This window comes from Solirubrobacter soli DSM 22325, assembly GCF_000423665.1.
Lineage (GTDB): Bacteria > Actinomycetota > Thermoleophilia > Solirubrobacterales > Solirubrobacteraceae > Solirubrobacter > Solirubrobacter soli.
The window spans coordinates 1-57,119 of record NZ_AUIK01000030.1 but is presented as its reverse complement, the minus strand read 5'-3'; the positions used below and the strand labels follow the sequence as shown (position 1 = coordinate 57,119).

The following is a 57,119-nucleotide window of genomic DNA, read 5'->3' as shown; positions in this document are numbered from 1 at the left end:
CGGACCGCCGTCGTCGCCGGGCCGTCCGTCCGCGCCAGGCCCGCAGTCCCAGGCGCGCGGACCGTCGGTCGCGTGCTCGTAGTAGTGCTCGGCGAAGCGGCCGCGCTCGCAGCCGAGGTCCTCCGGGAAGTCGGGAGCGACGTCCGGGACGCAGCCCTCGAGGTCGTCGTTGAGCTCGGCGTCGGCACAGCGGTTCCAGCGCGAGCGGTCGGCGATCCCGAGCCGCTCCGCCCGTCCCGCATGATCGCGCAGCCCGTGGCCGACGAGGTGGATCAGCAGCCGGCCGAGTTGCTCGACCGACAGCTCCGCCGCCACGTCCGGGTCGGCGAGGATGCGCCAGCCGCGGGTGATCGCGATCGTGCCGCTGCCAGGGTCCGCGCGGACCTCCGCCGCGAACAGCGCGCCGGCCAGGTACGGGAGCTTCGCCGCGGCCCAGACCCGCGCGGCGGCGACCTGCATCTACAGCAGCCCCGCGTCGCGCAGGAGCGGGGCGAAGGCGCGCACCTCCGGCGGGACCGGCGCGCCGGGCGGGCGCGCGCGGGCGAGCGTCCGCGCGGCGGTGGCGGCGACGTCGGGCGCGGCGCCCGCGGCGCGGCCGAACACGCGCCAGCCGCGCTCCCAGCGCCCATCGCCCGGGTCGGCGGCGACGGCGGCGGCGATCGAGCACAGCGCCGCGTAGGCGCGGTCGCCGCGTTCCGGCAGCACGAAGGAGTCGGGGTCGGCCAGCACGGCTTCGGGGTCCGGGAGGTCGGCCTCCGCCAGCCAGGTCAGCAGTTCGATTCCCGGGCCGGTGCCCACGCAGCCGCGCACGAGCAGCGACGTGACGAGCTCGTCCCGCGAGGCCGCCATCAGGCGTGCCGCCATGTCCCACGACCGCGGGCTCGGCCAGGCGCGGCCGGCGCCGGCGGCGTCCTCGGGAACGGCGAGGGCGAGCGTCGGGCGGACCGTGACGAAGCCGGCGATCCAGCTGCGCGTGACGGCGATCCGCTGCTCCCACCCGGGCCGCAGCGTGGGCGGCGGCGGGGTCGGCCAGCCGCCGCTGAAGCCGTCGGCGACCGTGCGCCCGTCCACCGGCCAGTCGAGGTGGCAGAAGCGGTTGGCGAGCGGCGGCGAGAGCTCCCAGCCGTCGGCTGCCTGGTCCGGCGGGTTGGCCGCGGCGACGACGCTCACGGCGTCCGGGAGCTCGAGGTCGCCGACCGTGCGCTCGAGGACGACGCGCAGCAGCGCCGCCTGGACCGCGGGCGGCGCGGTCGAGACCTCGTCGAAGAACGCGATCCCGTAGCCGGCGTCGGCGAGCCGGACCGCCCAGCGCGGCGGGGCGAAGTCCACCCGCCCGTCGACGACGATCGGCAGGCCGGCGAAGTCCGACGGTTCGCGGATCGAGGCGATCACGGTCTCGCACGGCCAGCCCGCGGCGTCGGCCAGCGCGCGGATCACCGAGGTCTTGCCGGTGCCGGGCGCGCCCCACAGCAGCACGGGCACCCGAGCCGCGACGGCGATCCCGAGTGCTTGGAGGGCAGTCGACTGTTGCTCCATCGCTGTGAGTTGTGGCACATTCGGAGCGTGTTCGACGCGGAGCTCTATCTACGCCTGATCGGCGAACGGTCGCTGGCCGAAGGTTCGAACCAGCAGCACCACGGGCCGACCCCGCTGTCGTCCGCGGCGCAGGCGCTGGTGGTGGCGGGCGTGATCGAGCCCGCGACCGCGCGCGGCGTGCTCTCCGACTACCTGCTGGCCCGGGGGCTGCGCGGGGACCAGATGGCGATGTGGGTGATCGAGTCCGAGCACGAGGACGAGGAGCGGATGCCGGCCCTGGAGCCCTTGACGCCGCCCAGGGCCGTGACGTGCGACCGCGAGATCGAGACCCCGACGGGAACGACGCGCGTCCACCTCGTCAGCCTGAGCGAGCGCGAGACCGTGGTCGCGGTCACGCTGCGGTTCGCCTCGACGTCGCCGCGGATGCGGCACGGGCGCAGCGGGATCCTGTACGGCGGCCGCTCGCCGGGGCTCGTGACGCTCGCCGACGACCGCGGGACCAAGCGGCAGGCGCATTTCAGCGGCGGCGGGGGCGAGCATCAGTGGACCGGGCACTTCACGGCTCAGCCCGGTCTCGCGACGGACACGGCCTACATCGAGCTCGACGGGGAACGGATCGACCTGCTCGGCGAGGTGCCGGCCGCCGAGGTCTGGATCGAGGATCTGCCCGACCCCGATCCGGTGCTGCAGCACCTGTGGGCGGGGCTGACCCAGGACGACCTGCACGAGGAGACGCCGCTGGAGCCGGCGATCGAGGCGCTCGTGGCGGCGGGCGTGCTGGCCGACGATCACCCGGAGCTCGCCGACATCCGCGCGGTCGCGTCCGCGCGGCAGGGCGTGGTGTACCACGGTTCGTCCCGTGAGGCCAAGAAGCTGCCGGAGCCCTGGCGCTCGATCTACGCGCCCAGCCGGCGCAAGGGCCCGACCGGGACGATCGCCGTCAACGCCGCGACCCCGCTGTTCGACGGGACCTCGGTCGCGGCCACGTCGCTGAAGTCCGACGAGCACGGCTGGGAGCTCTCGGTGGAGGTCGCTCCGGATCACTCCGTCTCGCCGTTCCGGATGGGTCTCGACGACTCCGCCGGGCTCACCTGGTGGGCGCGCGACGAGCGCGGGCACCAGTTCCTCGGTGCGGTCGCGGGCTGGAACGGCGGCGATGGCACCCGGCGCGGCGAGATCGTGTTCGAAGGCGGGCTCGATCGCAAGTCCACCTACGTCGACGTCATGCCGACGGCACCGACGCAACGCGCCGTCATCCGGATCCCGTTGGAGTGGTCCAAATGAACGCGTGGTGGCTCGGTCTCCCGCCTGCTGAGGCGCTCGTCGAGTGCGGCGGCGCGCGCCATCGCGTGCGCTGGGAGGCGGGCGAGGTGTCGACGCCCGACCACGGCGATCTGGAGGGCGAGCGGGCGCTCGCGGCCCTCGGCGGCGACCGCTGCGTGTGTGCCGACGTCGTCGACGCCTGGGCCGCCCACGCAGCCGACGAGCGCGTGCTGGTGCTCGGCCGCCGCGGGCCGTCGGATCGCATCGTCGTCCGCGAGTGGGGCGCGGCCGACGAGGAGGCCGGCTACGGGCCGATGGCGTCAGGGCCGGAGGCCCCCGAGACGCCGGACGCCCGCCGGCGCGCGCTGCTCAGCCTGCCGGGCGCGTTCGGGGACCGGTTGGTGGCGACGGTGGCGGCGGGGCTCGCCGGGCAGCCGCCCACGCCGGTCCAGCACGCGGCCTTGTACGGGCGGGTGCGCGAGGTGCTCGGCGAGATCGAGGTCGAGCTCCTGGCGCCGGGCTCGACGCCATCGCTCAGCGGTGGGCGCGTCGCGCTGCCGTTCTCGTGGGTGGCGGAGGTGTGGGCGCGCGGCCTGGCGACCGTCCTCGGCCGCTTCGTCCTCGCGGCGGAGACCACCGACGGCCGCTCCTGGCGCCTCGCGACCGCCGAGGACGTCATCCGGCTCGACTTCGGCTGATTACGCGAAGAACGTCTTGACCGGCGGCGCGAACCGCCGCGTCGCGGACAGGTCCGGCGGCGGCGCATCCCACGCCACGCTTCGCTTGACCGGCCCGAACAATCCCCGCGCCTCGCTCGCCGGAGCCAGACACCCGAGGAGATCCGGCGTCGCGGGCGCGGGCGGTGTGAGCTCGACGAACGGCGACGGCGTCGCCGGGCGCATGGGCGTGATGTCCGCCTGGAACGGAGCCGGTGGTGGCGGGGGCGGCGGGGCCGCCGCGGCGAACGCGTCCGCGATCGCCCGCTCGAGCAGCGCCGGGAGCTCGAGGAGGTGCCGCTCGACGGCATCGGCCGCGGCGCGCGCCTGTTTGAGCGCGGCATCGGCCTCGGCGACGGCCCGCCGCTCCCGCTCGACGCACTCCGCCAGCGTACGCTGATGCGCTTCAGCGGCGAGACGCTCGCGCTCCGCCGCGTCGGCCCGCGCCTCGGCGGCGCGTTCCGCCGCCGCCTCCTCGCGCTCGATCGCGGCGTCGGTGGCCCACTCGCGCTCGTCGCGCAGCGCGGCCAGCTCGGCGGTGATCGCGGTCAGCGCGGAGTGGAGGCCGTCCCGCTCGACCAGGACACGGCGCTGGCCCTCACGGTGGCGCTCCAGGAGCGGCATGCCGATCAGGAGCAGCGCGCCGCCCGCCAGCCACAGGAGGCCGAGCGGACTGCCGAGGAACGCGAGGCCGCGGCCCGCGGCGGGGATCGTGCCGACGACGCGGGTGGTCAGCGCGGTGCGCGGGACCGTGAAGGGGTCGGGCTGCTTGCGGGCGTCGCCCTTCGTCTTGACCGAGCCGGCGGCGTCGATCGCGATGATCCGGTGGATCACGACGGGCGGGTAGCCGAAGCGGCTGCGGGCCTCGTCGGGCACCGGGATCGAGACGACGTCGCCCACGCGGGCGGGCCGGTCCAACCGCTTCAGGAGCACGACGTCGCCGGTGTCGATCGTCGGGGCCATGCTGCCCGACATCACGGTCGCCAGCGGCGGCCAGGTCTGCAGGAAGACGAGCGCGAGCAGGACGCCCGCGAGCACCACGCCCCCGAACCAGCGGCCCCAGCGCACCCGCCGACGCTGCCGCGCGGCGCGCACGTACGTCCGCCGGGGGCGCAGGCCGGCGAGACGGACGGAGGGATCGGCGAGGAGGACGGTTGGAGACATGTGCTGCGGAGGGGAGAGACGACCGGGGCGGTGGAGGGGTCCGCCCCGGCCGGTGCGGCTTACGTCGCGCGGTCGACGGTGGTGATGAACGTCGGGAACGCCGTCGGCGGCGTGTCCTGGGCGGCGCGCAGGAAGGTGCCGGCCACGTCGTCGCCCGCGGCGGCGTTGACGCCGACGCAGTAGACGGCGTCACCCGCGACGCCGTTCCAGTAGACGCCGGCGTCCTCGTCGTCGAAGTTGAGGACCTTCGGGTTCTGCGTGCCGTCGAAGGCGGTGGCGGAGCAGCTGCCGGAGGCGGCCACGTCGACGCGCTCGAGCTTGAGCTGCATCGACGCCCAGCCGCTCATGTCGCTCGTGTTGGCGAGCAGCAGCGCGATGTTGTAGGTCTTGCCCGCGTAGTCCGAGCCGCTCAGGTCGACCTTGAACATCACGGTCTTGGCGGCGATCGAGCCCCAACGGCCCTGCCAGTCGAACGAGAGCGGGGTGACCGCGGTCGTGGTGCCCGACAAAGCCGAGGTGGCGACGGTCGGCGCGGTCTTGGTCAGCGCGGGCGAGATCGCGGTGGCGCCGTTGGCGCCGCTGCCGGACGCGAAGCCGGAGGCCCAGACGGCGCCGGTGGCGAGACCGGCCGCGCCGAACGCGAGCCAGGCGGCGAGCCGCTTGCGTGAGGAGGGGCGAGACGGGGAGGAAGGGATGCTGGACACGGCGTCCTTGCCTTTCGATGACCAGAGGACTCCGGTCGAGATGGATGGGTTCCCGACTTATCGGCAATTTGCGGGAAACCTTCAGGCGCGTCCGTGCGCCATTTCTCCTGGACCGGGGCCGGTTTCAGCGTGCTACCGGGATGATGCGGCGTTCGTGCGTCCCGACGCCGATCGTGCGTTCGCCCTCTTTGACCTCGACGTCGAAGCGCAATTTGCGCAGATCGACGAACTCCCGCAACCGCGCCGTGACGGTGCATTCCGCGCCCTCGAGGGCCCCGCCGACGTGCTTGATGCAGACCTCGAACCCGACCGTCGCGTGGTTGTCGGGCAGCTCGCCGGCGACGAGCTGCGTCGCCGCCCACTCCATCATCGAGATCATCCCGGGAGTGGACAGGACCGGAAATGCCAGGGTCCCGTCCACATCGGTCAGCAGGTCGCCCTCGACCCGGAACTCGTCGGTGCGTTCGATGCCTTCCGTCAGTCCCATGGCGGGAGACTACGCGTACTGCGCGGCGTACGTCCCCGGGTCGGCGTCGAAGAAGGCGTAGGACACGCCCTTGATGGTCTTGGTGGTGAAGGACACGTTGACGCTGCCGTTGAGCGTGATCGACTGCAGCGTCTTGCCGCGGTTGGTCATCGGCAGCATCGCGGTCAGCCCCTCGGTGCCGGCGCCCGGCTTGATCTTGAAGCTGAGCGTGTTGGACGCGAACGACAGTGACGCGAACGAGGAGTCCTCGCGCCCGTCGGTCCAGGTGAGCAGCTGCTTGGCCGAGATCACCGGGACGTTGCGGGCCTGCGCGGAGGCGATGATCGCGTCCGAGTCGGTCGAAGCGGCGTTGTCGGTGTGGATGTTGGCCACGAACGCGCCGTAGTACCCGGCGCTGCCGACCGCGTTGTCGAGCAGCGAGTTGATCGTGCTCGGCTCCGCCTGCCCGGACTCGTCCGTGATGTCCGTGTTGGCCTGGTAGACGTCGATCAGGCTGCCGTCGGTGTCGGCGAAGCGCATCGGCATGCCGGAGCCGGTCATGAAGCCCGGCTTGGACGCCATCCAGGTGTTCGGGTAGTAGTAGTAGTTCGTGTCCAGGCGGATGCCGTGCGAGGCGTCGACCTTCGCGGCCGTCGCCCAGTCGCTCCAGGACACGCAGTGCATGCGCAACGTGTCCTGCCCGGCGACGCTCTTGTACTTGAAGTTGAACGCCGCCAGCTGCGTGTCGAAGATGTTCGGCAGCGTCGTCGCGCTCCAGTTCGCGCACCCGAGGTCGTTGATCGCCGCGGGAGAGATGTGCATCGCGACCTCGAAGCCCTTGGACGCGTAGTCCTGGGCCTGCGCGTCGGTCAGCGGGCTGTTGGAGTAGATGTACGACGTGGAGCGCACGCACTCCCAGTCGTCGACCGAGCAGCCGGCGGGGCTCGCGGCGATGTACTTGTCGAAGCGCCCGGCGGTGCCGCCGTACGCGTGGTCGTCGCCGGTCATCACGACCGCCGCCTTGTAGGAGTGCGGCAGGTACCAGAAGCGCGGGAGCGGCGTGCGCGACGCGGCGTTGTCGGTCATCACGTTCGCCAGCAGCCGCTGCTGCTCGTCGGCCTGCGGGATCTGCACCTTGGACAGGTCGACCCAGTCGGGCTGGATGTCGCCGGCCTTGGCGCCGAAGAACAGGTCGTCCGGGCGGATCGGGGCCACGGCGTCGCGGTCCTGCCCGGCCCACGCCGGGTTGCCCTGGCGGGTGTAGACGATCGAGCGCGCGAGGTCGTACATGAACGCCGACGCGTCGCCGCCGTTGGCGCCGACGGAGCGCGTGGTCACCGCGGGGCTGGTGGTCGCCACCGTCGCCGTCGAGTACAGCGTCGCGACCGCGGTCGCGCCGTTGAGCGCGTAGCGGTCCGCGGAGCCGTGGTACTGGATCGTGTCGCCGACGATGCCGGCACCCGGGGTCCCGGCGCCCGTGTTGACCTTCAGGTACGCGTTGGAGAGCGTCGAGCTGAGGTCGGTGAGCCCGAGCAGCGGCGCGAGCTTCTTGTCCGGGTGAAGCGCGATCAGGCTGCCGCCCGCGTTGACCCAGTTGGTCAGCATCGTCACCTGGCCGACGGTCAGCGGGACGTCGCCCAGGATCACCTGGTCGAACCCGCTCAGGACCGTGGAGGTCGCGAGTGAGAGGTCCATCGACGTGAACGCGTCGAGGCCCTCGGCCTTGAGGATCTCCGGGACGTAGGAGCTGAACGGCTGCGCCGCCGCCGTGAGCACGAGGACCGGCGGGCGGGCCTCGACGGTGAACGACCAGCTGCGGCTCGACGGCAGCGTCCCGCCGCCGGCGCTGGTCACGCCGCTCGCGCCGCCCTTGACGGTCGCCGTGTACGTGGCGCCGTAGTTGAGCGCGACCGTCGGGCTCAGGGTCGCCTTGCCGGACGCGGCGTCGTAGCTGACGGTGGCCGGGACGACGTTGTTGGACGCGTCCTTGAGCTGGAAGGTCGTCGTCGTGATCGAGGCGGGCGCCATCGCGACGTTGAACGAGGCGGTGACGTCCGGATCGGCGGACTGGTCGGTGGCGTCGACCGCCGGGGTGTTGGCGGTCACGGCCACGCTGCTGGCGACCGGGGTCGACATGTCGTTGGCGAGCTGCGGCGCGGTCAGCGCGCGGCTATAGATGCGGACCTCGTCGATCAGGCCGTCGAAGTAGCCGCCGATCGGGTTGCCGTAGGCGCCGATCTTCCACAGGTCGGTGTCGCCGACGTTGCTCGTGTAGGGCTTGCTCGCCACCTCGACGCCGTTGACGTAGAACCGCAGCGTGCTCATGTCGTACGTGACGGCCACGTGCTGCCAGGTCCCGGAGACCGCGTTCTGGCCCGAGTCGAGGTAGTTGGACATGCCGCTGTTGACGACGCCGTAGTAGTGGCCGGCGATGTGGTCGACCCAGATCATCGGGCCGCCAGCCGTCCCGGCGTTCCAGCTGCCGACGACGCCGACGTCGATCTTGCCCGCGCTCTTCACCCACGCCTCGAGCGTGTAGCCGGACTTGTAGAAGCGCCCGAGCGACGGGAGGTCGACGCGGGTGTTGGAGCCGTTGAAGTCGATCGCCCCGCCGAATTTGCCCGAGCCGGTCCACGTGCCGTTGAGGATCGTGCCCTCGTGGCCGTTGCCCGAGGCGTCGCCGGCGAGCGCGCCCGCGCCGTCGTCGAACGAGTACGCGGCGACCGGCCCGCTGCCGGCGGGGGGCGCCGTGACCGTGATGTTGACGCCCGCCGACGCGGCCGTGTTGCCCGAGGGATCGCGGGCGACGGCGGTCAGCGTGTGCGGCCCGAGGGCGATGGTGCTCGCGTCCCAGACGACCGAGTACGGCGCGCTGGTGTCCTCGCTGCCGATGTTCGCGCCGTCGACCTTGAACTGCACGCCGGCGACCGAGTCGCCGTCGGAGGCGGTCGCGTTGATCGTCGCGGAGCCGCTGACCGTCGCGCCCGACGCGGGCGTCGTGATCGAGACGCTCGGCGGGGTCGTGTCGCAGGCGCCCGTGGACGCGGTCAGCGCCGTGCGGGTGGAGGCGTTGCCGGCGGCGTCGAACGCCTCGACGCCGAGCGGGTAGCTCGTGCCGCAGGTCAGCCCGCTGAAGGTGTACGAGGTGCCCGTGACGGTCGTGACCAGGTTGCCGGAGCGGTACACGCGGTAGCCCGTCACGGCGCGGTCGTCGGTCGACGCGGTCCAGCTCGTGCTGATGGACGTCGGCGAGGAGCCGGTCTTCGCGAAGTTGGTGGGCGCGGTCGGCGGCGTCGTGTCCGGCCCGCCGACGCGCTGGTTCATATCGGTCGTGACCTCGGTGGCGGTGCGCGCGTCGTCGTAGATGCGGACCTCGTCGATCAGGCCGTCGAAGAAGTTGCCCGCGGACGAGCCGTAGGCGCCGATGCGCCAGTCGTTGGAGCTGCCGACGTCGCCGGCGAAGGCCTTCGTCGCCGTCAACGCGCCGTTGACGTAGAACTTCGCCGTCGCGCCGTCATAGGTGACCGTGAGGTACTGCCACGTGCCGGGCGTCGGCGACTTCGTCGAGTCGACGTAGCTCGACATGCCCGTGCTCAGCGTCCCGTAGTAGCGCCCGTCGATGTGGTCGACCCAGATCATCGGGCCGCCGGCCGGGTAGTTCCAGGCGCCGAGGACGCCGACGTCCTTGGTCGCGCCCGCCTTGTTCACCCACGCCTCGAGCGTGTAGCCGGTCTTGTAGAAGGTGCCGAGCGCGGGCAGGGCGACGCTCGCGTTGGTGCCGTTGAAGTTCAGCGCCGAGCCGAACTTGCCGGTCGTCCACGTCGCGTTGGCGATGGTTCCGTCGTGGTGTGCGCCCGAGGAGTCGCCGAGCGTCGACCCGGCGTTCTCGTCGAAGGAATATGCAGCGACGAGACCGTCGGCGGCGCGGGCGTCCCGCGTGGTAAGGCTCAGCGAAGTGAGCGCGATCGCGGTGAACGCAAGGGCAGCAGAAAGGCGCACGACTTGATCCTTTACCGCGTTAGCCGCGCGCGGAACGGTACGAAGGACCAGTCTTCCTTTCGTCGCTACAGCATCGTCGTTGTCAGAGTTCGAACATGGCGCGTTGCCGCTCATCGCGGTCGGTAGGCGGTCAGATGTACAGCCACGTTGACGGCGGCCAACGGGCGCTCCCGGAGTTCGTGCCGGGCCCATGGGCCCATGCGCTGCAATGCCGCGGCGGCCTCCGGCGCGAGCACCGCCCGCTCCTCGATCAGCTGCGTCCGCTCGACCTCGAAGCGACCCCCGAGCTGCCGCTCGAGCCGTTCGGACTTGTGCGGGTCCACGCGGATCGGCGCGTCGGCGAGCAGTTCGCGTAGGTGGTCCGGCGCCGGCGTGGCGACCAGGAGCCGGCCGCCGGGGCGCAGGACGCGGTGCAGCTCGGCCGCATTGCGCGGGGCGAAGACCACGAGCGCGAGGTCGAACGCGCCGGTCCGCAGCGGCAGCCCGCGCCACACGTCCGCCCCCACCGCGGCCAGCCGCGGGTGACGCCGCGCCGCGGCGACCAGCGCGTCGCGCGAGACGTCGACCCCGACGCCGTTCGCGTCCGGCAGGCGATCGAGCACGCCGGCGATGTGATGGCCCGTGCCGGTCCCGACGTCGAGCACCCACGAGCCCTGCGCGGCGTCCGCCAGCGCCTCGGTGACGGCGCGCAGCGCCCCGCCCGCGAGGAAGGCGGCCCGCGCCTGCACCATCGCGCGATCGTCCCCCGCCGGGCGCCGGCGCGCGGGCCCGACGTCGAGCCACACGTTGCCCTGGCGGGCGACGTCGAAGCGATGCCCTTCAGCGCAGCCCAGCGCGTAGTCGTCCGCGGTCAGCGCACCCCGGCAGGACGGACACGCGAGCACCGCGGTCGCGCGAACTAGTGCGGCCGGCAACGACAAAGCCCGTACCCCGCGCTAGCGCGCCGAATACGGGCTGATGGAGCTAGGGGGACTCGAACCCCCGACCTCCTGGGTGCGATCCAGGCACTCTCCCAACTGAGCTATAGCCCCGAGCTGAGCGGCAGGAATCGGATGCCTGCCGTCCAAGGACGCATTGTAGCCGCATGGCGCGGGACGTCCAGCCCGCCGTCCCGGCTAGATTGGCGGCCGTCGCCCCAGCTCCATGACTCTGCTCCAGCCCTCCTTCCGCGGCCGGCTGCGGCTCTTCTTCGCGGTCATCGTCGTCGTGCCGATGATCGCGGTGGGGGTCGCGCTCTTCTTCCTGCTCGCAGCCGGGGACAACTCGAAGTTCAACTCCGAGCTGGGCGAGGCGCAGACCGTCGCGCAGAACCTGTTCGCGGAGTCTCGCGCCCAAGCGGCGGAAGCGGCGATGCGGCTGCAGAGCGACGTCCCGCTCGCGACGGCGATCACGAACGGGAACAAGGCGTCCGTGCAGGAGCGCCTCAACGCGCTCGGCACCGAGATCGGCGCCGAGCGGATCGAGCTGGTCGTGACGGGCCTCGGGACGTTCCAGATGGGCTCGCCGCTGGCGGTCGCGCTCTCGCAGGCGCAGTTGCAGGACTCCGAGCGCAAGCCGATCGGGCAGATCACGGTCTCGGTCACCTCGCCGCAGGAGTACGTCGACCAGTCGCGCCGGCTGACCGAGGTCGGGACCCGGATCGACCGCGGCGACAGGGTCCTCGCGTCCTCGTCGCGGCTGGCGCTGAACGCTCCGCTGCCGGACGGCCAGGGCGAGGACGTCACGATCGCCAACCGCGACTTCCGCACGACCTCGTTCCCCGCCCGCGAGCCCGACGGCCTCCCCAACACGATCCGGCTGTTCTCGCCGGTGCCGGCCAACGGGAACGGGTGGACGGTCATCGTGATCGGGCTCACGCTGGCGTTCCTGATCCTGGCGATGGTCTTCGCGGTGATCGTCAACCGCACGCTGCAGAACGAGGTCAACCGGCTCCTGACCGCCGCGCAGCGCATCGGCAAGGGCGACTTCAGCACGTCGGTCCCGGCCGAGGGCAACGACGAGTTCGCCGCGCTCGGCAAGGAGTTCAACAAGATGGCGCTGCAGTTGGAGGCGCGCCTGGAGGACCTGCGCCGCGAGCGCGGGCGCCTGCAGGACGCGATCCGCCGCGTCGGCGAGTCGTTCGCGAAGGGCCTGGACCGCGTCGGCGTGCTCGACATCGTCGTGCAGACGGCGGTCGACGGCTCCGGCGCCGAGGCGGGGCGGGCGACGATGCGCAAGCGCGCCGACGCGCCGATGGAGGAGGTCACCCGCAGCGGCGAGCCGGAGGCCTTCCAGCGGGCGCTGCACGCCGCCGAGGCGGCGGTGATGGACGCCGGGCAGGTCGCGGAGATCCAGATCTCCGGCGTGAACGCGATGGCGGCGCCGCTGAGCGCCACCGAGGCGGGCGACCGGGTGCTGGCGATCGTGTCCGTCGCGCGCGGCGACCGCCCCTTCGCGCAGCCCGAGCGCGAGCTGTTCGCGTACCTCACCAGCCAGGCGGCCGTCTCGGTCGAGAACGTCGATCTGCACGAAACCGTGCAGCGCCAAGCGGTCACCGACGAGCTCACGGGTTTGTTCAACCACCGCCGTTTCCAGGAGGTCATGGCGGCCGAGGTCGACCGCGCGCGCCGGTACGACACCGAGATGGGCCTCATCATGCTCGACATCGACAACTTCAAGCGCGTCAACGACACCTACGGCCACATGCAGGGCGACATGGTCCTGCGCGAGGTCGCGCGCGTGCTGCGCCAGTCGGCGCGCGAGATCGACGAGCCCGCGCGGTACGGCGGCGAGGAGATGGCGGTCGCGCTGCCGCAGACCGATCTGGACGGCGCGTACCGGTTCGCCGAGCGCGTGCGCCAGCGGATCGAGGCGCTCGAGCTCCCGCTGCTCGACGGCGACGGAATTCTCCGAGTTACCGCATCTTTTGGCGCCGCGAGCCTGTCGAGTGCTCCACAATCTGACAAGGAGGGCCTGGTGGCGGCGGCGGATGCCGCGCTTTACCGGGCGAAACGGTCGGGTAAGAACCGGACGGTCAAGGCCGAGTAGGCTGAAGGGAGACGGCGGCCATGGGACTCCTCGACGACGCCATCCGCGAGCACCTCGAGCTCAAGCGCAAGCACGGAGCCGATCCGGAGGATGTCGCGCGCCAGGAACAGGAGGCGCTCGGCCCGGGTCAGCGCAACGAGTTCGCGCAGCCTGAGGCTGCGTCGGCGCCCGAGCCCGAGCCGGAGCCCGAGCCCGAGGCGGCTTCGCCCGAGGAACTCGAGCCCGCTCCGGTCGACGAGCTGCCCGAAGGCGAGCCGGGGATCCCGGAGGAACCGCCGTCGGCGCAGGCGCCGGGCTACGACGAGGACCCGTGGCTCGACGAGGAGCCGGACGAGGTCCCCGCCGAGGAGGCGCTCCAGGAGCGCCCGCGGCGTCCCGCGCCCGAGACGGGTGAGGAAGAGGACGTCCTGGAAGAGACGCCCGACTTCCTCCAGGAGACGCCCGAGCACGACCGACTCTGGTTCGAGCAGAAGCCTCCGAAGGAATTCGACTGGGATAAGTAAAGGTCGGCGGGTTTCCGCCGACTACGAGGGTTGCCTCTTCCCCCGAGAGAGGCTTTGGACGCATTCAACGGCGAGGCGCGGACCCCAATGCCCCGGACCGCGTCTCGCCGCGTCCGCCCGCTCTCATCCTCCATTAATCGACGGTTCGAGGAGTAGACCTCCCGCGGTCCATTGTCGTATCGCAGGGAGGATGAGCATGCGAGCACTTCGTCTGCTGACCGTCGCGGGGGCGGTCCTGGGTCTGGCGACCGCCGTGCCGGCGGCGCACGCCCAAGGCAACGGGAAGGGCAAGCCCGACTACCAGCCGGGCGCGCCGGGGATCGGCGACCCGTACTTCCCGCTGGAGGGCAACGGCGGCTATGACACGCAGCACTACGACCTGACGTTCAGCTACGACCCGGCCACCGACCGGCTCGACGGGACCGCCGTCATCACCGCCAGGGCGTTGCAGGACCTGAGCCGCTTCGACCTCGACCTGCAGCAACTCGACGTCGACAGCGTCGTGGTCGACCACAAGGACGCGGCCTTCACCCGCGACGGGCAGGAGCTCCAGATCACGCCGCGGCACGGGATCCGTGTCGGCAAGACGTTCGAGGTCACCGTCAAGTACGGCGGCGTCCCGCAGACGATCGTCGGCTCGCCGATCGTGTTCGGCTCGCCCTACGGGTTCCTGCACACCGACGACGGCGCGTTCCAGGGCGACGAGCCCAACGTCGCCTCGACGTGGTTCCCGGTCTCCGACCACCCGCGTGACAAGTCCACGTACACGTTCCGCGTCAGCGTCCCCAAGGGTCTCGGGGTGGTGGCCAACGGCACGCTCAAGTACCACCAGGACGCCGGGAACCAGACGCTGTGGGTATGGGACGAGCCGCTGCCGATGGCCTCGTACCTGGTGACCGCCGACATCGGCCGCTGGAACATCCGCCAGGGCCGCACGCCGGGCGGCATCCCGGAGTACGTCGCCGCCGACCCGGTGCTGCCGGACGTCAACGGCCAGAGCGCGGTCGACTTCTTCTACGACACCTCGGCCAAGGCCGCCGACCTGTGGGTGCAGAAGTTCGGGCCGTATCCGTTCGACGTCGTGGGCGCGATCGCCGACAACGCGACCTTCGACGGCCAGCCGCTGGGATTCTCGCTCGAGACCCAGACCAAGCCCGTGTACAGCGCGGTCCGCAGCACCAGCACGATCGCGCATGAGCTGTCCCACCAGTGGTTCGGCGACAGCGTGTCGGTCGACACGTGGGACAACATCTGGCTCAACGAGGGCTTCGCCACCTTCTCCCAGTACGTCTGGGACGAGGAGAATGGGGTTCGCACGGCGCACGCCGCGTTCCTGGCCGACTACAGCCGCGCCGCCGATTCTCCGTTCTGGCAGATCGTGGTTGCCGACCCCCAGCGCGACACGATGTTCGCCAGCGCCGTCTACCGCCGCGGCGGGATGACGCTGCAGGCGCTGCGGGAGAAGATCGGCGACGACGCGTTCTTCCGGATCCTCAAGACCTGGACCGCGAAGTACCGCTACGGAACCGCGACGACGAAGGACTTCATCGCGCTCTCGGAGCGGATCTCGGGCCAGGACCTGACGAGCTTCTTCAACGTCTGGCTGTACACGCCGGGAAAGCCCGTCAGCTGGTGATGGCACCCTAGGAGGGGTGCGCTGGCTGGCCCCTCTCGGACTTCTGCTGGCCGTCGGGGCGGTGGCGCTGTTCTTCGTCACCCGCTCCGGCGGTGATCCGGCACGTGACGCCTTCGTCGGCTATGCCGCGGCCTGGAGCCGCGCAGACGACCGCGGGGCCGCCCGTGCGACCGACGACGCCGGCGCCGCGGCGGCAGCGCTCGCCGCCTCTCGCAAGGGCCTCGACGGCGCGACCGTGAAGGCGACCGTCCGCGACGTTACCGAGAAGGACGACAGCGCCACCGCGACGGTCTCGGTGGCGTGGGAGATCCCGCGGATCGGCCATTGGGCCTATCGGGTGAAGCTCACCGCCGCCAAGGGCGAGAAGGGGTGGGTCGTGCATTGGCGGCCGACCGCGATCCATCCCGCGCTCGACGCGGGGACCCGGCTCGGCACGGCGGTCAAGGCGCCGGCGCGCGGGCGGATCGAGGACCGGGACGGCCGCGCGCTGATGGCCGAGCGGGCGGTCACGGCGATCGACGTCGACACGCGCCGGGTGACCGATCCCGCCGACACCGCGTCGCGGATCGCGGCGCTGATCGACGACATCGACGCCGGCGAGTTGCGCAAGAAGATCGAGGCGGCGCCGAAGGGCGGCTTCGTCCCCGTGATCACGCTGCGCAAGACCGCGTACGACAAGATCGCGGGCGAGCTGCAGGACGTCCCGGGCGCCTCCACCGCTCCCGGCACGGCGCCGTTGGCGCCCTCCAAGGACTTCGCGCGGGCGCTGCTCGGCGCGGTCGGGCCGGCCACGGCGGAGCAGGTCGAGCGCTCGGACGGGCGGCTGGCGCCCGGCGACGCCGTCGGTCAGTGGGGCCTGCAGGCCGCGTTCGATGCGCGGCTCGCGGGCACGGAGACGCGCTCGATCGTGGTCCGCGACGCCAAGGACGGCGTGGTCGAGAAGACGCTGCGGCGCTGGAAGGGCAAGTCGGCGAAGGACGTGCAGACGACGCTCGACCTCGATGTGCAGCAAGCCGCCGAAGCGGCCTTGGGGTCGACGAGGAAGAAGATGGCGCTGGTCGCGCTCCAGCCCTCGACCGGCGACGTCCTGGCGGTCGCCAACCGCCCGTCCGCGGACACCCTCGATCGCGCCCTGACCGGTCTCTACCCGCCGGGCTCGACCTTCAAGGTGGTCACGACCGCCGCGCTGCTCCGCGACGGGCTGTCGGTGAACCAGACCGTGCCGTGTCCCGCCACCGAGGTCGTCGACGGGCGCTCGTTCAAGAACTTCGAGGGCGAGGCGGCCGGCGCGGTGCCGTTCCGGACCGACTTCGCCCAGTCGTGCAACACGGCGTTCATCTCGCTGGCGGACCGGTTGTCGCGCACCGCTCTGCCGGACACCGCGAAGGACTTCGGGGTGGGCGAGCAGCTGAAGCTGGGCGTGCCGGTGGCCGACGGCAAGGTCCCCGAGGGCGAGTCCGCGACCTCGCGGGCGGCGATGATGATCGGCCAGGACAAGATCGTGGCGACGCCCCTCATCATGGCTGGCGTGGCCGGCACCGTCGCGGCGGGCCGCTGGCACTCGCCGCGGCTGCTCGCCGACGATCCCAAGCGCACCGGTCCGCGCGTCGCGCAGGCCGCGACGCTCCGCGACCTGATGCGCGCCGTGGTGACCTCCGGGACCGGGACCGCGCTGGCGAGTCTGCCCGGGTTCGTCGCGGGCAAGAGCGGCACGGCCGAGTTCGGCGGCGGCGACCCGCCGCCCACCCACGCGTGGTTCATCGCCTTCCGCGACGACCTCGCCGTCGCGGTGCTGGTCGAGAACGGCCGCGCGGGCGGCGAGGTCGCGGCGCCGATCGCGGCGAAGTTCCTAGCCGGGCTCTGAGAGCCGGCTCGAGAGCGCGACGGCGAGGACCGGGATCGCGGCGAGCACGATGAACACGCCGCGCGGCCCGTGGTGGTCGGCGATCGTGCCCAGGACGGGCATGAACAGCCCGCCGGCGCTGACGGCCAGCCCGAGCGTGACCCCCGCGGCGGTGCCGGGGCGCGTCGGCAGATAGTCCTGGCCGAGCTTGATCAGCACCGCGAACGGGATGTTCGTGACGAGCCCGACGACGAAGATCAGCGGCAGCGCGAGGTGGGGGTCGCGGCATGTGAGCAGCGCGAGGATCGCGGGGACCAGCAGCGCGTTGCCCAGCTGGACCGTGCGGACGAGGCCGAGCCGGTCGGCGATCCGCCCGCCCAGCAGCGTGCCGAAGACCCCGCCGCCGAGCTCGAGCGCGAGCGCGGTCCCGCCGAGCGCGCTCGACGCGCCCAGCTCCTTGATCCAGTACAGCGCGACGAACGTGTTGATGCCGAAGCTGACCGACGAGCGGACGACCTCGACCGCGATCAACAGGCCGAACATGCGCGGGCGGTCGACGCCCTCGCTTTGGCGCTTGGCGATGGCGCGCGCGGTGAGGCGCCGGGTGTGGCGGTAGAGGACGAAGCCCATCAGCAGGCCGGGCGGGATGAAGACCGCGGTCGCGCTCAGGCCCCAGGTGTCGAGGACGGGCGTGGCCAGCGTCGGGCCGAGGAAGAAGCCGACCGAGCCGCCGGCGGCGAAGTAGCTCATCGCGGTCGCGCTCTGGCCCGCCTCGGCGCGGGCGTCGCGGCCCGCGGGCGGGTGGAACATGGCGACGCCGAGACCGGACAGCAGGAGCAGCAGCCAGACCGCCGCGTAGCCGTGCGCGACGCCCGCGAAGCCGAAGCCGACGGCGGCGAGCGCCAGCCCGGCGGGGGAGAGCCAGCTCAGCCCGCGCTTGTCGGCGATCCAGCCGACGAGCAGTTGCGGCACCGCGCTGCCGACGGTCGCCGCCAGCGCGAGACCCGCGGCCGCGGAGTAACTGAAGTCCCGCTCCAGGACGAAATACGGCACGGTCGCGGGCACCAGGCCCTGGTAGAGATCGTCGACCGCGTGCGCCGTCGCCCAGATGCGCATCCGCGTCCAGTTCGACGTCCTCGGTTCTGCCAGCACGGCCACGGCGCCGGAAGGTAGTTCTCGGAAGCCCTGGCGACTTCCCGTAATCTGCCGAGAAGTGTCGGAGATCCGCCACACGACATTCGCACCCACGGCGTCGTCGCTGCGCGCGGCGGGCGACCGGATCGACCGCCACCGCCACGACGAGCACCAGCTCGTCTACGTCTCCACGGGCGTGCTCGCCGTGCGGACCTCCGCGGGGCGCTGGGTCGCGTCGGCGGAGCGCGCGGTCTGGCTCCCCGCCGGCACCTGGCACGAGCACCGCTTCTACGGCGCGAGCGCGTTCCACGCCGTGGGCTTCGAGCTGGGGGACGCGCCGCTCGCCGACGCCGAGCCGACCGTGATCGCCGTCGGCCCGCTGCTGCGCGAGCTGCTCGTCGCGTGCACGGACGAGACGCTGCCGGAGGCCGAGGTGCGCCGGATCCGCCTCGTCCTGCGCGACCAGCTCCGCCGCACCCGCCAGGAGCCGATCATGCTTCCCGCCGCCGTCGACCCGCGCCTCGCGGCGGCCTGCTCGCTCGTCAACGCCGACCTCGGCGTCGCCCGCCCGCTGGCGACTCTCGCCGCCGAGGTGGGTGCGGGTGAGCGCACCCTGTCGCGGCTCTTCCGCGAGGAGTTCGGGATGACCTACCCGCAGTGGCGCACGCGCGTGCGGGTCTTCGAGGCGATGATCCTGCTCGCCGCCGGCACCCCGGTCACCGAGACCGCCCACCGCTGCGGCTGGGCGACCACCAGCGCGTTCATCGACACCTTCCAGCGCACGATGGGCCGCACCCCAGGCGCCTACAGGGCCACCGCCAGGAGCTGAAGTCGCTCGTAGCTCTCGCTGCCCGGTGCGGCGGTGTAGACGAGGAGCGAGTGGGACTCGTCCGGGTCGAGCAGGATCTGGCAATTGAGCTCCAGCCGGCCGGCGATGGGGTGCTCGTAGCGCTTGATCTCTCGGGGTCTGATTCCGACCTCGTGGTCCTTCCACAGGACTCGGAACTCCTCGCTCTGTCCCGTGAGCAGCTCGACGAGGCCGGCCGCCCTGGATCCGGGCCCGCGCAATGCGAGCACGCCGCGGAGTCCTGAGACGTACATCCGCGAGTAGAAGGCGTGATCCTCGGGCGGGTGCAGGGCGCGCGCCCGCGGGTCGGTGAACCACCGGTAGCCGATGCTCCGCGCCGGGCCGGCGTAGCGCCGCAGGTCTCCGACGAGCGCGATGCCGAGCGCGTTCTGCCGCAGCGTCTCACCCAGCTCGGTGACGATCTCCGCCGGCGTGTCCTCGAGCCGGTCGAAGATCCGCAGCATCCCGGGACCGATGTGGTCGCTGCCCGACTCCGCCGCGGGCGGCCGGCGCCCGGCAAGGCGGAAGAGGTGGTCGCGCTCGTCGCGCGACAGGCGCAGCCCCTGAGCGATCGAGGCGATCATCTGCTCAGAGGGTTGTGGACCCCGCTCGCGTTCCAGACGCGCGTAATAGTCCGTCGACATGTGGCACAGGGCGGCGACCTCCTCCCGCCGCAGCCCGCTCGTCCGACGCCGCTGACCGCGAGGGAGGCCGACGTCCTCCGGCTGCAGCGCCTCTCGGCGGCCGCGGAGGAACTCGGCAAGTCCCGCTCGATCGATCATCGCGTCCATTCTCGCCCGGGTCGGACCGCTCAGCCACGGATCGTCAGGCCGTGGATACCGCCCGCGTAGTGGGCGACGCTGCTCGTCATGCCACGAAGGAGCCACGACATCACGATCCCCGACCTCTCCGGAAAGCGAGCTGTGGTCACAGGCGCCAGCGACGGGATCGGACTCGGGATCGCGACCAAGCTCGCCGGTGCAGGCGCCGAGGTGGTGCTCCCGGTGCGAAACCCGCGCAAGGGTGAGGTGGCCGTCGCCAGGATTCGCGAGCGGCACCCATCGGCCGAGCTGTCGCTGGAGGCGCTGGACCTGTCCTCGCTGGCGTCGGTCGCGGCGCTCGGCGAGAAGTTGCGCGCCGAGGGGGCGCCGATCCACTTCCTCATCAACAACGCGGGGGTCATGACCCCGCCCGACCGGCAGACCACCGCCGACGGGTTCGAGCTGCAGTTCGGGACCAACCACCTCGGCCACTTCGCCCTCACCGCCCACCTCCTGCCACTCCTGAAGGCCGGCCGCGCGCGGGTGACCTCGCAAGCGAGCGTCGCGGCGCGCAGCGGCACGATCAACTGGGACGACGTCAACTGGGCACGAAGGTACGACGGCATGCGGGCGTACCGGCAGTCCAAGCTCGCGTGCGGGCTGTTCGGGCTCGAGCTCAGCCATCGGAGCCGGGCCGCAGGCTGGGGGATCACCAGCACCATCTCCCATCCCGGCGTCGCCCCGACCAGCCTGCTCGCGGCGCGTCCGGAGGTCGGACGGCCCGAGGACACCCGCAGCGTGCGACTGATCCGCCGGCTCTCGGCGCGCGGCCTGATCGTCGGAACCGCGGACAGCGCGGGGTTGCCGGCCCTCATGGCGGCGACCTCGCCCGAGTCCCGGGACGGCGGGTTCTACGGCCCGCAGGGGCCCGGGAGCCTCGGGGGCCGACCGGGAGAGCTGAAGCTCTGGAGGCCGCTGCGCAGCCCCGAGGACGCAGCGCGGATGTGGACGCTCTCGGAAGAGCTCACGGGCATCGCCTACACGAGCGCCAGCAGCGCGTCCGGGCTCTCGATCTGAGGCAGGTGCCCGGTGTTCTCGAGCAGCGCGAAGCGTGCGCCGGGGATCGCGTCCGCGTAGGCGCGGCCGTAGTCGGGGTCGACGATGCCGTCGCTGTCGCCCCACACGACGAGTGTCGGCTTGGACACGCCGGCGAGGCGCTCGCGCAGCGTCGGGTCGGCCATGCCGCCCGCGACGGCCGCCAGCGTCTCGCGGTTCGACTGCGCGTCCGGGCCCGGCTCGATCCTGAATCGCTCCGGGTCGTAGTAGCTGCGCTTCGCCACCTCCGGGAGGGTGAGGCTGAAGAAGTCGACGACCGGATGGCCGGGAACCTCGATGCCTACCGCGTCCACCAGCACATAGCGACGCACCTGGTGCGGATCGAGGAGCGCGAGCTCGGCCGCGATCCACCCGCCGATCGAGTTGCCGACCACGGTCACGTCGTCGAAGTCCTCGACGAGCTTGGCGTATCCGACGGCGTAGTCGCGGATGGTCTCGACGCCGTCGCGCGGCGTGCCGCCGAAGCCCGGATGCGTCGGGGCGATCACGTGCGCATCGCGGCTCAGGCGCTCGGCGAACGCGGCCACGGACGCCGGCCCGGCGCCGCCATGGAGGAGGAGGAAAGTCGTCATGTCAACAAGCTTAGATCAATATATTGAGATAAGCAAGTTGATACGCTGCCTCCTGTGCACTCCCTCCCCGAGCTCGGACTTGCGGTCAAGCGCCTGCAGATGCGCCACCACCGCGCCGGCAACGACGCGCTCAAGCCGTTGGGGCTGAGCCTTGTCCAGTGGGACGCGCTGCGTCACCTGCACGCCAACCCGGACGCGTCGTTGCACGACCTCGCGCAACTCACGTTCCAGACCGACCAGGCGATGGGCACGCTGGCGACACGAATGATCGACCGCGGCCTGATCGAGCGCGCTCCCGGCCCGGGCCGGGCCGTCCGCCACCGCCTCACCGAGCGCGGCGAGCAGGCCCGCGAAGAGGGCCAGCGGCGCTTGAACCTCGTCCTCGAGGACTCCTTCAGCCCGCTCGACGAGAACGAGCGTGCCCAGTTCGGCGCGCTGCTCGACCGCCTGCTCGGTTCGTAGCCACTTCCCTCGCAGCAGCTTTGCGGCAGGCGGTGACCTCTTCGATGGGCCGGATTCCCGAGTGGAGGCGAGGGGAATCGAACCCCTACCTCGGCCGTGCAAAGGCCGCGTGCTCCCATTATCACTACGCCCCCGGGAACCCGATCAGCTTAGGACGCCGTCGCGCGCGGCGACGGCTGCGACGGTGGCGGCGTTGATGTCGACCGTGTCGTTGACGTCCGGCGCGTAGCCGCCGGCGAGCACGACGACCACCGCGGCGCCGGCCGCCAGGAGCCGGTCGAGGACCAGTTCGTCGCGGGCGCGCAGGCCCGATTTGGTCAGCGCGAGGCGGCCCAGGCGGTCGCCTTCCCAGGGGTCGGCTCCGGCGAGGAAGAAGGCGATGTCGGCCGGTTGGGCGAGCGCGGTGTCGAGCGATTCGTCCAGCACGCGCAGGTACTCGTCGTCGCCGGTACCGGACGGCAGGTCGACGTCGAGGTCGGAGGGGATCCGCTCGAACGGGTAGTTGCGGGCGCCATGCAGCGAGAGCGTGAAGGCGTCCGGGTCGGGGCCGAGGAGTTGGGCGGTGCCGTCGCCCTGGTGCACGTCGCAGTCGACGACGACCGCGCGGCGGACGAGTCCCTCCGAGCGCAATTGCGCCAACGTGACGACGACGTCATTGAACAGGCAGTAGCCGCGGGCGAAGTCGCGGCCGGCGTGGTGGGTACCGCCGCCGAGGTTCATCCCGATCCCATGCTCGAGCGCGCGTCGGGCCGCCGCGACGGTGCCGCCGACGGAGCGCCGCCCGCGCTCGACCAGCACCTCGGACCACGGCAGGCCGAGGCCTCGGATCTCGCGCAGGCTCATCGTGCCCGTGCGGATGCGTTCCAGCAGCGGGGCCTCGTGGACGGCGGCCAGTTGCTCCCACGAGACCGGCTCGGACTCGAGCACGGTGACGTCGTTCTCCACCCGTTCGCGCAGCAGGCGGTACTTGTCGATCGGGAACTTGTGCCCCTCGGGTAGCGGGATTCGCCAGCGATCATGAGCCCAGACCTCCACCACCAGAGCATGACGCCCGCCTCAACGGGCAAGATGCGTCCCATGGCGATCTACGGCGGCATCGACCTCGGCGGGACGAAGATCCAGGCCGCGGTCGTGGACGAAGGCTCCGACCACGCGGTGCTCGGGGCAAAGCGTGATCAGACGCCCCTCAAGGGCGGGCCCAAGGCCATCGCCGCGCGGATGGCCGCCGTGCTCGTCGAGGCGCTCGAGGAGGCCGGTCTGACGACGGCGGACCTCGACGGCGTGGGCGTGGGCTCCCCGGGCTCGGTCGACGACGTCCACGGCACCGTCTCCGGCGCGATGAACCTGTCCGACTGGGCCGGCTCGTTCAACCTGCGCAAGGCGCTGGAGAAGGACCTGGACGGCACCCCGGTGGCGCTCGGCAACGATGTCGACCTGGCGACCGACGCGGAGTTCGAGATCGGCGCCGCGCGCGAGTTCGACAGCCTGCTCGGCGTGTTCTGGGGGACGGGCGTCGGCGGCGGGCTGATCCTCGACGGCAAGCCGTGGGTCGGGCGCAAGACCGCGGGCGAGATCGGCCACATGGTCGTGCGCGTCAACGGCGCCAAGTGCCCGTGCGGCCGCCGTGGCTGCATGGAGGCCTACGCCGGCCGCGGCGCGATGGAGGCGCGGGCGCGCAAGCGCGTCGAGCAGGGCGAGAAGACGTCGCTGTTCAAGATCATGGAGGAGCGCGGCCGCGACCGCCTCTCCTCGGGCATCTGGGAGCGCGCCCTCGCCCGCGACGACCACATGGCGATCGACCTGCTCGAAGAGGCCCTGGAGGCCCTCGGCGCGGGCGTGGCGTCCGCCGTGAACCTGCTCGACCCGGAAGCCGTCGTGATCGGCGGCGGTCTCGGCATCCGCCTCGGCGAACCGTGGGTGGAGCGCATCCGCGAAGCGATGCTCCCGCACCTGTTCGTCGACAACGACCCGCCCCCGGTCCTCCTGGCCGAGCTCGGCGACCTCGGCGGCGCCCACGGCGGCGCGCTGCTGGCAGCGCGCCGCGCGGTCGCGCGAACCTAAAGGGGTCAGGCCCCTTTAAGTGCGGGCTGCTCCGCCTCGCGGCGGAAGCGGCCGGTGCGGGTCCTGGGCTCCGGCCCGCCCTCGGAGCCGATGCCGGTCTCGGAGCGCACGAGCAGCTCGTCGTAGGAACGCTCGGTGCCGACCTCCTCCTTGCTCAGCAGGGTGCCGAGGACGCAGCCGAGGAAGCCGATCGGGATCGTGACGATGCCCGGGAACGTCAGCGGTGAGGGAGAGCCCTGGGAGTCCGGGCCCGGCCACACCGGGGGCGAGAGGACGATCATCACGACCGAGGCGGTGATGCCGAAGGCGATGCCGGTCAGCGCGCCCGTCGTGTTGAAGCGGCGCCAGAGCAGCGCCAGCAGCAGCGGCGGGAAGTTGGCCGAGGCGGCGAAGACGAACGCCATCGAGACCAGCACGGTCACGTTGAAGCCCGAGCCGATCGCCAGCGTGCCGAGGATCGCGGCGGCGCCGACGCCGATCGAGGCGATGCGCGCGACCTTGCGCTCGTCCTGCTCGGTCCCGCGGCCGAGCACGTTCTTCCACAGGTCGTGGGCGATCGCGCCCGCGGAGGCGATCACGAGGCCGGCGACGACCGCGAGGATCGTCGCGAAGGCGGCCGCGGAGAACAGCGCGAGGGCGATGTCGCCGCCGACGGTCCCGTCACCGCCGCCCAGGAACTGGGCCAGCAGCGGCGCGGCGAGGTTGCCGCCCTTGCCGACGGCCTCGGTGGCGCCCTGGCCGAGCAGCGCCCGCGCGCCGAAGCCGATGATCGTGACCATCGCCGTGAACGTGGCGATGATGCCGATCGTGTAGAGCACCGACTTGCGCGCGGCGTTGGAGTCCGGGACCGTGAAGAAGCGGGTCAGGATGTGGGGCAGGCCGGCGGTGCCGATGAAGATCGTCAGGCCGGTCGAGATCACGAGGATCGGCGAGGTCAGGTAGGTGCCGGGGCCGAGGATCGCGTTGCCGTCAGGGTGATTCCTGGCTGCCGTGTCGAGCAGCTGCGACGGGTTGAAGTTGAACTTGGCCAGCACCGCGACGGCGACGACGGTGCCCGCGATCATCAGCATCACGGCCTTGATGATCTGCACCCACGTCGTGGCCAGCATGCCGCCGAAGACCACGTAGACGACCATGAAGCAGCCGCAGATCAGCACGGCGACGGGGAAGCTGATGCCCGCCAGCGCCTCGATCACGGCGCCCGCGCCGACCAGCTGCGCGACCAGGTAGATGCCCGAGATCAGCAGCGTGTTGATCGCGGTGGCGACCCGCACGGGCCGCGCCTTCAGCCGGAACGCGAGCACGTCGGCGACCGTGAACTTGCCCGCGTTGCGCATCCGCTCGGCGAGCAGATAGAGCACCGGCAGGAACGAGAGGCAGGCGCCGAGGCCGATGACCCAGCCGTCGAAGCCGTAGAGGTACATCAGGCCGGCGTAGCCCAGGAACGTCGAGGCGCTGAGGTAGTCGCCCGCGGTGGCGATGCCGTTGGCCCGGCCGGAGACGCCGCGCCCCGCGGCGTAGAACTCGGTCGCGCTGTGCGTGCGCTTGGCCGCCCAGCGGGTGATGACGAGCGTGACGGCGAGGACGCAGGCGAAGACGCCGACGGCCAGCGCGTTGAAGTCACCGGTGGTCGCGAGGAGCCTCATCGGTTCGCCTCCTCGACGACGCGCTGCGCCATCCGCTCCCACTCAGGAGCGCGGCGAGCGTACGTGACGGCCAGGATCACGGTCAGCGCGCAGATCGAGAACCCGCCCCACAGCGCGAGCGAGATGCCCAGCACCTCGTTGGCCATGAAGTCCTTCGCGTACCCCAGCAACGCCAGGAAGACGACGAAGTACAGGCAATAGAAGCCGGTGACCAGCGCGACGAACCTTCGCCGGTTCGCCACGAGCTCCCGGAACTGCGGATCGCGTGCCAGTGCCTCCCAATTGGGCTCGGCAAGACTGCTCATCAGGACGTCTCCCCCTTATGGAGCCGTTCGAGTGTCGGGGGGATTACCCGACGCCTGTCCGGCGGAAACGAGGCCTGATTCGTACGCCAGCACCACGGCCTGCACGCGATCGCGCAGGTTCAGCTTGGCCAGCACGTGGCGGACATGGGTCTTCACGGTGGCCGGCGAGATCACCAGCTCCTCGGCGATCTCGGTGTTGGAGAGCCCGCGTCCGATCAGCCGCAGCACCTCCAGCTCGCGCTCAGAGAGCTGTTCCAGCCCGATCGAGCGCCCGACCGGCGGCCGCGCGACGTAGTGGTCGACCAGGCGGCGCAGCACCGAGGGCGCGAACAGCGACTCGCCCGCCGCGACCGTCCGCACGCCCTCGACCAGTCGCGCGCGCCCCGCGTCCTTGAGCAGGAACCCCGACGCGCCCGCCCGCAGCGCGTCGTAGACGTGCTCGTCCATGTCGAAGGTCGTCAGTACGAGCACGCGCGTCCGCAGGCCCGCGAGCCCGATCCGCCGCGTCGACTCGATCCCGTCCATCCGCGGCATCCGCACGTCCATCAGGACCACGTCGGGCTCCAGCGAGCGTGCGAGCTCGAGTGCCGCGGCCCCGTCGCCCGCCTCGCCGACCACGTCGAAGCCCTCGAGCTCGAGGATCAGCCGGAAGCCCGCGCGCACGAGCTCCTGGTCGTCGGCGAGCAGCACGCTGGTCACAGTGGAAGCTCCGCGCTCACCTCGAACCCGCCACCCGGCAGCGCGCCCGTCCGCAGCGACCCGCCGTGCAGCTTCACCCGCTCACGCATGCCCACGAGCCCGTGTCCATCCCCGTTGACGCGCACCCCGCGTCCGGTCCCGGTGTCGAGCACGCGGAGCCCGAGCGTCGATGCGCTCCACGAGACCCGCACGCTCGCCCCCGCGCCTCCCGCGTGCTTGCTCACGTTCGTCAGCGCCTCCTGGACGATCCGGTACGCCGACAGGTCCACGCTCGCCGGCAGCGGCCGCGGCGCGCCCTCGACGTCCAGCGTCACCGGGATCCCCGCCGCACGCGCCCGCTCGACCAGCCCCGGCAGCTGCGCCAGACCCGGCTGCGGCGCGAGGTCCGCGCCCGCGTCGTCCTCGCGCAGCACCCCGAGCAGCCGCCGCATCTCGGCGAGCGACTCCTCGGCCGACCGGCGAATCGCGGCCAGCGGCTTGCGCGCCAGCGAAGGATCGTGGTCCAGTGCGGCCTCGGCCCCGTCGGCCTGGATCGCGATCACGCTCAGCCCGTGGGCGACGACGTCGTGCAGCTCGCGCGCGATCCGCGCCCGCTCCTCGGCCACCGCCAGATGCGCGGTGCGCTCGCGCTCATGGGCGAGCTCGGCGGTGAGCGTCCGCTGGTGGCGGACGACGCGCCCCGCGATCGCCGGCAGCACGACCGCGGTCACGGCGCCCATGTACTCGCCCGCCACCTCGTGGTTGAACCAGGAGCCGAGCACGGAGACGAACGCCGCCCACGCCGTGATCGCCACCACCCGCCGCACGTCGGCCACGTGGGCGCCGAGCGAGTAGAAGAGCACGAACGCGGCGACGAACCCCACGAAGACGTAGCCGTCGGTCGGGATGAACCACGGCAGCGTCCCGACCACCGCCGCGAGCTCCGGGCGGGTGACGCGCCAGGCGATCGGCAGCGTCGAGACGAGCGCGATCAGCACGCCCAGCGGGCGCCAGGCGATCGGCCAGATCAGCACCTGGGCCACGGAGAGCGCCGCCAGTGAGAGCGCGAGGATGAGGTCGTTGCGTCTGATGACGCCGAAATTAGTCATCTCCGGCGCGCTCGTCATCAGCCCACGGGCTGAGCGCGATCGCACGACGGGTCGATGGCAGGACGCCGCGGCGGCCGTAGCTTCGGCTCCATGAACCGCATCCCTCCCCTCGTTCTCGCCACCTTCGCCCTCGTGATCGCCTACGCGATCGGCGGCGTGATCGCCGTCGCCACCGACATCGCCACCGTCGGCGAGGTCTTCGCCAACGGCACCAAGACCTCGGCGCCGATCTTCATGCTCGTGATCGAGCCGCTGGCGGCGCTCGCGTACTGGCGCGGCTACAAGGCCGGCGCCGTCGTCCTCGCGGTGCTGACCGGCCTCGCCACCGTGGCCTTCGCCTTCGACGGCGACTTCAACAACCCCGCCCTCGGCCCCGGCCACGTGGCCTGGCAGCTGCTCGAGGGCGGGCTCGCGCTGGCGGTCTTCTCGCTCGCGGTCACCGCGCTCATTCGTACACGACGACGTCCGGCCGCGGCTGCAGGCGCATGACCTGCGTGGGGTTCATCATCGGCTTGGCGTCCTCCTCGTAGAAGAGCTTGAAGCCGCGCCGGAACCCCTTGCCCTGCTTGGCGAAGCTCTTGTACTTGGCGATCTTGAGCGCCTGGCCGCCGAAACCGTCCACGTTGAGGACGTAGGCCAGGCCCTTGCGCGGCTTCAACTCCGCCTCCGGGACCATGTCGTCGGTGAACTCGTGCACGAGCAGGAGCTTCTGCGGGAGCTTGTACTTCGTGACGAGCTGGTCGAGCCACGCGCTGGTCGCGTTGACCTCGCGTGAGCCGACGCTGCCGATCACCTGCCCGGGAACCTGGCCCGGAGCCATCCGCCACTCCGGGTCGAGCGCGAGCCCGACGTCCGGCTCCTTGAGCCACTTGCGCAGCCGCTTGGTCTCGGTGAAGAAGTCCGAGCGCCCGGGCTGGATGTCGAGGATGAGCAGCGTCTTGGCCTTGCGCGCGGCCTTCAGGTAGCGGCGGATCACCGAGTCCGGTTGGCGCAGGTTGTAGCGGCCGCCCTCGCCCGGGTGGGCGGCCGCGACGACCGCGATCAGCTCCATCGCCGGCAGGACCGGTCGCGACTTGCGCGCGAACGGCTTCGCCGCGCGCTCGAGCCGGCGCGCCGCGGTCGACGGCTTGCCGATCCCGAGGATCCCGAGCTGGCGGTCCAACGGCGCGCCGTAGTACGCGACCACGCGGAAGTCCGGCAGGATCGTACGCCCGCCGCGCGGCAGCTCGAGCTCCTTGCCGGGCGTCGGGGTCGGCTGCGCACGCTCCGCCTCGGCGCCGCCTTTGGCCTGCTGCGCCGCGTCCGAGCCGGTCAGCCGCGTGATCGCGAACACCACGATCACGGCGGCCACCGCGAACGCGACGATGGCGACGATGCGCCGGCGCTGATAGACGGCGGCGGACTCGGTCATCCGCCTGCCTTACCCCTTTAGCGGGCCGCTGAGGCCTTGAAGCCGCGGTCGAGCAGCTGCATCGCCTGTTTTCCAGGGTTCGGCGAATCCAGCAGGACGACGCCGAGCTTGATCGGGCCGCGCCGCGCGGTCGCCACCAGGCACTGGCCCGCGGCGTCCGTGTAGCCCGTCTTGATGCCGGTCGTCCCGGGGTAGCCCACGCGCAACAGCGGGTTGTGGTTGTAGAGGAAGAGCTTGCCGCCCTTGATCGGGAACGGGAGGACGGCCTGGCGCTTGGAGACGATGTTCGCCAGCCGCGGCTCGCGCAGCACCGCGCGCCCGATCGCGGCCAGGTCGGCGGCGCAGGAGTGGTTGTCCTTGTCGGCGAACCCGCTCGGCGTCGAGAAGCGGGTGCAGGTGAGCCCCATCGCCTTCGCCTTCTCGTTCATGTAGCGGACGAAGCGCTTCACGCTCCCGCCCGCGGCGCGCTGGGCGAGCGCGATCGCCGCGTCGTTGCCGGACGGCAGCATCAGCCCGTAGAGCATCGTGTTGACGCCGATCCACTTGCCGCGCGGGAGCAGGCCGATCGCCGAGCCGCCCGCCTCGTAGTGCAGCGCCTCCTTGGTGACCAGGACCTTCGACCCAGGCTTGACGCGGTCGACGACGACGAGCGCGGTCATCATCTTCGTCAGCGACGCGATCGGCTGCACCTCGGTCGGGTTTCGCCGGTACAGGACCTGGCCCGTGTCGAGGTCGAACATCAGCGCGGACCGCGGCGGCTTCTTGAACTTGATCGCGACCGGGTCGGCCGAGTCCTCGAGCCGGACGGCGAGCGGTGAGGGCGCCGTGCCGCCGCCCGCCAGCGGGGCGGTCGTCGAGTTCTTGAGTGTGCCGGTCGAGCCCGTCTGCGCCTTGACGACCGGCGCCCCGCCCGAGTCCGAGATCAGGTACTTCGCTCCGGCGCCACCGATCACCAGCAGCGCCACCAACACCATCAGCCGTCGCATATCAGCTATACGCGACCCGCTCGCGCTGCCGGTCCACGCGTTTGGGATCCGCGAAGAACCTGACCGTCAGGAAACCGAAGAGGAAGCCGCCGACGTGGGCGAAGTACGCCACCCCGCCGCCGGTCGAGCCGATGCTGTTCGCCGCGAACAGCGCCTGCTCCACGAACCAGAACCCGAGAACCAGCATCGCGGGTAGTTCAAGGATCGTGAAGAAGAAGATGATGAAGATGACCGTGATCACCTTCGCTCGCGGGAACAATCGGATGTAGCCGCCGAGGACGCCGGCGATCGCGCCGGAGGCGCCGAGCGTGACGACCGTCGAGTTCGGGTCGGGCACGATCTGCAGGGCGAGCGCCGCGACCCCCGAGAGCACGTAGAAGAGCAGGTACTTCAGCGGTCCCATCGCGTCCTCGACGTTGTTGCCGAAGATCCACAGGAAGAGCATGTTGCCGCCGAGGTGCAGCAGCCCGCCGTGCATGAACATCGCGCTGAAGATCGTCAGGTAGGGACTCGCCTCGTCCGTTCCGCAGTCCGCGGGGAGGGGCGGCTGCGCGTTGTGCGTGATGTCCCTCGGGACCGCGCCCCACTCCGCCAGCTGGCACTGGTAGTGCAGGTTGCTCGGATCGCCGAGCGAGAGGCCGCCGCGCTGCCAGAAGAAGTAGACGATGATGTTGGCCGCGATCAGCGCGTACGTGACGTACGGCACCTGGTTGGTCGGGATGTTGTCGCGCACCGGCAGCATCGCGCGCCAACGGTAGCCGGTCGCGCGGCGCGCCCGATTAAGGTCGGATGATCGGGGTGGGGCGGAGGGGCTGCGTCGCCTTGACTTCTGTCAGGCGGTGGCGGCCAGCGGACCGATTCCCGGACGGTCCTGCTTGACGTGCTCGTCTGCGTGGTACGAGGAGCGCACCAGCGGACCCGCCGCGACGTGCTCGAAGCCGAGCTCGTAGGCCGCCTTCTCGAGTGCCTCGAACTCCTCGGGCTCCCAGTAGCGGACGACCGGCAGGTGGCGCTCGGTCGGGCGCAGGTACTGGCCGACGGTGAGGATCTGGACGCCCGCCTCGCGCATCTCGCCGAACGCGTCGACGAGCTCGTCGTGCGTCTCGCCGAAGCCGACCATCAGGCCGGACTTGGTCGCGACCTCGCCCTCGCCCATCTCGAGCGCGTTGGAGAGCACCCGCAGCGAGCGCTTCCACGTCGAACCGCGGCGCGCGACCGGGTAGAGCCGGGGCGCGACCTCGAGGTTGTGGTTGAAGACGTCCGGGCGCTCGGCGATGACCCGCGCCAGCGGCATCTCCTCGCCGCGGAAGTCGGGCGTCAGGCACTCGATCTTGGTGGTCGGCGCCTGCATGCGGATCGAGCGGATGACGCCGCACCAGACCGACGCGCCGAGGTCCGGCAGGTCGTCGCGGTCGACGGACGTGATGACCGCGTGACGCAGGCCCATGCGGGCAACGCTGCGCGCGACGCGCAGCGGCTCCAGCGGGTCGTTCCACGTCGGCTTGCCGGTCTTGACGTTGCAGAACCCGCAGCGGCGCGTGCACGTGTCGCCGAGGATCATGAAGGTGGCCGTGCCGCGGTCCCAGCAGTCGCCGATGTTCGGGCAGGCCGCTTCCTTGCAGACCGTGTGCAGGCCCTCGTCGGAGATCGTCTTCTTCAGCTCGCGGTACTTCGGGCTCCCGGGCGGCGGGACCTTGAACCAGGCGGGCTTGCGCGAGCGGAACGGCAGGACGTCCTCGCCCAGGATCTTCGTGACGTCCATCCCGCCCGGGTTGGCCCGGGAGCGGGTCTGGTGGATGCGAAGGACCGGTTCGTCGCTCACTCGACTGAGGGTATCGAGGCCAATACATCCGCTTCGGAGCCGGACGGGAGCACGATCAGCGCGTGGTCCACACCCGCCTCGCGCACCGCGTCGAGGTTCTCGGCGAGCGCGCCGTAGTAGATGACGGGCACGTCGCGGCCCGCGCGCTCGCGCAACGCCGCGACCCGTCGCGCCAGCTCGGCCACGTCGGGCATGTTCGGCATCCACCCGTCGCCGTAGCGCAGCACGCGATCCTCGACGCGCGGCCCGTTGCCGCCGACGTACACCGGGACGCGGCCGGAGAGCGGCTTCGGCCACTGCCAGATCGGGTCGAAGTCGACGAGCTGGCCGTGATACTCGGCCTCGTCGTCGCGCCAGATCGCCTGCATCGCCTCGACGCGCTCGCGCATGTCGCGGTGGCGCGTCGCCGGGTCGGTGCCGTGGTTGCGCATCTCGGGCTTGTTCCAGCCCGCGCCGACGCCGAGCACGAAGCGCCCGCCCGAGAGCACGTCGAGCGAGGAGCAGACCTTGGCCAGCACGATCGGGTCGTGCTCGATCACGAGGCTGACGCTCGTGCCGATCGTCAGCCGCTCCGTCGCGGCGGCCGCGAACGCGAGCGCGATGAACGGGTCGTGCGTGCGCCGGTACTTGTCGTCCAGCGGACCTCCGGCGCGGTCGATCATGCCCGCCGAGACCGGGATGTGGGTGTGCTCGGTCAGGAACAGCGAGTCGAAGCCGCGCTCCTCGGCCGTGCGGGCGAGCACGTCGGGACGCACGCCGTCGCCGACCAGGAACGTCGCGAGCCCGACCTTCATGCCGCCACGAGCTGTTCGATGCCCAGCCGCTGCGCGCTGACGAGCCGCTGGCGGCGGCCGAACGCCTCGCTGAAGCGGTGCCCGACGCGCTTGCGGAAGCAGGCGATGCTCTCCGTGGACCCCGATTGCGCCATCGAGGTCATCTGGACCTCGGGCAGCCCGCAGGCCACGACCCACGACCACGGATCCATGTCGTTGTCGACGTTGACCGCGAAGCCGTGCGCGGAGACGCCGTGCGAGATGTGCACGCCGACCGAGGCGATCTTGCGCTCGCCCACCCACACGCCCACGTGCTTGTGGCCGAGCTTCGTCGCGGCGGAGACGCCCGCGTCGCCCAGCGCCGTGACGAGCGCCCGCTCCATCGTGAGGATGTACTCCGGCACGCTGGAGACGTGCATGATCGGGTAGCCGACGAGCTGGCCGGGGCCGTGGTAGGTGAGCTGGCCGCCGCGCGGCGTGCGCACGATGTCGATGCCGCGCTCGCGGTAGAACGCCTCGCCGAACGGCAGGTCGCCCGCGTCCGAGCGGCGCCCGATCGTGTAGACCGGCGGGTGCTCGAGCAGCAGCATCAGGTCGGGCAGCTCACCCGCGATCACCCGCTCGCGGAGCCGCTCCTGCAGGGCCGCCGCCTCGCGGTATTCGACCCGGCCGAGGTGGCACACCCAGAGTTCCATCCCGTCTAGGTTACGGAAGCGCCCAGGTGGGCCAGCGACGCCTCGGCGTCGAGGGGGCGGGCGAAGAGGAAGCCCTGCCCGAAGTCGCAGCCGAGCGCCTGCAGCGCGTACCACTGGTCCTCGGTCTCGATGCCCTCGGCCACCACCTTCAGGCCGAGCGCGGCGCCGAGGCCGACGATGCCCGCGGTCAGCGCGGGGGCGCCGTCGCGCAGGAACGAGCGATCGAGCTTGAGGATGTCGACCGGGAGGCGGCTGAGGTAGCTCAGCGACGAGAAGCCGGTGCCGAAGTCGTCGAGCGCGAGCCGCACGCCGAGCGCCTTCAGGTCGTGCAGCCGTTCGACCGCGACCTCGCCGTCCTCGAGCAGCACGGACTCCGTCAGCTCGAGCACGAGCCGCTCCGGCGCGAGCCCGGAGGCGTCCAGCGCGTCGCGGACGTCATCGACGATGCCCGCGTACTGCAGCTGCTTGGCGGAGAGGTTCACGTTCATCCGCAGCTCGCCGAGGCGCATCGCGTGGCGGGCGGCCTCGAGCAGCACCCAGCGGCCGATCGGCACGATCAGGCCGGTCTCCTCCGCGATCGGGATGAACTCGACCGGCGAGACCGTCCCGCGCTCAGGGTGGTGCCAGCGCAGCAGCGCCTCGAAGCCCGCGATCGACCCGTCGTCGAGCCGCACCACCGGCTGGTAGTGCAGCTCGAGCTCCGCGGCGTCGATCGCCCGCTCGAGGTCCGAGCGCAGCTCCAGCCGGGCCAGCACGCCCGCGTGCATCGCGGGCTCGAACAGGCGGTAGCCGCCCTTGCCGTCGCGCTTGGCGGTGTACATGGCCGCGTCGGCGTCGCGGATCAGCTCCTCGGCGGTGCGCGCGTCGCCGGCGACGGCGACGGCCACGCCGACGCTCGTGTGCAGGGCGATCTCCCGCCCGCCCACGCGCAGCGGCTCGGCGAGCAGGTCGAGCACGCGCTGGGCGGCGTCGGCGGCCGTCTGGCTGTCGACCTCCTCGAGCAGGATCGCGAACTCGTCGCCGCCGAAGCGGGCGGCGGTGTCGACGCTGCGCACGGCGCCGTCGAGCCGGCGCGCGGCCGCGACCAGCACCTCGTCCCCGACCGTGTGCCCGAGCGAGTCGTTGATCTCCTTGAAGTCGTCGAGGTCGAGGAACAGGATCGCCTGCGTCGAGCCTTCGCGGCGGCCGCGGGCGAGCGCCTGGCGCGTGTGCTCGATGAACATCGGGCGGTTGGCGAGCCCGGTCAGCGTGTCGTGGAAGGCCTGGTGGGTGAGCTCGGCCTCGAAGGCCTTGCGCTCGGAGACGTCGCGGGCGTTGAGCAGGATGCCGCCGACGTGCTCGGTGCCGGTCAGGTTCGTGAGCCGGATCTCGAACGCGCGCGGCTCGCCGTCGGCGCCGAGCATCGTGCACTCGAAGGGGTGCGCCTCCTCGGTCGCGAGCGCGTGCGTCAGGCACTCGCGGTCGGCGTCGGTGGCGAGGCTGTCGAGCAGGCAGCGGCCGAGCACGCGGGTGACCGACGGGCTCGAGTAGGTGACCGTGCCGTCGGGGTCGAGGACGACGATCAGGTCGCTGGCCTGGCCGACGAGCGCGCCGAAGCGGGCCTCGCCCTGGCGCCGGTGCAGCTCGTCGCTGAGCCGGCGCTGGCGGCCGATCAGCCCGGCCATGCGGGTCAGCACGAGCGCGAACAGCGCGATCGAGCAGACCTGGATGATCACCGAGTCGACGTCGCGCTCGCCGAAGTCGTCGATCATCGCGATCACGGGCGCGATCAGCGATGCGAAGGTCAACAGGCCGAGCCGGAAGCGCGTGAGGACCGTCTCCTTGCGCGGCGCGGGCTCGGCGAGGCGGGCCATCGACGGGTGCAGGCCGGCAGCGCCCCAGAGGATGTAGGAGCCGATCCAGCCGGCGTCGAGCCAGAGCTGGCGGTGGAACCCGTCATGCAGCGTCAGCAGGCCGTAGGTGAAGTCGGTCACCAGCAGCAGCGCGATGCTGCTCGTCAGCAGCCAGAACGCGGGCTCGCGGCGGCCCGCGTCCAGCGCCAGGCGGACGACCGCGCCGAGCAGGATCACGTCCCCCATCGGGTAGGCGACGGAGACCATCTTCGCGGCCAGGCCGAGGTCGTGCTCGTGCAGGTAGGGCGAGATCAGCGCGACCCAGGACGGCAGCGCGAGCCCGACCGTGAGGACGAGGCTGTCGACCAGGCCGCCGCGGTCCTCGCCGTTGGAGCGGCGCCGGACGAGCAGCAGCAGCCCGGTCATCATCACCGGGTACATCGCCAGGTAGGAGGCGTCGCCGAGCGAGGGGAACGGCACCTCGCGATGCGTCAGCGCCGCGTAGCTGTACGTGTACAGATCGCCGAGCAGGAAGAAGAGCGAGCCCGCGGCGAGCAGCAGCCAGGCCGCGCGTGCGGTCGGGCGGTGGCGGACGACGCCGGCGACGATCGCGACGACCGGCGAGAGCCCGAGCACGTTCATCAGCGGAGACGCGCCCTGGAGCGGCCCGATCAGGTACGCCGCGGCCGTGGCGACGCCCAGCGCGATGTAGACGGACCAAAGGGCCGGGCGGGCTCGTGACACGCCCTGAGTAATCGGCGTGGCGCGATGGCGCTTTAGTCTGTCCCGCCCCGGTTTTGAGGCCGGGGCGGGTGTCCGTCAGACCGTGTGGCCTAGTTGATCGGCCAGGCTTCCAACTTCTTGCGCAACGCCGTGAGGAATTGCGCGGCGTACGCCCCGTCGAGGGCGCGGTGATCCCAGCTCATGCACAGGTAGGTCATGGACCGGATCGCGATCGAGTCGTTGCCCAACTCGTCGGTCACGACGACCGGCCGCTTGACCACGGCCTCGGTGTCGAGGATGCCGACCTGCGGGAGGTTGATCACGGGCGTCGCCATGATCGAGCCGAACGGCCCGGGGTTGGTGATCGTGAACGTGCCGCCGTGGGTCTCGTCCGGCGTGAGCTGCCGGGAACGGGCGCGCCGGGCGATGTCCTTGATGCGCTTGGACAGGCCCTCGACGCTGAGGTCCTGGGCGTCGCGGATGACCGGGACGATCAGGCCGCCTTCGCCGAGGCTGACGGCGATCCCGAGGTGGACCGCGTCCGTGTAGACCGTGTGGTCCTCGTCGAGGGTCGCGTTCAGCTGCGGGAACTCGAGCAGGGTCTCGACCGTCGCCCGCGCCTGGTACGGCAGGTAGCTGAGGCCCGCCGCCTTGCGCGCGACCTCGATGCGGGACATGTCCGCCTCGGCGATGGTCGTGCAGGTCGCCGCGGTCTGCAGCGACTGCACCATCCGCGAGCCGATCGCCTGGCGCATGCGCGAGAGCGGCTGGCCGCCCGTGGGCACCGGCGCCGGAGCGGCCGGCTTGGCCACCTCGTCGACGCGCTGCAAGCGCGGCCGCGGCTTGCGGGCCACGACCGGCTCGTCCGGCCGGTACGGGCTCTCGATGTGCATCGGCGGCTCTTCCTTCGGCCCCGATTCGACATACGCGAGCACGTCCTTCTTGCTCACCCGCCCGCCGCGGCCCGTGCCCTCGACCTGCTCGAGGTCGACGTCGTGCTCGGCGGCGATCCGCATGACCACGGGCGAGTAGCGCCGCGCGCCGGCGACGCGGGGCGGCCGCTGGGCGGACGCGTCGTGCTCGGCCGCGGTGTCGCCGGACAGCTCGCCCGCCTCGCCCGGCGCCTCGATCGCCGCCGCGGCTTCGCCCGTCCCCAGGCCGTTCTCGGAGACGTGGGCCTCGCCCGGCTTGGCGTCGGTCGCGATCCGCGCCATCACCGTGCCGACGTCGACCGTCTCGCCGACCTGCGTGATGATCTCCGCCACCCGGCCCGACGCCGGCGACTCGACGTCGGTGTCGATCTTGTCGGTCGAGATCGCGGCGATGATCTCGTCCGCCTCGACCCAGTCGCCGACCTGCTTCTTCCACTCGACGACCGTGCCCTCCGCCACGGAGACGCCCATCTGGGGCATCGTGACGTCGACCAACGTCTCAGTACTCGAGGAGCTCACGGCACGCCTCCCTGACGTCGTCGACCTGCGGCAGCGTCGCCTGCTCGAGCGGGGGCGAGAACGGGATCGGCACGTCGGGCGTCGCGACGCGGACGACCGGACCGTCCAGGTCCTCCCACGCGCGCTCGGCGATCAGCGCGGCCACCTGTGCGCCCGCCGCGCACGTCTGGTTGGCCTCGTCGATGATCACGACCTTGCTCGTCTTGCGGACGCTCTTGAGGATCGCCTCCTCGTCGAGCGGCACGAGCGAGCGCAGGTCGAGCACCTCGATCGAGCCGTCGAGGTCGGCGGTGGCCTCGAGCGCGGTGTGGACCATCGCGCCGTAGGCGATCACCGTCAGGTCCTCGCCGGGACGCGCCACGCGGGCCGTGAACGGCGTCTCGTACGTCCCGCCCGGCACCTCGCCCTTGACGCGGCGATAGAGGTGCTTGTGCTCCATGAAGAGCACCGGGTTGGGGTCGCGAACCGCGGAGATCAGCAGACCCTTCGCGTCCTCGGCGGTGCTCGGCGCGACGATCTTCAGGCCCGGGGCGTGCATGAACCACGCCTCGGGGTTCTGCGAGTGGTACGGACCGCCGGAGAAGCCGCCGCCGGAGGGCAGCCGCACGGTGATGTTCACCGAGAGCCCCATCCGGTAGTACGTCTTGCCGGCGACGTTGACGAGCTGGTCGAAGGCGCACGAGACGAAGTCGGAGAACTGCATCTCCGCGATCGGCCTCAGGCCCTCGACGGCGGCGCCGATCGCGCAGCCGACGATCGCGGACTCCGCCAGCGGCGTGTCCATCACCCGCTTGGGGCCGAACTCGTCGATGAAGCCGTCGGTCACCTTGAAGGCGCCGCCGAACGTCCCGATGTCCTCGCCCATCAGGAAGACGCGCTCGTCGGAGCGCATCTCCTCGCGCATCGCGTCGGCGATCGCCTGCAGGTAGGTCATGGTGGCCATGGCTCAGGCCCCCTTGAAGCCCGACCAGGGGGCGTTGCCGTCCTCGAGCAACGACGGCTCGTCCGCGAACAGACCGTCGGTGACCGTGTTGCCGTCGGGCATCGGCGACTGCATCGCCTGCTCGACGGCGGCCTCGATCTCGGCCTTGACGCTCTCGCGGATCGCCTGCACGTCGACCCCGAGCGCCTCCAGCCGCTTGGTCTGGCGGTCGATCGGGTCCTTGCGCCGCCACTCCTCGACCTTCTCGGTCGGGACGTACTTCATGTCGTCGTGGGCGGCGTGCCCGTGCATGCGCATGGTCACGGCCTCGACCAGCGTCGGGCCCTCGCCCGCCAGGGCGCGCTCGCGCGCGATCCGGACGACCTCGAACATCGCCTCGGGGTCGTTGCCGTCGGCGGACACACCCGGGAAGCCGTACGCCGCCGCACGTTCGATCGGGTTGACCGCGAACTGCTGGTCCAGCGGCGTCGAGTACGCGTACTGGTTGTTCTCGAGCACGAAGATCACCGGGAGCTTCTGCACGCCGGCCCAGTTCATCGCCTCGTGGAAGTCGCCGCGGCTGGTCGAGCCGTCGCCGAACCAGGTGATCGCGCAGCGCTGCTCGCCGCGCAGCTTGAACGCCATCGCCATGCCGGTGGCGATCAGCATCATGTCGGGCAGCATCGAGACCATGCCGACGCAGCCCTTGGTGCGGTCGCCGAAGTGCACGTTGCCGTCGCGGCCGCGGGTGATGCCGTCCTGGCGGCCCATGTACTGGGCGAAGATCCGCCGCGGCTCGACGCCGCGGATGATGTGGGCGGCGAGGTCGCGGTGGAGGATGCAGAGGCGGTCCTGAGCCGACATGGCCCACGTCGCGCCCGCCGAGACGGCCTCCTGGCCGAACCCGTCGTAGAAGCTGCCGGGGACTTTGCCCTGGCGATACAGCGTCATCGCGCGTTCCTCGATGCCGCGCATCATCAGCATCGCGCGCAGAAGACCGGAGCGGTCCTCTGTGGTGAGGTGCTCGGTTACGTCAGGCGGTAATTCTTCGGTGCGAGCGGTTTCGGTCGCCATCTGGCGGTTTCTCTCCCTTCGGGTCTCTATGCGCCCCCCGGGATCGCCAGGTGGCGCGCCGTGCCGGGCGGCGGGATCTCCGCTGGTGCTCGGGGTTCGACGGTGCCGTTCAGCCTATTGGATGGGGGTTTACGCTTGACGCTCCCGATGGTCGAGTCCGTACGGTGGCGCCGACTGCGCTGGCGATTGCGAGGAGCGTGGCAGTGGCCCGCGTTCATCGTGCTGACCATCGTCGACGCCGCGCTCGTCGCCTGGCTGCCGTTCCAGGGCGACGGAGCCGACGCGATGGGCGCGTTCCTGGTCGCCGGCTTCTTCAACCTGCTCGCGGTCGCGCTGCTCGCCCCCGTGTTCGGCTGGCTGCTGCGACGCCGGCGGCGCGACCTGCCGTTCATGATCGCCCGCGACTACGCGGGCGCCGTGCTGCTCGTGCTGATCACCGGCGGGATCCTCGCGGGCGGCCTGATCCACCGCACGGAGCTGATCGAGGACCACGCCGACGAGGCGGCGGTCTCCGCGGCCGTGCACATGTACGTCGCGCACCAGGCGCCGCGGTTCATGGACGGCGTCATCGACAGCGTCCGCCTCGAGACCGACCACTACCGCGCGTGCGTGACGGGCACGGAGAAGCTGCCGCTGTGTCTGTTCGTCAACACCGACCAGCGGCCCGCAGGCGTGGTCCGCGACCCGTCCCGCGAGCCCAACTCGTTCATGCGGCGCTAGCTCAGTAGTCCTCCGCAAGCAGTCCGGTGCGGCGTACGGATGGCGGGCGGTCGCGCGGCGATGAGCATGGCGCTCGATGCTCGCCATGACCTCGTTGGAGCTCGCCCGACTGCAGTTCGGGATCACGACCGTCTTCCACTTCCTCTTCGTCCCGGTCACGATCGGGATGGCCGTCTTCGTCGCCGTCTGCCAGACGCTCTTCCACCGCACCGGCAACCCGGTCTACGAGCGGATGACGATCTTCTGGGGGAAGCTGATGCTGATCTCGTTCGCGGTCGGCGTGGTGACCGGGATCGTCCAGGAGTTCCAGTTCGGCATGAACTGGTCCAACTACTCCGCCTACGTGGGCGACATCTTCGGCGCGCCGCTGGCGATGGAGGGCCTGGCCGCGTTCTTCCTGGAGTCCACCTTCATCGGGCTGTGGATCTTCGGGCGCGGGAAGCTCACGCCGCGCGTGCACCTGCTCTGCATCTGGGCGTTCGCGATCGGGACCGTGCTGTCGGCGTACTTCATCCTCGCGGCGAACTCGTGGATGCAGCACCCCGTCGGCTACGAGTTCAACGCGATGCGCGGGCGCGCGGAGATGACGTCGATCTTCGCCGTGCTGACCAACTCGACGGCGCTGTTCGCGTTCGCGCACACGATCCTCGGCGCGCCGGCGACGGCGGGGATGCTGATGCTCGGCGTCTGCGCGTGGCATCTGCGGCGCGGGTCCGACGAGGTGATCGTGGGGTCGGCGCGGCTGCTGCTGCCGTCGATCGCGGTCGTCGCGCTGGCGACGCTGCTCGTCGGCCACTTCAACGGGCAGCTGATGGAGGAGCAGCAGCCGATGAAGATGGCCGCGGCTGAGGCCCTCTGGGACACCGAGTCCAGCGCGGGGTTCTCGCTCTTCGCGTTCGGCGACGTCGCCCACGACCCGAAGCATCTGAAGGTCAACATCAAGGTCCCGAACACGCTCTCGCTGATGGCGACGAACTCGTTCGACGGGACCGTGCGCGGGATGAACGAGATCCAGCGCGAATACGAGGCGCGCTACGGGCCGGGTGAGTACCGCCCGATCGTCGGCGTCACCTACTGGTCGTTCCGGCTGATGGTCGGCGCGGGCGTCGTGATGTTCCTGCTCGCGGCGTTCGGGGTGCTCCTGCAGCGGCGCGGGAAGTTGGGGGCGTCACGGCGCTACCTGTGGCTGTTGCTCCCGGCGGCGGCGCTGCCGTTCGTCGCGAACTCGACCGGGTGGATCTTCACGGAGATGGGCCGCCAGCCGTGGGTCGTGTTCGGGCTCTTGAAGACCGACGACGCGGGCTCGCCGACCGTCTCGTCCGCCCAGGTGCTGCTGACCCTCGTCGGCTTCACGTTGCTCTACGCCGTGCTGGGCGCGATCGGCGGGCGCCTGTTCGCCCGCGAGGCCGCCCACGGGCCGGCGGTGACCGTCGAGCCCGCTTCCTCTGACCGCCCCGACCTGGTCCTCACCTACTAGCCATGCACGATCCCACTGTTCTCCAGACCATCTGGTTCCTGCTGATCTGCGTCCTCTGGCTCGGCTATTTCGTGCTCGAGGGCTTCGACTTCGGCGTCGGCATGCTGCTGCGCTTCATCGCGCGTGACGAGGCCGAGACGCGCGCGACGATCCATTCGATCGGGCCGCTCTGGGACGGGAACGAGGTCTGGCTGCTGGTCGCGGGCGGAGCGACGTTCGCGGCGTTCCCGGTCTGGTACGCGACGCTCTTCAGCGGGTTCTACATCGCGCTCTTCGTGATCCTCGCGGCGCTGATCGTGCGCGGCGTGGCGTTCGAGTTCTGGGGGAAGGACACGCGGCCGCGGTGGCGCTCGTTCTGGATCTGGTCGATCTTCTTCGGGAGCGCGCTGCCGGCGCTGCTGTGGGGCGTCGCGTGGGCGAACATCGTCCGTGGCGTGCCGCTGGACCGCGCCGGCGCCTTCGACGGGACGTTGTTCTCGCTGCTGAACCCGTACGGGCTGCTCGGCGGGCTGGTGACGCTGTCGCTCTTCCTCGCCCATGGCGCGGGGTTCCTGGCGCTGCGGCTGAAGGGGGACCTGGAGTCGCGGGCGCTGGCGGTCTGGCGGGTGGCGGCGCCGGTCGCGGCGGGGATCGTCGCGCTGTTCGCCGTCTGGACCGCGGTGCGCAACGGCTTCGAGCCGGTGCCGACGGTGCTCTCGGCGCTCGCCGTCGTCGCGGCCGTGGCCGCGACGCGGGTCACGCCGGGGCGCGCGTTCGCGTTCAGCGCCGCCACGATCGTCGCGCTCTTCTGCGGGTTGTTCGCGGAGCTGTTCCCCGCCGCGATCGTCTCGAGCGGGCCGGGGCCGGACCTGACGCTCTTCAACGCCGCCTCGACGAGCTACACGCTGACCGTGATGACGGTCGTCGCGGTGGTGTTCGTGCCGATCGTCGTGGCCTATCAGGCCTGGTCGTACTGGGTGTTCCGCAACCGGCTGGGGGCGGAGGACTTCGGGCCGTTCGAGAAGCTGCGCTCGTGAGGCCGGTCGATCCCGCGCTGCTGCGGATCTCGCGGCCGGCGCGGCGGCATCTGTTCGTGACGTTCGGCCTCGCCGCGGTGTCGGCGGTGGTGATCGTCGCCCAGGCCGCGCTGCTCGCGGAGGCGATCGCGTCGATGTCCTTGGCACCGCTGCCGTGGCTCGCGGGCGTGGTCGTGGCGCGGGCGGGGCTGGACTTCGCGTTCGAGGTGGCGGGACGGCGCGGCGCCGCGCGCGTCATGAGCGACCTGCGCGGGCGGCTCGCTGAGCAGTTCCTGGTCCGGCGGCCGGACGGGCTCGACACGCCCGCGACCGGCGAGCTCGCCGCGCTCGCGGTGACGGGGATCGACGCCGTCGAGCCGTACTTCGCGCGTTTCCTCCCGCAGCTGGCGCTGAGCGCGTTCGTGCCCGTGACGGTGCTCGGGTGGTTGTCGGGGCTTGCTCTGGTGCCGACGCTGATCCTTGCGGCGACGCTCCCGCTGATCCCGCTGTTCATGGTGCTGGTGGGCGTGGCGACGCAGGCGCGGGTGCAGGCCCGCTGGGCTTCGCTGTCGCTGCTGTCCTCCCACTTCCTGGACGTCGTGCGCGGGCTGCCGACGCTGCGGGCACACGCACGCGACCGGGCGCAGGCGTCGACCCTGGCCGCGGTCGGCGAGCGCTACCGGCGCGAGACGATGGGGACGCTTCGGGTCGCGTTCCTGTCCGCGTTGGTTCTGGAGGCGCTGGCGATGCTCGGCACCGCGCTGGTCGCGGGCGTGATCGGGGTCCAGCTGGCGGGCGGGCATCTGGAGCTCCAGGCGGGGCTGACCGTGCTGCTGCTGGCGCCGGAGCTCTACGCGCCGCTGCGGGCCGTGGGGGCACAGTTCCACGCGTCCGCGGACGGGCTGGATGCGCTGGGCCGGCTCCGGAGCGCGCTCGAGGCGCCCGCCGCCGTCGGCGTGCCCGCGAATCCGGTCGCGGCGCCCGCCGGCTCGCTGCGGTTCGAGGCGGTCTCGTTCGCCTACCCGGGCGGACCGGAGGTGCTCAGCGAGGTCTCCTTCGAGGTGCGTGAGGGCGAGACGACGGCGCTGGTCGGGCCGAGCGGGTCGGGCAAGAGCACGCTCGCCAAGCTCGCCCTGCGGCTGGCCGATCCGGCGTCAGGGCGCGTGTCGTGCGCGGGCGTCGACCTGCGCGACGTCGACCCCGCCGCGTGGCGCTCCACCTGCGCCTACGTCCCGCAGCGGGCGCGGCTGTACGCGGGCACGATCGCCGAGAACCTCCGTCTCGGCCGCCCGTCCGCGACCGACGCGGAGCTCTGGACGGCGCTGTTCGACGCCGGCGCCGACTTCGTCTCGGATCTGTCGCTGCGCGTCGGCGACGGCGGCCGCGCGCTGTCGGCCGGCGAGGCGCAGCGGCTGGCGATCGCCCGGGCCTTCGTCCGGGATGCCCCGTTCCTCGTGCTCGACGAGCCCACCGCCCACCTCGACGAGGCGTCGGCGACGGTCGTCGGCGACGCGCTCGACCGGCTGCGTTTCGGCCGCACGACGCTGCTGATCGCCCACCGCCCGGAGCTCGCGGCGACGGCCGACCACGTGGTCGCGGTCGGTGCCACGGAGGTGGCGGCATGAGCGCGCTGTCGCGAGCCGCGGCGCTCGTCGCCCCTCGCCGGGGGCGGCTCGCGGTCGCCGTCGCGTTCGGCGCCGCGGCGGTGCTCGCGTCGGTCGGGCTTCTCACCACCTCGGGCTACCTGATCGTGCGGGCGTCGGAGCAGCCGCCGATCCTGCAGTTGACGATGGCGATCGTTGGAGTGCGGGCGTTCGGGATCGCGCGGGCGGGGCTGCGCTACGGGGAGCGGCTGACGACGCACGATCTGGCGTTCCGGGTGCTCGCGGACCTGCGGGAGCGGTTCTACGCGCGCCTCGCGCCGCTCGTGCCCGCCGGGCTGCCGGGGCTGCGGACCGGCGACGTGCTGAGCCGCTTCGTCGCCGACGTCGACCAGCTCCAGCACCTGTATCTGCGCGCGCTCGTCCCGCCCGTGGTCGCCGCGCTCGTGATCGGTGTCACGGGGACGATCGCGCGGCTGATCCTGCCCGCCGCGGGCTTCGTGCTCGTGGGGGCGCTCGTCCTCGCCGCCCTTGCGGTCCCGGCGGCGGCGGGCCTGACCGCGCGCACCGCCGCCCGCCGCCAGGCGCCGGCACGCGCGGAGCTCACGTCCGAGCTCGTCGAGGCGCTCGGCGGCGCCGCGGAGCTCGCGCTGCTCGGCCAGGACCAGGAACGGCTGCGCCGCGTTCGCGCGGCCGACGCGCGACTCGCGCGGCTGACCGGCCGCGACGCGCTCGCCGGCGGCCTCGCGAACGGCGTCGCCACCGCGCTCGCGGGCCTCGCGGTCGTGGCGGTGCTCGCGGTGTCGATCGGCAACACGTCCCCGGTCGCCCTCGGCGCCCTTGCCCTCCTGACGATCGCCGCGTTCGAGGTCGTCCCGCCGCTCGCGGGCGCCGCGCAGCACCTCGGCGCCTGCGCCGAAGCCGCCCGGCGGCTCGAGGCGCTGACGGACGCGCCGGTCCCGGTCACCGACCCATCCGCGCCGCTCCCGGCGGCGGGGCCCGTGCTCGCGGCGCGCGGAGTCGACTGGCGGGGCGTGCTCGGCGGCGTCGACATCGAGCTGGCGCCCGGGCGGTCGGTCGCGCTGCTCGGGCCGAGCGGGTGTGGGAAGACCACGCTCGCGCACCTGCTCGTGCGGCTGCGCGACCCGGACCGGGGCGTCGTCACCTACGGCGGCGTGGACGTCAGGCAGCTCGCGCAGGACGACCTGCGCCGCCACGTCGTGCTGATCGCGCAGGACGCGCACCTGTTCGCCACGACCGTGCGCGAGAACCTCAGGCTCGCGAACCGCGACGCGACCGACGACGAATTGCGCGAGGCGCTCGACGCGGTCGGCCTCGACATCGACCTCGACACCCACGTCGGTGAGGAGGGCGAACGGCTCTCCGGCGGGCAGCGGCGTCGCGTCGCGGTCGCGCGTGGGCTGCTGACCACCGCGCCGCTGGTGATCTTCGACGAGCCGGCCGCGCACCTCGACCCGCCGGCGGCGCGGGCGCTGCACGAACGCCTCGGCGCACGCGGGGGCGTGCTGGTGATCGCCCACACCCGCGCGGGCCTGGAGCACTTCGACGAGATATTCGAGCTGGACCGATGAGTTTCGCCGGCCGGCCCGGTCTTGTGGGACGTACGCCGTCGCGGCACCGACTGGAGGCCCCACCCATGACCGATCAAGCACACCCCGGCCGCATGCTGTTCGTGAACATGCCCGTGGCGGACGTGGAGCGCAGCAAGGCGTTCTTCGCGAAGCTCGGGTTCAGCTTCAACCCGATGTTCACCGACGAGTCCGCCGCCTGCATGCTGGTCGGCGAGCAGGCGTTCGTCATGCTGCTCAGCCGCGAGCGGTTCGCGGACTTCGCGAAGCTGCCGGTCGGCGATCCCACGACGCACACGCTGGCGCTGTACAGCTTCAGCGTGGCCTCCCGCGACGAGGTCGACACGGTCGGCGCCGCCGCGCTCGAGGCGGGCGGCACCGAGGCCGACGAAGCCGAGGATCACGGCTTCATGTACTCACGCGCCTTCTACGACCTCGACGGCCACGGGTGGCAGGTCATGTGGATGGACCCGGCCGCGGCAGAGCAGAGCGCCGAGGAGGTCGCCGCCTAGAGCGCCAGGTGCAACGGCGACTCGAGGTACTCGCGGATCTTCGCCAGGAACTCCGCGGCCTCGGCGCCGTACAGAATCCGGTGGTCGCAGGTCAGCGTCAGCTCCATCGTGTTGCGGATCACGACCTCGCCGTCGCGCACGACCGGCTTCGGCGAGAGCTCGCCGACGGCCAGGATCGCCGCCTGCGGCGGGTTGATCACCGCGACGAAGCGGCGGATGCCGTACATGCCGAGGTTGGAGATCGTGAAGGTGCCGGCGGAGAGCTCGGGCGGCGTGATCTTCCCCTCGCGGACGCGTTCGGCGAGGCGGCGGGCCTCGCCGGCGATCGTGCCGAGCGACTTCTTGTCGGCGTCGAAGACGGTCGGCACCACCAGCGCGTCCTGGCCCGCGACCGCGACCCCGATGTTGATCCGCGAGTAGAGCTCGAACTGGCCGTCGCGGTACGCGCCGTTGGCGCGCGGGAAGTCACGCAGCGCCAGCGCGGAGGCCTTGATGACGAGGTCGTTGAACGACGGCGCCGGACCGTCGCCGGCGGCCGCCTTCAAGGACTTGCGGAAGTCGACCGCGTCCTCCATGTCGACCTCGAGCGTCATGACGAAGTCCGGCGCGGTCGCCTTGGACTCCGCCATCCGCCGCGCGACCGTGCGCTGCAGGCGGTTGAGCTCGACGAACTCGACGTCCCCGCGGCCGGCCTCGCCCTCGCGGGCGGGCTTGCGCGGCTCGTCCTGCTTGCGCTCCGGCTTCTCCTCGGCCTCGGCCTCCGGCTCCTCGCCGCTCGCCTTCTCGATGTCGGCCTTGACGATCCGCCCGCCCGGGCCGGTCCCCTCGATGTCGGAGAGGTCGAGACCGCGCTCCTGCGCCATGCGTCGCGCGATCGGCGAGGCCTTCACGCGCCCGTTGTCGCTCGGCTTCTCCTCAGGCTCGGCCTCGGCCTCGGGCTCCTCCTCGGTCTCCGCTTCCTCCTCGGCCTCGGGCTCCTCTTCGGCCTCCGGTTCCTCTTCGGCCTCGGGCGCTTCCTCGGCGTCGGGCTCCGCGCCGGAGTCGTCCCCGCCGCCGCCCTCGCCGATCCGCGCGATCGTCTCACCCACGGCGAGCGTCGAACCCTCTGAGGCGACGATCGCGAGCGTCCCCGCCTCGTCGGCCTCGTAGGTCATGTTGGCCTTGTCCGTCTCGATCTCGACCAGCTCCTCGCCTTTGGAGACCTCGTCGCCATCGGACTTGAGCCACTTCAGGATCGTTCCCTCCTCCATGGAGTCGGACAGGCGGGGCATGGCGACATCGGACATGGCCGTCAGGCTACGGGAAGCGTGAAGCGGAAGACCGTCCCACCGCCGTCGCGCTCGTCGATCCAGATCCGCCCGCCGTGCCGTTCGACGATCTTGCGGCAGATCGCGAGGCCGATCCCGGTGCCCTCGTAGGTCTCGCGATCGTGCAGCCGGCCGAACATCTCGAAGACGTGCTCGCGCTGCTCCGCGGGGATCCCGATGCCGCCGTCGGCGACCGCGATCTGGGTCATCGCGCCCGCGCACTCCTCCGAGCGCACCCACACCCGCGCCCGGCCGCCGTCGCGGAACTTCAGCGCGTTGGCCATCAGGTTCTGTAGCAGTTGCTCGAGCTCGGAGCGGTCGCCCATCACCGCCGGCAGGTCGCCGATCTCGATCTCCGCGCCCGCCTCGACCAGTCGCGCGGCGAGCGATCGGAGCACGTCGGCGGCGACCGACGCGAGCTCCACCCGCTCCGGCGCCGCCTCGCTGGTGCCGGCGCGCGAGTAGGCCAACAGCGCCTCGATCAGCCCGCGCATCCGGCCGGCGCCGTCGACGGCGTACGCGATGAACTCGTCCGCATCCGGGTCCAGCCGCCCGTGGTAGCGGCGGCGCAGCAGGTTCAGGTAGCTCGACACCATCCGCAGCGGCTCGCTCAGGTCGTGCGAGGCGACGTAGGCGAACTGCTCGAGCTCGGCGTTCGAGCGCGCCAGCGCCTCGGCGGACTCGCGCTCCTCGGTCACGTCGGAGAACGAGACGACGACGGTGTGCGGGCCGTCGCGGTCGGGCTCGACGGCGCGGGTGGAGACCGAGAGCCAGCGCGTCGTCCCGTCCAGGCGGCGCAGGCCGAGCGGGACGCCCGCCTGCGGGCGGCCGGTCGCGATCGTCAACCGCAGCGGGCGCTCGTCCTCGGCCAGCGGCTTGCCGTCGGGCCCGACGAAGTGCCACTCGTCGTCCGAGCGGTTGGGGGCGAGGATCCGCGCCGGGTCCATCCCGAGGATGCGCCGGGCGCTCGGGTTGGCGGCGACCAGCCGGCCGGTCTCGTCGACCATCACCACCCCTTCCTCGAGCGACTCGACGAGCGAGCGGAAGGCTTCGCGGTTGCGCTCCGACGCCCGCCACGTGACGAGCAGGACCGCGCTCAGCGCGCCGATGAACGCCGAGTGGATGAGCGCCCACAGCCAGGGGGACTCGGCGCGGTCGTAGTCGACGATCGCCGCCGTGATCCCCTGCTGGATCAGCACGAACGCCACGGCGGCGCCGAACGGGACCCAGTCCTCGTACAGCGACAGCGCCGCGACCATCACGAAGAAGTGGAAGTAGGACTCGGGCTTGCCGTCGGTCACGTGGACGATCAGCGCCGACGTCGTCAGCAGGCCGATCGTGACGATCAGCGACTGGACGCGGCGCCCGCCGAGCTTGAGCTGGGCGAGCACGGCCCAGACGGCGACCGTGGCGAAGTCGAGCGCGGCCTGAGACGGGCCTTGGTCGAACAGCAGCGAGACGAACGGCATCGCCACGACCTGCGCCCACAGCAGCCAGAGCAGGACGCGATGCCGCGCACGCCACTCACCCTCCGGCAACGTGCGGCCATGCGGCAGCACCGCGCCGAGGCGCTTGGCTGCGTCCCGTAGGCCGCGTTCGGTCACTCCGGCGGAAAGCTTATGTGGCGCGGCATTCGCTGCAACGCCCGACCAGCGCGAAGTGCGTGAAGCTCGGCTCGAAGCCCGCCGCCTCGCGGGCGGCGAGGCGGATCGCGTACAGCGCGGGCGAGGGGAGCGGGGTCGAGCGCCCGCACACCTCGCAGGTCGTCCAGCCGTCGTGGCGCCCGCTGAGCTCGTAGCGCCCGGGCCCGTGGCCGAGGTGCACGTGGCGGACGAGCCCGATCGACTCGAGCGCCTCCAGGTTGCGGTAGGTCGACGCGAGGTCGGCGCCGCCGGCGAGCTCCTCCGCGGTCAGCGGCTCGCCGGCGGAAAGCAGGGACTCCAACACCGACCGGCGCGCGGTGGACACCCGCATGCCGTGTGAACGGACGGTGTTAAGGAGGGTCGGGAGGCTCATGAACCGGCATAGCGCACCGACCCTCGCTTTGGATCACTTCAGCGCGCGACGTGCTCTCTGCGCCTGCCACGGATAGCCGTCGAGGCCGTGCGCGAAGGCGATCCGCAGCTGCTTGCGGCCCTCGTCGCGATGACCCGCGGCGAGCGCGGAGAGACCCGCGTGGGCGCGCCAGATCGGGTCGAGCGCCCCGAGCCGCAAGGCACGCTTCGCCCAGCGGTGGCCGGCCTGCGGGTCACCGCTGCGGGTCAGCGCCCAGCCGAGCGCGTCGGCGGCGCGCACGCTCGGCGCCTTGGCCCAGCCGCGGCGGGCGAGCACCACGGCCTTGGCCGGGGAGCCGTGGTCGGCCTCGAAGACGGCGAGCTCGACGTCGACGTCGACCCCCGCGGCCTGCTGGAGCCGCTCCTCGGCCTCGACCAGCTCGAGGTCGCGTCCGTCGCCACCCGCCGCGAGGTCGGTCTCCCCGAGCGCGATGACGTACTCGGGCAACGGCAGCTTGTCGACGATGTCGCGCAGCCGCCGCGTCCCGCCCTCCAGCCGGGCCATGCCGGCCTCGGCGGCCGGGAAGCCGGGCACGAGCGCGAGCGCCATCCCGAACTGGTCCCGTGCGGCCTTGTCGTGGCCGCGGCGGCGCTCGAGCTCCCCGAGCAGCGAGCGGACGTAGGCGTTGTTCTCAGGCGCGGGCCCGCCGGCGGCGACGGCCAGGCGCATCGCGGTGACCGCGCCGTCGAGATCGCCGTGCAGCTCGCGCAGGTAGGAGACGCGGGCGTAGGCGGCGAGGTTGGGCTTGCGGTCGATCATTCGCTGCAGCTCGGTCGCGGCGGCGCCGTAGCGGCCGAGCTCGACGAGCGCGTCGACGCGCACGAAGGAGCCTTCGTTGCCGGCGCGCAGCCCGAGCCGCAGCGCGCCCTTGAAGTCGTGGCGCGCCAGCGCGAGCTCGCCTGCGGTGGCGAGTCCGTCAGGCGTGCGCGGGTTGCGCAGGACGCCTTCGGCGCGGGTGTAGAACGAGGGGTCGCCGGTCTCGCGCACCCGCTGCAGATACGCGGCGGCGAGGGCGGAGCGCAGCTCCTCACGGTGCGGGGAGCGGCGGACGGCGTTCTGCAACTTGGGGATGTCCGACGACGTGCCGGTGAGCACAGGGCGCTCGACCGCCGACGGCGCCGCGGCCCCGCCGCCCTCCGTGATCAGGAGGACGGCGAGGCCGATGCCGAACGCGAGCGCGATGACGGCGAGCGCCTTGATCATCAGGCCGGCGGCTGCGGGACGGGGGCGTGGGCCGGCTCGACGCGACCGAACTTCGCGTCGAAGCCGCTGTCGGGCAGGGCGACGTACGGGAACGAGGGGCGGAACGCCTTGTCGTTCTGGTCGACGCCGTCACCGAGCGGCAGCTGCTTGCCGCCGTCCTCCGGCTTGAGCAGAGCGCCGCCGATGACGCGCAGCTCGATGTCGGTCACGTCGTCGGCCAGACGGCGGCCGTTCGGGAAGCCCTGCGTGTCACCCGCGAGCACGCCGTAGCGGTTCGGGGTGGCGGTGGGCGGGACGCCCAGGTTGACCTTCAGCGTGTCCGCCGGGACGGCGCTGCGCGAGATCTGGGTCAGGCCCGGAACGCCGGTCAGGAGCGCCTGGACGATGTCCGTGCGGTTGTTCTCCTTGATCCCCAGGCCGAACAGCGCGTTGAGGATCTTCGCGGGCTCGGGGCTCAGCGCGGCGGCGCCGAAGTTCTTGGCGTCGTCGGCGGGATAGGTGGCGTTGTACTTGTCCTTGAGGCCGATCGGGACGATCACCTCGTTGATCAGCGGGTTGCCGAGGCGGCTGACCTGCTTCCAGCGGACGACCTCCTCGCCCTTGCGGTTGACCTTGATCACCTTGCGCTCGGTGCTCGACCACACGCCGACCACGGCGTTGCCGGCCTTCGGGCCGTTCACCGGACGGCCGTCACGGGTGACGTCCTCCGCCGGGACCTGCAGCACGAACGCGTGCGTGTTGTAGCCGGAGACGTCGTCCTTGCCGCCTCCCTGGTTGCCGAGGCCGATCATCGGACGGCCGGGCTTGTCGATGTTGATGCCGTCGAAGACCGCGCCGAGGTCCACGAAGAACGGGTCGTCGACCGGCCCGACGAACGACTTGACGCCGCCCTTGAGGTTGCGGATCGCGCCGTTGGACACGTTCGCGTAGTTCGGCATCGTCTTCGGGCCGACGTTGTCGGGCGCGACCGGCACGTTGTTGGCGATCTGGCGCTCGGAGATCGGCCGCCCGGCCCGGTAGAGCGTGTAGTAGAGGTCGTAGGTCTGGACGAAGTTCAGGTTCGGGTCATTGATGCTGTTGACCGGCGGAACCGCGTACAGGAACGAGTTCGGGTTCCGGAACTTGTTGTGGAACTCCCAGCGGTAGGAGACGTCCTCGACGCCGTCGCCCGTGTTGTCGATCTTGACGTAGTAGTGCGCCTCGGGATCGAGCTTCCCGAAGTAGGGACCGCCGGCGGGGCTCTGCAGCGGCACCCAGTTGGAGACGACGGTCAGCTTGCCCGGGGCGTCCGGCGCCACGAACGCGTAGACGTCCGTGTTGTCGGCGCTCGGGTCGAGCATGATGCGTGGGGCCTCGCGGTGCGAGGAGCCGAAGACGCCGGTGGTGGCCAGCGCGCCGGCGGCGAGGACGGCAGCAGTGGCCGCCCCCACAAGGCGTGTCCGCATGGATTGGACTCCTGGGGTTAGAGGGACAACACGCAGTGCGCGCGTCCCTCCCCCGCGGTTGTAAAACTCCCTGCGAACGAGGTGCGTTTAGCCCTTCGGGACGTGCACCTGGTAGGTCTTCTTGACCGGTGCGAGCCACGGGTTGCCCGGGAAGCGGATCGTGATCCCGACCGTCTTCGCCGACCCGACCTTGCTCTTGGCGATGCTGAAGCTCTTGGCGTAACGGCACTGTTGGTTCAGCGTCGTCGAGCGCGCCGAGATCAGCGTCTTGGCCTTCTTCATCGTGAACAGGACCTCGCCCTTGCAGCCGAGCGCGGCCGACACGCCCTTGGGCAGGAGGTAGCCGCCCTTGATGGGGATCGTGAACTTGCCGCCCTTGGCCGGCTTGATCGTCGGCGCGACGGTGCCCGGGGCGGGCGCCGGCTTCGGGCGGTCCTCGAGCTTGGGTGCGACCGGGACGCTGACGCTCGCGTACCCGGTGTTGCCGGCGTAGTCCTTGAAGCTGACCGAGACCGTGTCGACGCCGGCGTCGCTGAACGGCACGGAGACCGTGGTCCCGGTCGCCGCGACGCCGGTGTAGTCACGCGTCCAGCGGAACGACGAGGGGTCGACGCCGCTTCCGGTGTCCGTCGCGGCGACCGTGAACGTCGCCGAGTCACCTGCCACCGCGTACGCCGGACCGGTGATGGTGCCGGTCGGGTCGGTCAGGTCCTCGGGGGGGTCAGGGGGCCCGCTGATCGACACGCTCTTGTACGCGGTCGCCGTGTTCCCGGCCTTGTCGCTGAACGTCAGCTTGAGCGTGTAGTAGCCGGTCTGCGGGAAGCTCAGCGTCAGTGACGCGCCGGTGCCGACGGCGGTCCCGTCCTTGGTCCAGCTCAGGCCGTTCGGGTCGATCCCGTCGCCCGTGTCGGTGACGTCGGCCGTGAACGTGAGCGGCGTGTTGGTGATGCCGGAGGTCGGCCCGCCGATCGAGCCGGTGGGGTCGACGATGTCCGGGATCGTGTCGAGCTGGTGGGTGATCAGCAGGCCGCCGTTGAGCCCGCCGATCGCGCCGTCCTTGGCGTTGGCGATGTCGACGGCGCGCCAGTCGTTGGTCGCCATCGCGCCGTCGGCCGGCTGCAGGTAGGCCTCGCGCCGGTCGATGCTGTTGAGGATGTAGCCCGCGTCGCCCGCGGCGAGCACCGTGGTGCCCTTGATGTCGATGGCACGGTTGGTGCGGGAGTTGCCGTTCATCAGCCGTGGGCTGGTGAAGCTGTTGCCGCCGTTCTCGGAGACGCCGAACAGGTAGCACCCGGCGCCGCCGGCGTAGATGACCGCGGGGTTGGCGGGGTCCGGCGCGAAGCGGTCGGCGCACACCGAGCCGCGGTAGGCGGCCTTGCTCGCGAGGCCGTTGCTCGACAGGAACACGCTGGCGTAGTCCGAGAGGAACAGCATGTAGAGCGGGTTCGACGGCAGCACGAACGCGTCTTGGAGCGGGTAGCTGTCGTCGATCCGGCAGGTGCCGTCGCTCTGGCGGTCGATCTCGGAGAAGCTCGAACCGGCGTTGGTCGAGCGCAGGAGCGAACCGACCTGCTCCGAGAAGAGGAAGACCGTGTTGTCGTCGGCCCAGCGGACGTGGTTGAAGTCCGCGGTCACCGGGGTCGTCAGCGTGTACGGGCCGCTGGGTGAGGACGGGCAGCTCTGGTACGGGTAGTTGTACGTCAGCGGCGGGTTCAGCTTGGTCCACGTGCCGGCGTCGTAGCGCCAGATCACGCCGGCGTCGCCGACGGCGATGCCGCGGGTGCCGCTCGGGTTGAACTCGATGTCGTTGAAGTTCGATCCGGGCGCGTTCTTCTGCTCGGTCCAGCTCGTGCCGCTGCGCTTGTAGATCGAGCTCGAGGTCGTGAACCAGAAGCGGTCGGTCGTCTGGTAGTCGATCGAGGTGATCGTCTGGGTGGTCGGCGTCGGGACCGTGGTCCAGATGCCGGCGTTCGCGCTCGCGGGCGCGAGCAGGCAGAGGCCGGCCACCGCCACGGCGGCCAGCCGGGTGCTGCGTATGCGCATTGCGTCTCCTTGTATTCCGGCCGCCGTCCGGCCGGTCTATTGCGGAGTGAGACCCGTCAGCCCGCAAGCGAAATACACCCGCACGCTGGAGCGCTACCAGCTCAGCCACGAGCTCGGCCGAGGCGGCATGGCCGTCGTCTACCTCGCCCGCCAGACCGACCTCGACCGCTGGGTCGCCCTCAAGGAGCTGCGCGTCGGCGCGCACGACGAGTCGATCGTCAAGCGCTTCCTGCGCGAGTCCCGGCTCGCCGGCTCGCTCTCGCACCCGAACATCGTCACGGTGCTGGACTTCTTCGAGGCCGACGGCACGGGCTACATCGCGATGGAGTACGTGCCGCGTGGGTCGCTGCGGCCCTACGTGGGGGCGTTGACCTTCGCGCAGGTCGCCGGAGTGCTCGAGGGCATCCTCGCGGCGCTGACGTGCGCCGAGGGCGCCGGGATCGTCCACCGCGACCTCAAGCCCGAGAACGTCATGGTCACCGCCGACGGCCGCGTGAAGCTCGCCGACTTCGGGATCGCCAAGGCGACCGGCACCGCCAGCCTGCTCACCGAGACGGGCACGACCCTCGGCACCCCGCACTACATGGCGCCCGAGCAGGCGATGGGCCAGGCCGTCGGCCCCTGGACCGACCTGTACTCGGTCGGCTGCCTCGCCTACGAGCTCGTCACGGGCGTATTGCCCTTCGGCGACTCCGACGCCCCGATGGCGATCCTCCTGCGCCACATCAACGAGCCGCCACAACCGGCCAGCTCGGTCGCGCCGGACGTCGACCCGAGGCTGTCGGACTGGATCTCGGTCCTGATGGCCAAGGACCCCACCGCCCGCCCCCAGTCGGCCGCCGACGCCTGGGAGACCCTCGAAGAGCTCGTCCTCGCCCTCGAAGGCCCCCGCTGGCGCCGCGCCAGTGTCCTCCCGCCCCGGGACACGACCCAGGTCCCCGGCCCCTACACGCCCCCACCGACTACGGCCGTCCCGTCCGAAGAGGTCTTCGAGACCTTCCACGCCCCGCCCGCGCCCGCCCCGACGGACCGGCCCACGGACCCCGCGCCGCCCGCCGCTGCGGTGCCGCCCGCCCACGCAGTGCCGCCCGCCCACGCCGCGCCGCCCGCCCACGCCGCGCCGGCCGCTCACGCCGCGCCGCCCGCCCACGCCGCGCCGCCCGCCCACGCCGCGCCGGCCGCCCACGCCGCGCCGCCCGCCCACGCCGCGCCGCCCGCCCACGCCGCGCCGGCCGCCGAAGCGTCGCCCCTCGACGCCGGGCCGTCATCCACGCCGCTCACCCACGCCGCGCCCACGCCGCCTCTCGGCGCGACCACGGTCGCGCCGCGCGTCGCCGACGACTCGCCCCCTGCGCGAACGCACGCGCGGCGGCGGCGTTGGCCGCCGGCCGTCGTCGGCCTCGCGGCCGTCGTCGGCCTCGCGGTCGTCGTCGGCCTCGCGGTCGTCGCCGGCCTTGCGGTCGCGTTCTTCCCGCGCGGCCATGCGGCCCCGCCGCCGCCACCGCGTCCCACGCCGACGGTCGTCGCGTCCACGCCGCTCGACGCCGGGAAGGTGCGCGTCACGCTGCCCGGCGGGTGGGAGCCGCTGTCGCTGCCGATCGCGGTGCCCGGGTTGCCGCGCGAGCGGGCGGCGGCGCCCGGCGGCAAGGAGTCCGCCGGGGTCGTGCTCGTCGGGATGGCGCCTGACGACGCCCACAACCCGCGCCTGCTCTCGCCCGCGCTCGGCGACGGGTCACCGACGACCGTGCAACTTGGCGCGCTCGCCGCCTATCGCTACGACGGGCTGGAGCACGACGGCCGCAAGCTCACGGTCTACGCGGCGCCGACCAGCGCCGGTGTGGCGACCGTGGCGTGTCTTGCGCCGGCGCCGGATTGCGACGAGATCGCGAAGTCGCTCGAGGTTCCCGGCGCGAAGGCGCTCCCGCTCGGGCCGGACCCGGCGTTCGCGGCCGGCGCGACCCGCGCGCTCGCGCTCCCGTCCCGGTCGCTGGCGGCCCGCACGCCCGACGGTCAGGCGAGCGTGGCGAAGCGGATCGCCGCCGACTACGGCACGGCGAGCACGCGCGTGTCCAAGCTCAAGACCGGGCCGGCGGACGAGCCGCTCCGGGCCGAGCTCCGCCGCCACCTGCGAGCGGCGCAGGGCGCCTACCGCGCGCTGAGCGAGGCGGCCGCGGCGAACGCGCGCTCGCGCTGGGCGGCCGCGGCCAAGCGCGCGCACGCGGCCGAGCTGTCGCTGCGCCACACGGTGCGCGAGAGCGTCTACCGCGACGCGATCCGTCTCGCCCGGCCGCACACGATCCCCGCGCTCCGGCACCCGCCGGCGACGCCGAAGGCCCCCACGCCGACGCCCGTTCCACAGGCGACGCCCACGCCGCGGCCCGGACCGGTGCCGACGGCGGTGCCGGTCCCGAAGCGCACGCCCGGCCCGACGCCCTGCGACTTCAACTGCCCGCGTCCGTCGGCGACGCCGACCGATCCCGTGTTCGGGGACGGCTAGAACCGAAGGCGGCGAGGAACCGTTCCTTAGAGGTGCTTCCATCGTCATGTACGCAGTACGAAGCGTTTCCGCGCGGCTGTGCCAACAAGTGGGTTGATCGTGTCGCGCCGGCAATAGCGGGCGTTCGGGCGGCGCCCACGCGAGGGTGCGCGGCAAGGCGGCAGGTTTGATCGAGGAGCCTGGGCTCAGCGGACGGCGCGATCTTGGTCTCAGCCTCGGATCGAGCTGCTCGGTTCCTCGTGCCGTCCGGCTCGAACGCCCGTGAGTGATGGGCGAGCTCAAAGGGCAGGCTGAGCGCTCTCGCACGACGCGTGCAATCGGCTGCGGGCGCCGTCGGGCTCGCGCCAAGGACCACGAAGCTCATTGACGATCGGAGGCGTCAAGATGTCCTAGCCTGAATCCCTTGTTGACAAGCGCTTCGGACACATGCTCACGAAG

General features: G+C 71.8%; 49 protein-coding genes and 2 tRNA genes (1 of these 51 running past the window's edge). 18 read left to right on the top strand and 33 right to left on the bottom strand.

The features are described from left to right. Window positions 1-459, bottom strand: partial view of a vWA domain-containing protein gene (locus G569_RS0124315; RefSeq protein ID WP_028065347.1) — the beginning only. 639 nt of this gene lie to the left of the window's left edge; only the first 459 of its 1,098 coding nucleotides appear in the window; its start codon is at window positions 457-459; its stop codon lies beyond the left edge, outside the window. Beyond that, on the bottom strand, window positions 460-1,554 hold the full coding sequence (locus tag G569_RS0124310) for an AAA family ATPase (RefSeq protein WP_211233067.1): 1,095 nt from the start codon (window positions 1,552-1,554) through the stop codon (window positions 460-462). A gap of 9 nt (window positions 1,555-1,563) precedes the next feature. On the opposite strand from G569_RS0124310, the gene G569_RS0124305 reads away from it, so the two are divergent. Next, window positions 1,564-2,820 (top strand): hypothetical protein, encoded by a 1,257-nt coding sequence (locus G569_RS0124305; RefSeq protein WP_028065345.1) that lies wholly within the window; start codon window positions 1,564-1,566, stop codon window positions 2,818-2,820. Next, window positions 2,817-3,497: a hypothetical protein gene (locus G569_RS0124300; protein ID WP_028065344.1), complete on the top strand. Its 681-nt coding sequence runs from the start codon at window positions 2,817-2,819 to the stop codon at window positions 3,495-3,497. Before G569_RS0124305 ends, G569_RS0124300 begins: the two co-directional genes overlap by 4 nt. Here the strand turns inward: G569_RS0124300 and G569_RS0124295 are convergent, their stop codons facing one another. From G569_RS0124295 to G569_RS0124270, 6 genes are all read right to left on the bottom strand, one after another. Then, window positions 3,498-4,679, bottom strand: a complete 1,182-nt coding sequence (locus tag G569_RS0124295) for a S24/S26 family peptidase (protein WP_037498775.1) — start codon at window positions 4,677-4,679, stop codon at window positions 3,498-3,500. A 59-nt stretch (window positions 4,680-4,738) separates the two neighbouring features. Further along, window positions 4,739-5,383: a hypothetical protein gene (locus tag G569_RS0124290; protein ID WP_028065342.1), complete on the bottom strand. Its 645-nt coding sequence runs from the start codon at window positions 5,381-5,383 to the stop codon at window positions 4,739-4,741. A 124-nt stretch (window positions 5,384-5,507) separates the two neighbouring features. Further along, window positions 5,508-5,870 (bottom strand): thioesterase family protein, encoded by a 363-nt coding sequence (locus G569_RS0124285; protein WP_028065341.1) that lies wholly within the window; start codon window positions 5,868-5,870, stop codon window positions 5,508-5,510. 9 nt (window positions 5,871-5,879) lie between these two features. Further along, the gene (locus G569_RS61440; RefSeq protein ID WP_053226918.1) at window positions 5,880-9,848 is read right to left on the bottom strand and encodes a LamG-like jellyroll fold domain-containing protein; all 3,969 of its coding nucleotides are present in this window, start codon (window positions 9,846-9,848) and stop codon (window positions 5,880-5,882) included. Between the two features lie 110 nt (window positions 9,849-9,958). Beyond that, on the bottom strand, window positions 9,959-10,762 hold the full coding sequence (locus G569_RS51200; protein WP_037498842.1) for a methyltransferase domain-containing protein: 804 nt from the start codon (window positions 10,760-10,762) through the stop codon (window positions 9,959-9,961). 44 nt (window positions 10,763-10,806) lie between these two features. Continuing rightward, window positions 10,807-10,879 (bottom strand) — tRNA-Ala (locus tag G569_RS0124270). Between the two features lie 112 nt (window positions 10,880-10,991). Here G569_RS0124270 and G569_RS58820 point away from each other — a divergent pair. From G569_RS58820 to G569_RS51185, 4 genes are all read left to right on the top strand, one after another. After that, the gene (locus G569_RS58820; protein WP_053226916.1) at window positions 10,992-12,875 is read left to right on the top strand and encodes a GGDEF domain-containing protein; all 1,884 of its coding nucleotides are present in this window, start codon (window positions 10,992-10,994) and stop codon (window positions 12,873-12,875) included. A 20-nt stretch (window positions 12,876-12,895) separates the two neighbouring features. Next, on the top strand, window positions 12,896-13,378 hold the full coding sequence (locus G569_RS58815; protein ID WP_028065339.1) for a hypothetical protein: 483 nt from the start codon (window positions 12,896-12,898) through the stop codon (window positions 13,376-13,378). 196 nt (window positions 13,379-13,574) lie between these two features. Further along, on the top strand, window positions 13,575-15,014 hold the full coding sequence (locus G569_RS0124255) for a M1 family metallopeptidase (protein ID WP_084285502.1): 1,440 nt from the start codon (window positions 13,575-13,577) through the stop codon (window positions 15,012-15,014). Between the two features lie 16 nt (window positions 15,015-15,030). Further along, window positions 15,031-16,878, top strand: coding sequence for a penicillin-binding transpeptidase domain-containing protein (locus G569_RS51185; RefSeq protein WP_084285491.1), 1,848 nt, complete (start codon window positions 15,031-15,033; stop codon window positions 16,876-16,878). On the opposite strand, the gene G569_RS0124245 is transcribed toward G569_RS51185, so the two are convergent. Beyond that, entirely contained in the window at window positions 16,864-17,973 is a 1,110-nt protein-coding gene (locus G569_RS0124245; protein WP_028065337.1) for an MFS transporter, read from the bottom strand. The genes G569_RS51185 and G569_RS0124245 overlap by 15 nt on opposite strands. Window positions 17,974-18,070: 97 nt before the next feature. Here G569_RS0124245 and G569_RS0124240 point away from each other — a divergent pair, with 97 nt between their 5' ends. Continuing rightward, window positions 18,071-18,820: an AraC family transcriptional regulator gene (locus G569_RS0124240; RefSeq protein ID WP_028065336.1), complete on the top strand. Its 750-nt coding sequence runs from the start codon at window positions 18,071-18,073 to the stop codon at window positions 18,818-18,820. Here the strand turns inward: G569_RS0124240 and G569_RS0124235 are convergent. Continuing rightward, entirely contained in the window at window positions 18,796-19,620 is an 825-nt protein-coding gene (locus G569_RS0124235) for a helix-turn-helix transcriptional regulator (protein ID WP_028065335.1), read from the bottom strand. The two genes, G569_RS0124240 and G569_RS0124235, sit on opposite strands and share 25 nt — an antisense overlap. Before the next feature lie 87 nt (window positions 19,621-19,707). Here G569_RS0124235 and G569_RS0124230 point away from each other — a divergent pair, with 87 nt between their 5' ends. After that, window positions 19,708-20,676 (top strand): SDR family oxidoreductase, encoded by a 969-nt coding sequence (locus G569_RS0124230; RefSeq protein WP_028065334.1) that lies wholly within the window; start codon window positions 19,708-19,710, stop codon window positions 20,674-20,676. On the opposite strand, the gene G569_RS51180 is transcribed toward G569_RS0124230, so the two are convergent. Next, entirely contained in the window at window positions 20,637-21,287 is a 651-nt protein-coding gene (locus G569_RS51180) for an alpha/beta fold hydrolase (protein ID WP_053226914.1), read from the bottom strand. The genes G569_RS0124230 and G569_RS51180 overlap by 40 nt on opposite strands. A gap of 99 nt (window positions 21,288-21,386) precedes the next feature. Between G569_RS51180 and G569_RS0124220 the strand changes: the two genes are divergently transcribed. Continuing rightward, window positions 21,387-21,749, top strand: coding sequence for a MarR family winged helix-turn-helix transcriptional regulator (locus G569_RS0124220; RefSeq protein WP_053226930.1), 363 nt, complete (start codon window positions 21,387-21,389; stop codon window positions 21,747-21,749). 62 nt (window positions 21,750-21,811) lie between these two features. Here G569_RS0124220 and G569_RS0124215 read toward each other — a convergent pair. Continuing rightward, window positions 21,812-21,883: transfer RNA gene (locus tag G569_RS0124215), tRNA-Ala, on the bottom strand. A gap of 10 nt (window positions 21,884-21,893) precedes the next feature. Continuing rightward, window positions 21,894-22,784: a histone deacetylase family protein gene (locus G569_RS0124210; protein WP_028065332.1), complete on the bottom strand. Its 891-nt coding sequence runs from the start codon at window positions 22,782-22,784 to the stop codon at window positions 21,894-21,896. A gap of 42 nt (window positions 22,785-22,826) precedes the next feature. On the opposite strand from G569_RS0124210, the gene G569_RS0124205 reads away from it, so the two are divergent. Further along, window positions 22,827-23,810, top strand: a complete 984-nt coding sequence (locus G569_RS0124205) for an ROK family protein (protein WP_037498826.1) — start codon at window positions 22,827-22,829, stop codon at window positions 23,808-23,810. A 5-nt stretch (window positions 23,811-23,815) separates the two neighbouring features. On the opposite strand, the gene G569_RS51175 is transcribed toward G569_RS0124205, so the two are convergent. The 4 genes from G569_RS51175 to G569_RS0124185 are packed head-to-tail and all read right to left on the bottom strand — an operon-like array spanning window position 23,816 to window position 27,566. Next, a complete protein-coding gene (locus G569_RS51175) occupies window positions 23,816-25,456 on the bottom strand; it encodes a solute symporter family protein (RefSeq protein WP_064750439.1) in 1,641 nt (546 codons plus the stop codon). Then, complete coding sequence (locus tag G569_RS0124195) at window positions 25,453-25,761, bottom strand: DUF485 domain-containing protein (protein WP_084285487.1); 309 nt, start codon at window positions 25,759-25,761, stop codon at window positions 25,453-25,455. The genes G569_RS51175 and G569_RS0124195 overlap by 4 nt, the downstream gene beginning before the upstream one ends. A gap of 15 nt (window positions 25,762-25,776) precedes the next feature. Beyond that, complete coding sequence (locus G569_RS51170) at window positions 25,777-26,451, bottom strand: response regulator (RefSeq protein ID WP_053226929.1); 675 nt, start codon at window positions 26,449-26,451, stop codon at window positions 25,777-25,779. Window positions 26,452-26,456: 5 nt separating this feature from the next. Then, entirely contained in the window at window positions 26,457-27,566 is a 1,110-nt protein-coding gene (locus G569_RS0124185; protein ID WP_053226913.1) for a sensor histidine kinase, read from the bottom strand. Window positions 27,567-27,638: 72 nt separating this feature from the next. Here G569_RS0124185 and G569_RS0124180 point away from each other — a divergent pair, with 72 nt between their 5' ends. Beyond that, window positions 27,639-28,037, top strand: coding sequence for a hypothetical protein (locus G569_RS0124180; protein ID WP_028065328.1), 399 nt, complete (start codon window positions 27,639-27,641; stop codon window positions 28,035-28,037). Here G569_RS0124180 and G569_RS0124175 read toward each other — a convergent pair. The 10 genes from G569_RS0124175 to G569_RS51150 all read right to left on the bottom strand — a co-directional run bounded on the left by G569_RS0124175 (window position 27,994) and on the right by G569_RS51150 (window position 39,147). Continuing rightward, complete coding sequence (locus G569_RS0124175) at window positions 27,994-28,959, bottom strand: hypothetical protein (protein ID WP_028065327.1); 966 nt, start codon at window positions 28,957-28,959, stop codon at window positions 27,994-27,996. The genes G569_RS0124180 and G569_RS0124175 overlap by 44 nt on opposite strands. Before the next feature lie 17 nt (window positions 28,960-28,976). Beyond that, window positions 28,977-29,945: a D-alanyl-D-alanine carboxypeptidase family protein gene (locus G569_RS51165; protein ID WP_053226912.1), complete on the bottom strand. Its 969-nt coding sequence runs from the start codon at window positions 29,943-29,945 to the stop codon at window positions 28,977-28,979. Window position 29,946: 1 nt separating this feature from the next. Further along, window positions 29,947-30,687, bottom strand: a complete 741-nt coding sequence (locus G569_RS0124165; protein WP_028065326.1) for a rhomboid family intramembrane serine protease — start codon at window positions 30,685-30,687, stop codon at window positions 29,947-29,949. Window positions 30,688-30,777: 90 nt separating this feature from the next. Next, entirely contained in the window at window positions 30,778-31,767 is a 990-nt protein-coding gene (gene lipA / locus G569_RS0124160) for a lipoyl synthase (protein ID WP_028065325.1), read from the bottom strand. Further along, on the bottom strand, window positions 31,764-32,561 hold the full coding sequence (locus tag G569_RS0124155) for an LLM class F420-dependent oxidoreductase (RefSeq protein ID WP_028065324.1): 798 nt from the start codon (window positions 32,559-32,561) through the stop codon (window positions 31,764-31,766). The genes lipA and G569_RS0124155 overlap by 4 nt, the downstream gene beginning before the upstream one ends. After that, window positions 32,558-33,235, bottom strand: coding sequence for a lipoyl(octanoyl) transferase LipB (gene lipB / locus G569_RS51160; RefSeq protein WP_053226911.1), 678 nt, complete (start codon window positions 33,233-33,235; stop codon window positions 32,558-32,560). Before lipB ends, G569_RS0124155 begins: the two co-directional genes overlap by 4 nt. 5 nt (window positions 33,236-33,240) lie before the next feature. Beyond that, the gene (locus G569_RS58810; protein ID WP_053226910.1) at window positions 33,241-35,811 is read right to left on the bottom strand and encodes a putative bifunctional diguanylate cyclase/phosphodiesterase; all 2,571 of its coding nucleotides are present in this window, start codon (window positions 35,809-35,811) and stop codon (window positions 33,241-33,243) included. A gap of 89 nt (window positions 35,812-35,900) precedes the next feature. Continuing rightward, a complete protein-coding gene (locus G569_RS0124140; RefSeq protein WP_064750440.1) occupies window positions 35,901-37,202 on the bottom strand; it encodes a dihydrolipoamide acetyltransferase family protein in 1,302 nt (433 codons plus the stop codon). Between the two features lie 19 nt (window positions 37,203-37,221). Continuing rightward, window positions 37,222-38,184, bottom strand: a complete 963-nt coding sequence (locus G569_RS0124135) for an alpha-ketoacid dehydrogenase subunit beta (protein WP_028065322.1) — start codon at window positions 38,182-38,184, stop codon at window positions 37,222-37,224. Between the two features lie 3 nt (window positions 38,185-38,187). Continuing rightward, window positions 38,188-39,147, bottom strand: coding sequence for a thiamine pyrophosphate-dependent dehydrogenase E1 component subunit alpha (locus G569_RS51150; protein WP_064750438.1), 960 nt, complete (start codon window positions 39,145-39,147; stop codon window positions 38,188-38,190). Between the two features lie 237 nt (window positions 39,148-39,384). Here G569_RS51150 and G569_RS0124125 point away from each other — a divergent pair, with 237 nt between their 5' ends. From G569_RS0124125 to G569_RS0124105, 6 genes are all read left to right on the top strand, one after another. Then, window positions 39,385-39,957, top strand: a complete 573-nt coding sequence (locus G569_RS0124125) for a hypothetical protein (protein WP_157592273.1) — start codon at window positions 39,385-39,387, stop codon at window positions 39,955-39,957. 85 nt (window positions 39,958-40,042) lie between these two features. After that, window positions 40,043-41,434, top strand: coding sequence for a cytochrome ubiquinol oxidase subunit I (locus G569_RS0124120; RefSeq protein WP_028065320.1), 1,392 nt, complete (start codon window positions 40,043-40,045; stop codon window positions 41,432-41,434). A 2-nt stretch (window positions 41,435-41,436) separates the two neighbouring features. Beyond that, window positions 41,437-42,450 carry a cytochrome d ubiquinol oxidase subunit II gene (cydB, locus tag G569_RS51145; protein ID WP_053226909.1) on the top strand — a complete coding sequence of 338 codons (1,014 nt, stop codon included), beginning with the start codon at window positions 41,437-41,439 and terminating at the stop codon, window positions 42,448-42,450. Then, window positions 42,447-44,054, top strand: a complete 1,608-nt coding sequence (cydD, locus tag G569_RS58805; protein ID WP_053226908.1) for a thiol reductant ABC exporter subunit CydD — start codon at window positions 42,447-42,449, stop codon at window positions 44,052-44,054. Before cydB ends, cydD begins: the two co-directional genes overlap by 4 nt. Further along, the gene (cydC, locus tag G569_RS58800; RefSeq protein WP_053226907.1) at window positions 44,051-45,622 is read left to right on the top strand and encodes a thiol reductant ABC exporter subunit CydC; all 1,572 of its coding nucleotides are present in this window, start codon (window positions 44,051-44,053) and stop codon (window positions 45,620-45,622) included. Before cydD ends, cydC begins: the two co-directional genes overlap by 4 nt. Window positions 45,623-45,687: 65 nt before the next feature. Beyond that, window positions 45,688-46,131 carry a VOC family protein gene (locus G569_RS0124105; protein ID WP_028065319.1) on the top strand — a complete coding sequence of 148 codons (444 nt, stop codon included), beginning with the start codon at window positions 45,688-45,690 and terminating at the stop codon, window positions 46,129-46,131. Here G569_RS0124105 and G569_RS0124100 read toward each other — a convergent pair. The 6 genes from G569_RS0124100 to G569_RS0124075 all read right to left on the bottom strand — a co-directional run bounded on the left by G569_RS0124100 (window position 46,128) and on the right by G569_RS0124075 (window position 54,184). Continuing rightward, window positions 46,128-47,417 (bottom strand): dihydrolipoamide acetyltransferase family protein, encoded by a 1,290-nt coding sequence (locus G569_RS0124100; RefSeq protein WP_028065318.1) that lies wholly within the window; start codon window positions 47,415-47,417, stop codon window positions 46,128-46,130. The two genes, G569_RS0124105 and G569_RS0124100, sit on opposite strands and share 4 nt — an antisense overlap. Window positions 47,418-47,422: 5 nt before the next feature. Further along, complete coding sequence (locus G569_RS51135; protein WP_157592272.1) at window positions 47,423-49,042, bottom strand: sensor histidine kinase; 1,620 nt, start codon at window positions 49,040-49,042, stop codon at window positions 47,423-47,425. Window positions 49,043-49,055: 13 nt separating this feature from the next. After that, the gene (locus G569_RS51130; protein ID WP_053226905.1) at window positions 49,056-49,412 is read right to left on the bottom strand and encodes a Fur family transcriptional regulator; all 357 of its coding nucleotides are present in this window, start codon (window positions 49,410-49,412) and stop codon (window positions 49,056-49,058) included. Window positions 49,413-49,487: 75 nt separating this feature from the next. Further along, complete coding sequence (locus G569_RS51125) at window positions 49,488-50,696, bottom strand: tetratricopeptide repeat protein (protein WP_053226904.1); 1,209 nt, start codon at window positions 50,694-50,696, stop codon at window positions 49,488-49,490. Next, on the bottom strand, window positions 50,696-52,141 hold the full coding sequence (locus G569_RS51120) for a DUF4331 domain-containing protein (RefSeq protein WP_084285481.1): 1,446 nt from the start codon (window positions 52,139-52,141) through the stop codon (window positions 50,696-50,698). Before G569_RS51120 ends, G569_RS51125 begins: the two co-directional genes overlap by 1 nt. 87 nt (window positions 52,142-52,228) lie before the next feature. Beyond that, window positions 52,229-54,184: a PKD domain-containing protein gene (locus G569_RS0124075; protein ID WP_028065317.1), complete on the bottom strand. Its 1,956-nt coding sequence runs from the start codon at window positions 54,182-54,184 to the stop codon at window positions 52,229-52,231. A gap of 46 nt (window positions 54,185-54,230) precedes the next feature. On the opposite strand from G569_RS0124075, the gene G569_RS66055 reads away from it, so the two are divergent. Beyond that, window positions 54,231-56,681: a serine/threonine-protein kinase gene (locus G569_RS66055; protein ID WP_053226902.1), complete on the top strand. Its 2,451-nt coding sequence runs from the start codon at window positions 54,231-54,233 to the stop codon at window positions 56,679-56,681. Window positions 56,682-57,119: the final 438 nt, after the last annotated feature.

Excerpts from the sequence above, each read along its gene's own strand:
- cydB (WP_053226909.1), top strand. The coding sequence starts at position 41,437 with ATGCACGATCCCACTGTTCTCCAGACCATCTGGTTCCTGCTGATCTGC.
- G569_RS0124245 (WP_028065337.1), bottom strand. The coding sequence starts at position 17,973 with ATGCGCATCTGGGCGACGGCGCACGCGGTCGACGATCTCTACCAGGGC.
- G569_RS0124075 (WP_028065317.1), bottom strand. The coding sequence starts at position 54,184 with ATGCGCATACGCAGCACCCGGCTGGCCGCCGTGGCGGTGGCCGGCCTC.
- cydC (WP_053226907.1), top strand. The coding sequence starts at position 44,051 with ATGAGCGCGCTGTCGCGAGCCGCGGCGCTCGTCGCCCCTCGCCGGGGG.
- lipB (WP_053226911.1), bottom strand. The coding sequence starts at position 33,235 with ATGGAACTCTGGGTGTGCCACCTCGGCCGGGTCGAATACCGCGAGGCG.
- G569_RS0124255 (WP_084285502.1), top strand. The coding sequence starts at position 13,575 with ATGCGAGCACTTCGTCTGCTGACCGTCGCGGGGGCGGTCCTGGGTCTG.
- G569_RS0124105 (WP_028065319.1), top strand. The coding sequence starts at position 45,688 with ATGACCGATCAAGCACACCCCGGCCGCATGCTGTTCGTGAACATGCCC.
- G569_RS0124205 (WP_037498826.1), top strand. The coding sequence starts at position 22,827 with ATGGCGATCTACGGCGGCATCGACCTCGGCGGGACGAAGATCCAGGCC.
- G569_RS58815 (WP_028065339.1), top strand. The coding sequence starts at position 12,896 with ATGGGACTCCTCGACGACGCCATCCGCGAGCACCTCGAGCTCAAGCGC.
- G569_RS0124165 (WP_028065326.1), bottom strand. The coding sequence starts at position 30,687 with ATGCTGCCGGTGCGCGACAACATCCCGACCAACCAGGTGCCGTACGTC.
- G569_RS0124100 (WP_028065318.1), bottom strand. The coding sequence starts at position 47,417 with ATGTCCGATGTCGCCATGCCCCGCCTGTCCGACTCCATGGAGGAGGGA.
- G569_RS0124300 (WP_028065344.1), top strand. The coding sequence starts at position 2,817 with ATGAACGCGTGGTGGCTCGGTCTCCCGCCTGCTGAGGCGCTCGTCGAG.
- G569_RS51130 (WP_053226905.1), bottom strand. The coding sequence starts at position 49,412 with ATGCGGGTGTCCACCGCGCGCCGGTCGGTGTTGGAGTCCCTGCTTTCC.
- G569_RS51180 (WP_053226914.1), bottom strand. The coding sequence starts at position 21,287 with ATGACGACTTTCCTCCTCCTCCATGGCGGCGCCGGGCCGGCGTCCGTG.
- G569_RS0124235 (WP_028065335.1), bottom strand. The coding sequence starts at position 19,620 with ATGATCGATCGAGCGGGACTTGCCGAGTTCCTCCGCGGCCGCCGAGAG.
- G569_RS0124230 (WP_028065334.1), top strand. The coding sequence starts at position 19,708 with ATGCCACGAAGGAGCCACGACATCACGATCCCCGACCTCTCCGGAAAG.
- G569_RS51165 (WP_053226912.1), bottom strand. The coding sequence starts at position 29,945 with ATGCGACGGCTGATGGTGTTGGTGGCGCTGCTGGTGATCGGTGGCGCC.
- G569_RS0124220 (WP_053226930.1), top strand. The coding sequence starts at position 21,387 with ATGCGCCACCACCGCGCCGGCAACGACGCGCTCAAGCCGTTGGGGCTG.
- G569_RS0124125 (WP_157592273.1), top strand. The coding sequence starts at position 39,385 with ATGGTCGAGTCCGTACGGTGGCGCCGACTGCGCTGGCGATTGCGAGGA.
- G569_RS0124140 (WP_064750440.1), bottom strand. The coding sequence starts at position 37,202 with ATGCCCCAGATGGGCGTCTCCGTGGCGGAGGGCACGGTCGTCGAGTGG.
- G569_RS0124135 (WP_028065322.1), bottom strand. The coding sequence starts at position 38,184 with ATGGCCACCATGACCTACCTGCAGGCGATCGCCGACGCGATGCGCGAG.
- G569_RS51120 (WP_084285481.1), bottom strand. The coding sequence starts at position 52,141 with ATGCGGACACGCCTTGTGGGGGCGGCCACTGCTGCCGTCCTCGCCGCC.
- G569_RS0124285 (WP_028065341.1), bottom strand. The coding sequence starts at position 5,870 with ATGGGACTGACGGAAGGCATCGAACGCACCGACGAGTTCCGGGTCGAG.
- G569_RS0124175 (WP_028065327.1), bottom strand. The coding sequence starts at position 28,959 with ATGACCGAGTCCGCCGCCGTCTATCAGCGCCGGCGCATCGTCGCCATC.
- G569_RS0124295 (WP_037498775.1), bottom strand. The coding sequence starts at position 4,679 with ATGTCTCCAACCGTCCTCCTCGCCGATCCCTCCGTCCGTCTCGCCGGC.
- G569_RS51125 (WP_053226904.1), bottom strand. The coding sequence starts at position 50,696 with ATGATCAAGGCGCTCGCCGTCATCGCGCTCGCGTTCGGCATCGGCCTC.
- G569_RS58820 (WP_053226916.1), top strand. The coding sequence starts at position 10,992 with ATGACTCTGCTCCAGCCCTCCTTCCGCGGCCGGCTGCGGCTCTTCTTC.
- G569_RS0124120 (WP_028065320.1), top strand. The coding sequence starts at position 40,043 with ATGACCTCGTTGGAGCTCGCCCGACTGCAGTTCGGGATCACGACCGTC.
- G569_RS0124155 (WP_028065324.1), bottom strand. The coding sequence starts at position 32,561 with ATGAAGGTCGGGCTCGCGACGTTCCTGGTCGGCGACGGCGTGCGTCCC.
- G569_RS0124195 (WP_084285487.1), bottom strand. The coding sequence starts at position 25,761 with ATGAGCAGTCTTGCCGAGCCCAATTGGGAGGCACTGGCACGCGATCCG.
- G569_RS51175 (WP_064750439.1), bottom strand. The coding sequence starts at position 25,456 with ATGAGGCTCCTCGCGACCACCGGTGACTTCAACGCGCTGGCCGTCGGC.
- G569_RS0124180 (WP_028065328.1), top strand. The coding sequence starts at position 27,639 with ATGAACCGCATCCCTCCCCTCGTTCTCGCCACCTTCGCCCTCGTGATC.
- G569_RS0124185 (WP_053226913.1), bottom strand. The coding sequence starts at position 27,566 with ATGACGAGCGCGCCGGAGATGACTAATTTCGGCGTCATCAGACGCAAC.
- G569_RS51150 (WP_064750438.1), bottom strand. The coding sequence starts at position 39,147 with ATGCTGATGATGCGCGGCATCGAGGAACGCGCGATGACGCTGTATCGC.